Origin of the sequence: Nostoc sp. DedVER02, from assembly GCF_034530675.2 — a bacterium.
Classification (GTDB): Bacteria; Cyanobacteriota; Cyanobacteriia; order Cyanobacteriales; family Nostocaceae; genus Nostoc.
In genome coordinates, this window is record NZ_JAVRCP020000003.1 from 288,358 (window position 1) to 338,360 (window position 50,003).

Below are 50,003 nucleotides of genomic sequence, written 5' to 3' on the forward strand. Positions count from 1 at the left end.
GTTGAAGCCACAGGTTGGCATCGCAATCCTGACGGCAAAGTTGAATTAATTGCGGTGCAATCTCCCATACGTATACAGCCACAGTTAAATTGTGCTGCGGTTTCTAAGAGTTAATGAACAAAATATTTACTTTTACTCGTGATTGTACGGTTTGTAACAATGAATCTTTAAAGTTACGATCTTAAACAGGATGATAAAAATAAAACAGGATTCAGAATACAGAACTCAGAACTCAAAATTTGTGAATACTCTATACATAAAGGGATAGAGTTTTAAGGCGAGAATATTTTGATTTTTTTCACTTGACTTCGGGCGAAAGCGTGTAGTGAAGCGTTCGCGGTAGCGTCTTGTAGAGTTGCCAGGTTTTAACCTCTATTCGTCACCCACTCGTACAGAATTCATAACTGAATTCTGACCGGAGGCGGAGCGTCTCCGGCTCCGCTCCTGAATTCTGAATTCTTCTTATAAAAGTACTCTGATATGTACCTGATAATATCATCTCAAAACACTTTATTTCTCGTTTAAACTGCCTATTTCTGCAAATTTGAAAAGAGTCTTAAAAGCGTTTTTTATAACAGTTTATGAGGTAGATTGTTTATTCTGCTAGCGATCGCTCTGACAGTATTTCAATCTAACAAATTTCCGATTTTCTCAATAAGTACTCTCTTAGGCTTTTACCTGAGCAGTGCTATGGCTGACTGGATAACCAAGTCGGTTAAAAACCCATTGTCTATTATTAGGAACATAGAAATGAAATCAATTCTTGAGTTGATTGAGCAGAAAAACCGCGAATATGCTCAATTGCCGTTCTTTAAGTATATGGAAGACGAGTCCATCGATCCACGGCAGAGGCTAGCATTTGCACCTGTGATTACTCCACTCGCACTGGAGTTTAGCGAGTTGTGCAAACGAGTTCTTAGAGATGAGCCAACGACTAATTACGTTCAAGAGATGGTAAATCTGCACACACACGAAGAACATTTCCACTGGCAATGGTTACTAGAAGACATGGAGAAGATGGGAATTGATTATCCCATGCGCTTCAGTGATGCGGTGCGATTCCTTTGGAGCAATGAAACCAAGGTTTCCCGTTCCATGTTTCCTCTCTTTGAGCGGTATACTCGTGGCGCAGATCCAATCATCAGATTGGTTGCCATTGAGGTATCTGAGGTTACAGCGAATGTCTTTTTCCGTTCAACCATGTCTGCTGCTTTACAACTGCAAGGAATGACGCAAGCAGAGTTCCGTTACTTTGGTGTGCGTCATAACCATATAGAAAATACCCACACTCTTCATACTCCCGCTTCTTTGCAAAAAATGAGAGAGATTGAGGTGTCAGAAGAGGTTCGTCAAAAAGGACTTGAGTTGATTGATGTAGCGTTTGTGTATTTTACAGACTTGATCAATGAGTTTTTAGTTTATATTCAGACTCATTCTTATCAAGAACCCTTTGCTAAAGTATACCAACCAGAGCGATCGCTAACATCTATCTAAGCTATCTGCTCAATTTTCATTCAGCGACGCTAAAAGAGTCAAATCCTTTTATCGGTGCTTCTTGAACGGTGACAGTTACTATGTAAATAGCGTTGCGTGCTTGCTGAATTGGTTGAATTTCTCCATCATGGTCAATAGCTCGACTCATCAAGCTATATTTTCCTGGCCTTGGTGGAGTCCATTGAAATGTGAATCGTTGCCAAGCATATTCTAGGCGTGTTTCAACTTCAGCAGCTTGCCAGGTAATGCCACCATCTGTACTAACATCGACTGACTGGATACCGTCAGATGCCCAAGCCCAGCCCCAAGATGTTTGAGGTTGAAGGTATAAGACTTCATTTTGAGAAGGATGAACAATTACAGACTCCGGTGCAACTTCCCAAACGGGTTTTAAAGTTGCATTATCGCCTCCAGGTTGTTCGTTATAGAAAGTTGTTGTAAAAGGCCCTGGCGATCGCCGATCTGTGACATAAATATGTGATAGCCATTTTACAAAGTTAGTACCATAATACCCTGGAACCACAAGCCGCAAAGGAAAACCCCGCTCTGCTGACAAAAATTCACCGTTAAGCTTGTACGCCAGAAGCACATCATTATCCAATGCTTTTGCGATTGGAATATCTTTAATATATGAATCGCTAGAAACTCCCTCATAAGCACCGCGATCGATTCCAGTGAACCAGATATAACGGGCTTCAGGTTTAACTTGCAATTGATTAAGAATTGCTCTAAGCGAAACTCCACCCCATATAACATTACTAATGGTTCTTGTCGGAACTTTTGGTTCAAGTGGATTACCTGAACATTGGTGGAAAACAGTTAATTCACGATATTCCAGATTCAGCAAATTTTCATAGGACAATTCAAGACTCTGCTCTACTAATCCCGAAATTTTCAACTTCCATTGAGTTAGATCAATAGCTGGGATTCCCAGATGGCTGAGAACGAACAGATGGTTTTCAGGAGTAATAAAAGACTTAAGATCGTGAACACCAAGAGGAAACTTTGCAATCATTCCAAGGTAGCTCATGCTCTGATCTTCTAAAGTTTTGTTGAATCCATTCATTTAAGCAACTTTCCATTAACGATTTTCCAAACTTTTTTATTTATAAAGAAATACTTAAGTCTAGGAAGGGTATTGGTCAATACTGCTCGGGTAAAGCATTTTTAACTCGGAATTTGATTTGGGGAAAAGGTTAAAGGTTTTTTCTTTCCTTTTCCCCCGCCCCTTATCCCCAGAGGGGGCCCCACCTTCCCCTTTTCCCTTTAACCGACAAGTATTGGGGTATCGGTAAAGCACGGTCTTAATAGAGCGACTATACTCCAATATGGTTCACTTAAGGGCTATTGGTAAAAAATTTTTGGTTTTTGAGACGCGATAAATCGCCGTCTCTACAAGTGCTTTGGTCTTATCTGAATTGTATTGGACTATACTCTGTTGATATAGCTCAACCGGGTTTCTCAATTTTTTACCTGAAGAAAATTACATAATCAATTGTGATACTTCGAGTTAATTAGGGAAAACTGAACTCAGGTTATCCAGTAGCAAGTTTTATGGTAGAGAATCGAGTTGATATTCCCGGCTATGGGATTGGTGAAAGAATTTACACCAGCGCTCGCACCCTGGTTTACCGAGGTTGGCGCGAAGCCGATCAAACTCCTGTTGCGATCAAACTTCTTAAAAGTTCTTATCCCAGTCTGATTGAGTTGGCTCAATTCAAGAATCAGTACTCAATTGCAAAAATCTTAAATGTTCCTGGGGTTGTTCGGATTTATAGTCTGGAGAGTTGTCAAAATCGGCCAGCCCTGATATTGGAAGACTTTGGCGGAATTCCTTTGAAGGAATATACCCCTTTTAGAATCAAAGGACTCAGCGAGACAGGAAATCAGGAAAATTCTTCACCTCTGCATCCTAATTTGTTGACTGAATTTTTACAGGTGGCGATCGCACTTGCTGATATTCTGGCCGAACTCTATCATCACGAAATTATTCACAAGGATATTAAACCCGCCAACATTCTGATAAATCCTACCACAAAAGAGGTAAAACTCATTGATTTTAGCATTGCTTCACTGCTGCCAAGAGTTAACCAAGTTTCAACTAGCCCGACTGTTTTAGAAGGAACCCTCGCCTATCTCTCCCCCGAACAAACCGGGCGAATGAATCGGGGGATTGATTACCGCACTGACTTCTATTCACTCGGAGTCACTTTTTATGAACTCTTAACAGGACAAGTGCCATTTCAATCGGATGATTTAATGGAATTGGTGCATTGTCATATAGCGAAACAACCACCACCATTAGGAAATAGAGAAGAAATTCCCCAAATTATCTGTGATATTGTGATGAAACTGATGGCGAAAAATGCTGAAGATCGCTATCAGAGTGCATTAGGGCTAAAACACGATCTGCAAATTTGTTTAGAGCAATTGCACTCAAGTGGAAATATTATCCCATTCCAGCTAGGTTACAGGGACGTTTGCGATCGCTTTGTCATTCCCGAAAAGCTCTATGGCCGGGAAGTAGAAGTGGCGATGCTGCTAGCAACCTTTGAGCGGGTACGCCAGGGAACTTCTGAAATGATGCTTGTAGCAGGTTCCTCTGGTATTGGGAAAACAGCAATTGTCAACGAAGTTCACAAACCAATCACCCGTCAGCGCGGATACTTTATCAAGGGCAAATTCGATCAATTTAATCGTAATATTCCCTTTTTTGCTTTGGTGCAAGCCTTTCGGGACTTAATGGCCCAACTTTTGACAGAAAGTGATGCTCAAATTGACCAGTGGAAAGCCCAAATTTTATCTACCTTGGGTGAAAGTGGTCAAGTGATTATTGAGGTGATTCCAGAACTTGAACGAATTATTGGCAAGCAGCCCTCCGTCCCAGAATTATCGGGTACTGCTGTTCAAAGCCGCTTCAATTTGTTGTTTCAAAAATTCATTCAAGTATTCACCACCCAAGAGCATCCCCTAGTTATTTTTTTGGATGATTTACAGTGGGCAGATTCGGCTTCTTTAAAACTCATGCATCTGTTAATGAGTGAAGCCAGCAACTCTTATTTGCTAGTGATTGGAGCATATCGGGATAATGAAGTTTCTTCTGCACATCCTTTAATGTTAACCATTGAGGAAATGCGTCAAGAAGCGATTACAGTTAGTAGTATTGTCCTTTCTGCCCTCACTCAAACCGACCTGAATCAACTGATTGCAGATACACTCAAATATTCAACAGAACAAGCAACTGCGATCGCAAATCTGGTATATCACAAGACCAAGGGTAATCCATTCTTCACCAACCAGTTTCTCAAGTCCCTCCATGAAGATGGATTGATTGCTTTTGCTAGCAAAACAGGTGATTGGCAGTGCAATATTGCTCAAATCCGGGCGCTTTCTTTTACAGAAGATATTGTCGAGTTTGTGGCACTACAACTCCAAAAATTACCATCGCAGACTCAGGATGTTCTCAAACTGGCTGCTTGTGTGGGTAATCAGTTTGATTTAGAAACCCTATCGCTTGTCTATGAAAAATCTCCAGCCCAAACCGCAGTAGATTTGTGGCCAGCCCTCAAGGACGAATTAATTTTACCCAGTGGAGAAGGGTATACATTTTTTCAGGATGAGTCTGTTGTCATGGATGATTTGACAAATGGCAACACATCAATAAAGATTACCTACAAATTTCTCCACGATCGCATTCAACAAGCCGCTTATTCACTAATTCCGGCTCATCATAAACCAGCAACTCACCTCAAAATTGGTCAATTATTGTTGAGCAATACCCCGGAAACTGAGCAAGAATTGCTGATGTTTGAAATTGTCAATCAATTGAATATTGGCATAGAACTGATCGCATCTGTTGGCGATCGCGAACAACTGGCACGACTCAACCTGCTGGCAGGAAAAAAAGCTAAATCTTCCACAGCTTACCAAGTAGCGATTGAGTATTTAACTACCGGGATTCGTTTATTGGGATGCGACTGTTGGCATCAGTATGAATTGGCTCTGGCACTGCACGAATCAGCCGCCGATGCTGCTTATCTTGGTGGCGAGTACGAACAGATGGAACAATTGGCTCAAATAGTTATCCAGCAAGCCAAAACTCCACTGGATTTAGTTGGCATTTACGAAACAAAAATCCAGGCGTATACAGCTAAAAATGATGTGCTAGGTGCGATCGCGATCGCCCGTCAGGGAATGAGTCAATTCGGCGTGGTTTTCCCAGAAACACCCACCTTCCAAGATATTCAGCAAGCCCTGCAAGCAACTGCTACTCTAATTAACGGTCGTGATATTGCAGAATTGGTTGATTTACCTGTGATGGTAGCCGCAGATAAGCTTGCAGTTAACAGAATTGTGGCAAACGTTGCTCCAGCTGTTTACATTGCCGATCCAAATCTGTTTCCACTACTAATCTTGTCTCAAGTCCAAGCATCCATTGAGTATGGCAATGCTCCATTTTCTGCCTTTTGTTATGGCTGTTATGGCATTTTGTTGAGCGGAATTCTTCAGGATATTGAAACAGCCGATCAAGTCGGCAACCTGGCCTTAGCACTAACGGAAAAATTTAATATCAGCGACATCAAACCCACAGTATTTTATGTTGTGGGTGCTTTCATCACCTATTTGAAGTCTCCATTGCAAAAATCCTTACAGTTAATGCTGGAGGGTTACAAGATTGCCTTAGAAACTGGAAATGTCTACTATGTAGGCTTCAATACCAAAGATATCTGCCAGTATTCTTACTTTCTCGGTCGAGAGTTGAACTCCTTAGAGCAAGATATCCGCGCTTACTCTCATGTTCTGGAAAATTTTAAGCAAATCACGGCCCTTAACTACTGCCGTATCTTCTGGCAAACAGTGTTGAATTTGCAAGGGCTTGCTGAAAATCCCTGTATTCTTACAGGAGAGGCACTAAATGAAGCAGAATTTGTGACTCAACTGGTGCAAGCCAATGAATTGACAGGACTTCACTATTTCTTTCTTCACAAATTGATTCTCTGTTATCTATTTGAAAACCTTTCTCAAGCAGTGGAAACAGCGGCTCAAGCTAGAGAATATCTGGTTGCAGGTACGGGGTATGCTACTGTGCCGATGTTTTGTTTTTATGATTCCCTGACAGCGTTAGCAGAGTATTCTACAGCTACGCCCTCTCATCGAGAAATATTACTAGAACGGGTGAGAGAAAACCAGCAAAAAATGCAGATATGGGCGCACCACGCACCCATGAATTATTTGCACAAATTTGAACTAGTAAAAGCCGAAGAATGCCGAGTTTTGGGACTTATGGCGCAGGCAGTGGATCTTTACGATCGCGCGATCGCAGGGGCAAAAGCCAATAGATACATTCAAGAAGAAGCCCTTGGCAATGAACTAGCTGCCCGATTTTATTTAGAATGGAACAAAGAAGCGATCGCCCAAATTTACCTAGAAAATGCCTATTACAGTTACCTCAACTGGGGAGCGATCGCCAAAGTTAAGCAGTTAGAACACCAATATTCTCAATTATTGCTCAAGGTCTTTCAACAGGATGAAACTGGTTCTTTAACCCTCACCACCACAATCGGATTCACCCACAGTAGTTCCACGGGGACTGAAGCCTTAGATTTAGCAACAGTGATGAAAGCCTCTCACGCACTGGCTGGAGAAATTGAGTTAGATAAGCTGTTGACAACCCTGATGCAGGTTGTAATCGAAAATGCTGGGGCTGAAAAATCGGTTCTTTTGCTGCTTCAAGAGGATAATTGGGTAGTTGCGGCGAAAAAAACCAGCCAAGCAATGGTTGAAGAGGAGCTATTTCTACCACTGGCTACGCCTACCCATGAAAACCTGGGGACGATAAACCTACATTCCCTTCCTCTCTCAGACAGTCACGATATTCCCAAAGCGGTTGTGAACTATGTCTCCCGTACCTCCGAAACCTTAGTACTAGATGATGCCCGCAGAGAAACCACCTTTGCCAACGATCCCTACATCATTCTATGGCAACCCAAAAGCTTGCTATGTACGCCTATTCACAATCGCGGACAACTTATTGGCATCCTCTACCTAGAAAATAGTTTGACGACTGGAGCCTTTACCCAAAACCGCCTTGAGGTTTTGCGGTTGCTCACAGCCCAAGCTGCTATCTCGCTGCAAAATGCCATGTTGTATAACAATCTAGCCGTAACAAAAGCCCAACTAGAAGACTACAGTCATACTTTAGAGCAAAAGGTAGATCAGAGAACTCTTGAGTTGAATGACAAAAATCAGCATCTCTCGGCAACTTTAGAACAACTGCAACACACACAAAGCCAACTAATTCAAACTGAAAAAATGTCTTCATTGGGGCAAATGGTGGCAGGCGTTGCCCACGAAATTAACAATCCGATTAACTTTATCTATGGCAACCTCACCTATACCAATGAATATTGTCAAAATTTGCTACACTTAGTTGAGCAGTATCAGCATTACTATCCTCAACCATTTGCTGAAATTCAAGAAGAACTAGAGGCAATAGATTTAAACTTCCTTAAATCCGACTTACCAAAATTGTTGCAATCAATGAAAGTTGGGGCAGATCGTATCCGCCAAATTGTCCTTTCTCTCCGCAATTTCTCGCGTTTAGATGAGGCTGAAATGAAAAGTGTCAATCTTCATGAAGGTATAGACAGCACCTTGCTAATTTTACAGCACCGTCTAGAAGATAAAACACACCGCCCTGCGATTGATGTGATTAAGGAATATGCACAGTTGCCAGAAGTTAATTGCTACGCCAGTCAGATCAATCAAGTATTTCTGAATATTCTCAGCAATGCTATTGATGTATTGGATTCATCATTCACAACTAAAGATACACAAACCAAAATTCCTACCATTCAAATCCGTACCAAAATCACTGATGCCGATACAATAAATATTCAAATTGCAGATAATGGATATGGAATGTCTGAGGAGGTAAAACAGCGCCTATTCGATCCCTTTTTTACAACAAAACCAATTGGCACAGGAACAGGCTTAGGATTATCGATTACTCACTCTATTATCAAAAAACATGGTGGACAAATAAGCGTAATCTCCTCACCAGGAGCAGGAGCGGAGTTTTCTCTTTCTATTCCCTTAAATTGCTAAAGTAATAATAAACTTTGTCCCCTGCCCATAAGTTGACAAGCATTGGATTTGTCCATGATGTTTATCGATAATAATTTGGTAACTAATAGCTAATCCTAGCCCAGTTCCTTTACCCACAGCCTTAGTTGTAAACGATGGTTCAAAAATTTTAGCTTGCACTTCAGGAGGCATACCAAAAGCGTTATCTTCGATGCAAATTGAAACAGTTTTTTGCTGATGCTCTACTGATGTAGCGATCGCGATCGTGTGAGGTGTAGCAGCAATATCCTGAACTGAAGGGTTTTCATGGAGGTCATCAAATGCATCAATAGCATTAGCAATAATATTCATAAATACCTGGTTCAGTTGTCCGGGATAGCAAATAATTGGAGGTAAATTACCATATTTTTTGATAACCTCGATTTTCGGGCGGTTTCCTTGGTCTTGTAATCGGTGTTTTAAGAGCATTAAGGTACTATCAATTCCTTCGTGAATCTGAAATTCCACCATAGAGGAGATATCAGAGCGAGCAAAGGTTCTCAGAGAAAGGCTGATGTCTTTAAGACGACCAATTCCCTGGTACATCGATCCGATAATTTTTGGTAAGTCTTCAGCCAGATACTCTAAATCAATCTCTTCAACAAGTTCTTCAATTTCTGGGTCTGAATGTGATAGTTTTTGTTGTTGGAGATTTACCAAACGCAGGAGATCCTTGACATATCCCTCAATATGAGAGCAATTCCCACTAATAAAACCAATTGGGTTATTAATTTCATGACCTATCCCTGCAATCAGTTGTCCAAGGGTGGACATTTTCTCACTCTGGATTAGTTGTAGTTGAGTGTTTTGTAACTCTTGGAGAGATTGGGTTAATTCTGCGGTGCGTTCTTGCACTCTTTGTTCGAGGGTACGGGTGAGATGAGAGATTTTTAGATGTAACTTTAATCGAGCAATGACTTCTTCTTGTTGGAAGGGTTTGGTAATGTAATCGACTGCACCAATTTCCAGTCCTTTCACTTTGTCTGTAGCATCGGCCAAGGCAGTCATAAAAATGATCGGAATATTCTGAGTGATGGTATTGGCTTTCAACCTGCGGCAAGTTTCAAATCCATCAATACCCGGCATCATGACATCCAAGAGAATAAGATCGGGAGCAGCGTATTCTGTTTGTTCGATGGCAGATTCTCCATCGGTTGCCATGAGTGTTTTCCAGCCATATCCCTGAATCGCTTCTGATAGCACTTTCAGATTGTTAGGATTGTCATCTACCAAAAGAATATGCATTGGCTTCAAAAGAGGTTCGATCATTATTGACGTGACTCAGTTATTACAAAAGATTTAAGGAACTTACGGATTTTTCCGGTTTGGAAGTTGACAGTAAATTGGCTCAACTCATTTGCGAAAGGAGTTAGCTGACTATCTTGCTTAATTAACTCTTTTATAATTCCCTCAATTGCCTGAATATCTCCCATCATTGCTAGATGATAAAGTTGTTGTAAAACATCCTGTGATGGCAAAATCAATTCAGTATTAGCTTTCTGTTCAGGCTGGTAAGATAACTTTTGGGATGTAGATTGAGTATAAATCCACTCTACTTTTAGCAGCGATAGCTTCGCTGCTGCCTCGAAGGCAGAACGCAGTGCATTAAATAGTTCATCAATTTGCAGAGGTTTCGGTAAGAATGCTGTAGCCCCTGCCTGAAAACTCCGTTGCCGATTTGACTCGAAGACACTGGCACTAGAGACAATAATTGGAATAGAACGAGTTTCGGGATTTTCTTGTAAGTGAACCATCAATTCAAAGCCATCCATATTAGGCATAGCTAAATCAAGGAGAATCACGTCCGGGTGATGTTCAGTTACCATCTGTAGCGCATGTTTGCCGTCCCTTGCTTCTAGGGTTCCACAGCCAATTTCTTGGAGCAAACTGGTCAACATAGAGCAATGATTAGCATCATCATCAACAATCAGAATTTGAGGTGCAGTACCTTGAATTCCGGTAATTTTCTGATGGGTTGAGGCTGCTGCTACGCCCATCGTAGGTATCGTTTCTATCTGCCAGTCATGGGAAACTGGTACTGATACCATTAAATCTAGCCAAAAGATACTACCTTCACCCAGATGGCTCTGTACTTGAATTTGGCTGTCCATCAATGCCGCAATTCTTTGACTAATTGCTAATCCCAAACCAGTACCTTCAGATTTCCGCCCTGCTTCACCTACTTGCTCAAAAGCCAAAAAGATTTTCTCCAGTTGGTCTGGTGACATCCCAATACCTGTATCTTCAATCTGGAAACGAATTTTCTGGTGTGTCATTTGTCCATTGTCATTGGTCATTTGTTTTAACTCTTGATCCATGACTTCGACTTTGAAAGTGACGCTACCGTTGTCTGTGAATTTGATAGCATTACCGAGTAAATTGATCAAAACTTGTCTTAGTCGCTTTTCATCTACTTCAATGGCAACTGGTAGGCGATCGCTGATTAAGATATTAAATGCAATCCCTTTCTGTTTGGCTCGGATACTGCAAATTTCGGTTACACCATGTAAAAAACTGGTCAGATGTACATTAGTCGCAACCAATTCTAATTTCCGAGCTTCAATTTTTGAAAGGTCGAGAATGTCATTAATTAGCATCAGCAGGTGTGTGCCACATTGGTAAATGATGCTGACACCTTCAAGATTTTTCTCTGTCATGTTTGGCGATACTTCTAACACCTGAGCAAAACCAAGGATGCCATTAAGCGGTGTGCGTAGTTCGTGGCTCATATTTGCCAGAAACTCACTCTTTGCTTCGTTAGCAGCATCAGCAGCTTCCTTAGCCTCAAGTAGTTCATGAGTTCGTTCTTCAACTTTGAACTCCAGAGTTTTGGAATAATCCAATAGTTGAGCATTGGCAATTTCTAGTTGCTGATTTGCTTCTTCTAACCGCCTTTGTTTATAAGCATTTGTTGTTGCAATCACACTGCTGATAAATGCAGCTAAAGCGGGTGTAATTGGAATCAGAATGCCATGTAAAAACATCCCATAGCCACCCCCTACAAACACGCCACTGATACCTACAGTTGCCCAGAGAATTTTGCCACCAAGAATCCGCAACTTGCGACTGGATAAAAACCAACTACCACCAGAACCGATCGCAGACCATAAAATAATCCAGAGTGACGCAGCTATGCCAGAAACGCCGTACAGGTTTGTCTTCCCTGTTTTTGCCCCTTGCACTAGTTGATGGGCAATATTGGCATGGACAACAACCCCTGGTGTCGTTTTTTGGGCAGACATCCAGGAGGAACTGAAGGGTGTGTTGAAGAAGTCATTGGTACTAGCGGCGGTTGAGCCGATAAACACCATGCGATCGCGCATTAGATTGGCTGGAATTCGCCCTGCTAAGACATCACGCATGGCAACTGTCCGAAATGCCGCTTCTGTTCCATACCAATTGAGCAAAATTTGATAGCCGCCTAAATCACCATCAGAGTAGCCTGCTTCTTGGTTGTTTAGTGGTAAGTAAATTGCTTTACCCAACTGAAACTTTTGTTGCTTGGGGTCAATACTTTCTAAACTAATCTTGTCAGCTTCCAAGTACTTGAGCGCTACAACAGTTGCTAGCCCACCTTTGAGGGTGTCTTGCTCTTTAGCATCAGTTGCCGTCAGGAGGGCACGACGGACAAAGCGATCGCCATCCAAAACCAAATCTGCTAATCCGACTTGATCGAGCTTCTTCAATTCTGGCGACGGATTGACACGCTCTCCGGTGATTTTCTCAACGCCGATTAAATTGGGAGTGCTACGGAAGATTTTTACAAGTTCTTTATGTCCGCTTCCCTCCGGTAAATCTCGATAAAGATCCAAGCCAATGGCTCTGGGCTGCTGCGCCCGAATCTTTTCTAGTAATTTTGCTAATGCCCAATCTGGAATTGGCCATTTCCGTACCGATTGGATATCGCGCTCATCGATTGTGACAATCACAATTTCATCCGCGATCGTCTCTTGCGATCGCTGACGAACCCATTCGTCACGGATTTTCCATTCAAGTAAATTGAAAAATCCCAACGATTGCCCGACAATGACAGTCAAAGCAACAGTGGGAGTAATAATTAAAACGCTACGACTATGTTGGAAAAAAGTCTGGAATCTTCGCCACATGGTGACTGGGGATTAGGGACTGGGGACTAGGGATTGGGGATTGGGGACTGGGGACTGGGGATTAGGGATTGGGGAGCAGAGGGAAAATAATCAATGCCTAATGCCCAATGCCCCATACCCAATGCCCCATTCCCAAATTGTTATTAGTTCGCAGATACTAATAACGGAACTGTGACAATTTCCTTCAAGCTAACTGAAGAGAGGAGTTCTTCCCATTGTTTAGTAAGAGCTACATTGTTAGGTTGAGCGTTGTGTAGGGCTGCAAGTGTTTCTACACAGTCATACCAAACGCCATGTTTACCAAAAGCTGCTGCCCGCTTCAGAGCATCTTTTTGCTGCATTGCTGTTGCCAGTTCAGCATTAGGCTGGATGCGTTGAATCCAACCATCGACATAAGGTGTAGCTGGACTTAGCTGCCCATCAACTTTGACAGCTAAGAACCAATGGTAGTTTTTCCCAACTGCTAAAGCGGGTGCGTCGGCTGGTAATTTGACAGCCATTACCCCAGCTTTGAGAGCAATAGGAATGGTCATTTGATACTGTGTATTACCAGCTTCATCCTTGAGGCTAAACACAGCTTCTTCTGCATTAGAAGCTGGGAGATATACCAGAATTGTGGGACGTTCAGACACTGTTGTGCCATAGAAGTTTTGGGGTAGGAGTGCGATTATGGCTGCTGGGCCTGCTGCACCTACAGTTGAAGGATTTAAGTCGTAACTACCAACCCGAGAAGCTCCGCCACTCGCCTGTTGAGGAGCGGTTTTACCTGGACTTGGTGTAAAGAGATCGCCTCTAGAAGCTCCTCCAGTTGCTTGTCTGGGAGCGCTTTTGCCTGCACTAGGTGTAAAGAGGTCGCCTCTAGAAGCTCCTCCAGTTGCTTGTCTAGGAGCGCTTTTGCCTGCACTAGGTGTAAACAGACTACCACGGGAAGCTCCTCCAGTTGCTTGGCTGGGAGCGCTTTTGCCAGAAGTAGGAATAAAGAAATTTCCACGGGAAGCCCCCCCAGTTGCTTGGCTAGGAGCGCCATTGTTGATGGGTGGGGTAAATGTAACAGCATGGGCACTGTTCAATGTGGTACTAGTGAGCAAAGCGATGACGCTCAATGCACTAGCCAAATATCGACGTTTCATAACGTAGCACCTCGTTTGATAGTTTGATAAAAGTAATACTAAATACATTGATTCTGATTGTGGGAAAAAGCTGGATAAATCTTTTTAGCTTGGAGTCAAAGGCTTCAAGACCTACTAGAAATATAAACTAAGGCTGATTTTAATGCTGTAAAAGTTTGTGCAAATCACAAAGGCTTTACTAAGTGAATTTACGCATTTAAAGAAAGACCAGGAAGTAAAGCGAAGCTTGTAGTTTAAATCTCTTACTAAATCGGAGATTTGGGGCTTTGAATTAGATAAAGTTGAGAGCAAAGAATAAATATCAATCTCCTGCCTCCCCAATACTGCTCGCTTTGTGCATTTTTAACTCGGCATTGGGTTTGGGGAATAAGGTTAAAGGTTTTTTCTTTCCCCTTTCCCCTGCCCCTTATCCCCAGAGGGGGCCCCACCTTCCCCTTTTCCCCAAAACCCGACAAGTATTGCCTGCCTCCCGCCTCCTTCATAACCAGTTACCAACCAAAACAAAGGCAGACCAAAAGAAAGGATCGTTGAAATCTGTTTGGCGAATTAAGTCGATTTGGGCTTGTCGCAGTGCTTCGGCTTTAGTGATTTTGGGCTGTCGCAATTGGTCGTAGAAGCGCGTCATCAGCATCTCGGCTGCTTTATCTTTGACAGGCCAAAGAGTGGCAATGGTTGAGCGGGCACCAGATTTGACAGCCAAGCCTGCTAGTCCAAGAGCGGCGCGATCGTCGCCTGCTGCCGTATCGCAAGCACTCAGTACTAGTAACTCAATTGCTTTCGATGACTCGCCACCCCGATTCTTGAGAAGTTCTGATAATTCCTTAACGTTGACTTCTCCATCCCAAGTCAGTAGGAAGGTATCTTCAAGGCGCGAGCTAAACTGTCCGTGGGTTGCCAGATGGACAACATCAGCGCTACTAGATTTGACGCGATCGGCAAGGGCTTGACTAGTGAATTGCTGGTTGAGCAACATCGAAGATCGGACTGCCTTCGAGATTTGCTTAACTTCTAATTCCACAGCAGGCAAAGCACTGAAGCCATTACGAGATTGGCTGATACCGCCGACGATCGCATTAATTTTGTTTTGCTTTAGCGATCGCGCACTCATCAATTGCATTCCCGGTGAAAGAGCAACAGCATACTTCTCAATCAAATATTGCTTACCGTCATATAAAGCTGATATAGGAATATTACGTAATCGACCATCTAAAACAAATACTAGTGTTTGGGTATCCTTGAAAGCTCCATCCATTTCGGCAGGACGAATTAACCAACTATAAATTTCTTGAGACAAGCGATCGCGCTCTTTAGAATCGGAGACAGGATTGAAGCCAACTAATAATTTTTCTAGAGTTTGTTCAATATCAGTTTGAGATTTTTTTGTCGCATAATAACGCAACGGTTGTCCGGTTTTGGAAAGGATTACTGCTAGGCGATCTGGCAAGATAATTGGATAAACAACGGTTGCATTGGGGTCAATTTGGTCAATCTGCTGAGATATATCTAAACAAGCTTCCCGAAAAAAGTTATCGAGTTCTGCAACTTGCAGTGCCTCTATCAAGTCACGAGCTTTTATCAGTTCTGCTTGAGTAGGTTGTTGATCTAGGAGTAAACCTACAAGTTCTCGGTAAACAGGCTCCACACTTTCACGGAAGGAGAACTGAACATCGGGGTTAACGGAAACTAAATCTCCCCTGATTGACTTTAAAGCTTTGACTGCTTCAGTATAAGCAGCGATCGCTTCTGGGCGATCGCCTTGTTCTTTATACAACTGTCCCACCTGCCAAGCAGATTGAGCAATGATATCCTCAGATTGGAGTTGACGCGCAATTTGGAGGGATTTCTGAGTTAACTTCTGTGCTTGTGACAACTGCTGTGTCTGACGATAGAGTTTTCCCCACTGATGCAGTGCATAAGCTTCTGCTTGAGCATCTTGGATCTGTTGGGCAGACTTGACTGTGGCTGCCATCAGTTGCGCCAGGTCTTTGAGTGGTATGATTTGGTTAAAATTTGACTGCCGATTCAGTGAAGCAACAAAATTGATTGCTGCGTAGAGAGAGGTGTGGCTTGGAGTTAGTTCTCCAAGTTGTTGTAGTAATTGAGGTGCGAGTGGGGTAGCCAACTCAGGCTTGTCGTAGGCGAGAAAAAGCTTAAACTTAGCTAAACGTGCCTGTAAGCGATCGCTTGGATTTGTAGTTAACTGTTCTGCCTGTTCAAAGTAATTTAACGCCGCCTCTGGATCTTTTAAGTCTGCGGCAGTTTTTCCTAAGCTTAGTAAAATGGGGCTTAATTGAGATGTAGCTTCAATTTTACGAGCGATCGCCAAACTTTGCTCCAACACCTGTTGACTCTTGCCATCGCCAATCATCAGCAGGGCAAAACCAAGCGATCGCAGCCCAATAACTTTAATTTCTGAATCTGGCATTGATCCTAAATTTTGATTCAGTGTCTCCAACTGCTGTTTAGAACGACGATAAAATCCCAAACTTTGTAAAGCTTGTGCCTGGTTAATTTGACTACCCAAGCTACCTATTTTGTCGCCTGCTTGCTCATAATATTTTTGAGCTTGTTGCCAATTTTCAAGGGCAATTTCGGCTTTACCATTGTGCAATTGTAAATTTGCTTGGGTATTGAGTACCTGCGCCCAGAGAATTGCATCAGCAGAGGGAATAGTTTGCAACAGTTTCAAGCTTTGCTCAATCGACTCTTCGGCTGCTTTCCATTGGTTAAGTTCCTGTTGTGCCAGTGAAAGGTAGCTTAAGCTAAGGGCTTCGTTCTGGCGATCGCCTTGAGTATGGTACTGTTGTGCTGCCGTTCGCCAAACCATCACGGCTTCCGCAAAGCGTCCTGAACGGTAGAGGTTTCGTCCCTGTTCTATCTGGTTAGTGGATACTGAAGCATTCACATTCGGGGTAGATGCCGATACTTGCACAGATGTAGTAGGTGTAATAGTTACTGCCAAACATAAACTCAATATACTCAGATTGATATATAGCCATCGACGTTGTTTGATTAGGAAAGGCATAAATAACTACTAATAGCTTTAAGGAGAGTCACAGCACTCACTTAAATATTGCCCAACTAATCATGTAATCTATCAGTCTAAGCTTCCACTGCTCAGTATTTGTTGAGCGATCGCTTTTCGGGATAAAATCATTCGCCATTGGCATTTCGATGCTAATGGGCAGTTTTCAACCCAATCTTAAAGTAGATGAGATAAATCATTAGAAACATAGATACTGCAACTATCAAGCAATGAATTAACAAGCCCCTACTATAGGAATCATATTTGATTTCTGAAAAATCTAAGTATTTGTAGGGTGTGTTAGGCGTAAGCCGTAACGCGCCATTCTCTTGAGGCTTTGGTGCCGTACTCTTTGCGCTCACACCTACGTATCTTTTCAAAAATCAAATAGTAGTCCTATAGGAGCTTTTTTTAATTAATTATCCATTGGAATTAGAATGCTTCATCACGAGAAGTAATGACATTCATCCTCAAGGTGATTACTAGTTGATTCTACTGGTAGATTGAATGTCAATGTTTGGATTGCTATTGTGTATTTGTAGGTTAAAAACGTTTATCAAATTAAACCAATGAATATTCTTGCTTGGATTGTTTTAGGTCTAATTGCTGGTGCTATTGCAAAGGCTATCTACCCTGGTCATCAAGGCGGCGGAATCTTAGCAACAATTGTATTAGGAATCATTGGTGCTTTTATTGGTGGTAGCTTGGGTGTATTTTTCAGTACAGGAACATTCGCTCTAGCGGCTCCAACTTTGAGCATTCCTGGTATTGCAGTAGCAGTTCTCGGTGCAATTGTCGCAGTTTTCTTGTGGAACTTGCTAAATCGTAGCAGTGCTGTGTAATCAATTAAATTGGAATTAATTAATAGTAAAAATCAGGGAACCTATTTCACTATATTTTATCCCTGAATTGAAATAAAACAATAGCGCCTACCTAAATATAGGTAGGCGCTAATATTATTTTGTTGGTATCAATAGCTTTTTTGTAATCTCCAAGGCGACTGTAAGCAAATCCCAGATTATCCAGAGCCTTACCCTTACCTTGACGGTCTTTGATTTCTTCTTTTAAAGAAGCGATCGCGCCGTCATTCGTGGACAAGATCCGATTACTTTGCCAAATCAAAGCGAACCTGAAGCAGATGTGGCGATCGCACGCGGTAAAGATGAAGATTATCTCGCCCATCATCTTTATCCTGAAGATATTTTTTTAGTGATTGAAATTTCTGACTCAATCCCTGAGACACATGAGTAATGAGTAATGAGTGTTTCAATAAGAACATCAGGCACAACCCCTGAGACACTGTGAATTTTGGGTGGTATTGGGTTAAAAAAGAAACATGAAAATTATCAAACCCATCACCAATTGGTTAGAAACCCGCGCTTGTGCCCCTACTTATGGCGGTTGGGTGCTAGCAGTAACGGCTATTTGTTTTTTTGGAGCAGGTATCAATACGATGGCTGGTTGGCTGTACGCCATTAGCGGCATCAGTTTTGCCCTTTTGGGTGTAGCAGCTATCTTACCGCCGCGATCGCTCACAAATCTATCTATCACTCGCCGTCCCATTCAACCTGTGTCAGCAGGCGACGATCTAACGGTGGAATTAGAAATCCGCAATCAGACACAGCAGCCTGTCAGCTTATTGCAAGTTGAGGACATACTACCCTTCGTTTTAGGGAAACCAGTACAAAAAGCAATCGAAACAATTCCTAGCCAAGGTAGTTACCGTTGGGTATATTACTACCCTACCCAGCGCCGGGGTGTTTATCGCTGGCACATAGTGGAACTAGGTTCTGGTGCGCCTTTAGGATTATTTTGGTGTCGCCGTCAGCGTGATTGTGCTGCTAAAGCAATTGTCTATCCGACAGTGTTACCCTTGGCTACTTGCCCCTTAGTAGACGAAATGGGGCAAGAAGAGAGTAAAAGGGGCGATCCTCGTGGTAGACCATTGCAGACAGCGACAACGGGACTGGTGCGATCGCTCCGTCCTTATCGTCTTGGAGATCCCACCCGTCTCATTCACTGGCGGACTAGCGCCCGTTATGGGGAATTAAGGGTGCGGGAATTAGAAATGGTAACAGGTGGACAAGAAATAGTTATTGCCCTTGACAGCGCTAGCAATTGGGAAGAAGAAAACTTTGAACAAGCAGTAATTGCCGCAGCTTCGCTGTACTTTTACGCACACCAGCAGCAATTACAGGTGCAACTATGGACAGCATCAACAGATTTAATCAAAGGCGATCGCTTTGTTCTAGAAACTTTAGCAGCAACCATAGCCCAAGAAGATGCCAGTTCAGTAGTTCCTAAAATTTATCCCTTGATTTGGCTGACTCAAAATCCTTTGAGCCTTGCTACTCTTCCTCAAGGTAGTCGCTGGGTTTTGTGGCAAAATATTTCTTCATCACCTGAACAAGAGATAATCAATCGGGATCATCCTGGTCTTTTTGTACAAAGCGATCGCCCTCTGCAACCCCAGCTACAAAAAACATTACACTTATTATAAATTGCATGAATTGGGCATTGGGCATTGGGAATTGGGCAAGGAGAAGAATTAAAATTACTATTACTTCCTTTTTCCCCTGCCCCCTGCCCCCTGCCCCCTTGCTTCTTCCCCATTCCCCATTCCCATTCAAGTTAAACTTTTATTTGATCCCAGCACACCAGACATATCAGCTTTTGAGCAAAGATAAAACAATCTGGGCGGGTAAGGTTGGGGAAATCCACCCAGTAATCCTATAGTGCGACTGAGGTACAATGCAAAGAAATATTTAAATTATGAGCGACATGATCACATCAGAACATAACACAAAATCCAGCGATAGAAGCCTAGAGGCAATGCGGCATTTTTCCGAACAATACGCCAAGCGGACTGGAACATACTTCTGTTCTGAACCTTCTGTTACCGCAGTTGTGATTGAAGGGCTAGCCAAACATAAAGACGAACTAGGTGCGCCTTTATGTCCCTGTCGCCATTATGAAGATAAAGAGGCTGAAGTCCATGCCACCTATTGGAATTGTCCCTGTGTGCCAATGAGAGAACGCAAAGAGTGCCATTGTATGTTGTTCCTCACCCCTGACAACGAGTTTGCTGGAGACAAACAAGATATCTCTCTGGAAACAATTAAAGAAGTACGAGACAGTATGGGATGAACGAAATCATCCCCCAAGAGTTTTGGCAAGGCGTAGAACAGTTCAACTCTGGTCAGTTCTATGCCTGTCATGACACTTTAGAGGCTTTGTGGATTGAAGCCAGCGAACCAGAAAAAACCTTTTATCAAGGCATTCTCCAAATTTCTGTAGCGCTGTATCATTTGGAGAATCGGAACTGGCGAGGTGCGGTTATTCTACTGGGAGAAGGCGGCAATCGCCTACGGCGTTACCCATCTAGTTACAGTGGCGTTGATGTAGATGAGCTATTGAGTCAAAGTGCAGCATTGTTGACGACATTACAACAAATAGGGCCAGATAAAATTACATCTGGCGATCTGGGTGAAAATCAAGTCCTGTCTTTGCCTAAAATTGTCCTGTCTACTGATTAGACATCTGCTAAATTAATTATGCGTTGTCTGAAATTTTTGGTAGGCACAATTCATGTAGACACAAAGCGGCTTCGCGCAGGGTATTGTGCCTACGCCATTTTCACTCAGATGCTAATTACCTGAAACCTTGAGGTTAGGGGTAGCGTCACTATTTCAGCCAGTAGTTATCGGAAACCACTCCAGATTTTATATTCATAATCTGGATAAAGTACTTGAGATAATTAGAATGCAAGCTGAAATCCCAAATCCCTAATTCCTATGATGCCCTGCTATCAATTGCCCATGTCACAGTTCCGTCGCTTTGGATTAGCTTTAATGCTACCAGTTGCACTCTTGGGCGCTTTTGCCTTCCCTACCCAACTGCAAACCGCTACTGCACAAACATCTAAAGACAATCGCCCTCTGACTATCCGCGCTGATGTGCAAGAATATGACGCTAAAAATCAAGTAATCACTGCTCGCGGTAACGTGCAAATGTTGTATCCTTCTCGTCAACTTCAGGCAACATCTGCCCAAGCACAGTACTTTAGTAAGGAACGCCGAATTGATTTCAGTGGCAACGTATATATTTTGCAACAGGGTGGTAACAGTATCCGAGCAGAGAAAGTAACGTATTTAATTGATGAAGGGCGATTTGTTGCTTTACCTCAATCTAACCGTCAGGTAGAGTCTATCTACATGGTTGAGGAATCACAAGGACAAACCGCGACACCTGCCCCAACTGTCCCACAGACACCTTTGAAGCCTTCTAACTAGCATTTACCACCAAGAAAGGGTGCTTCCAGCGTGAAAATTGTTTTAGAGAATATTCACAAATCTTACGGCAAGCGAGTAATTGTCAATCGGGTTAATCTTTCTGTTGGTCAGGGCGAAATCGTTGGTTTACTAGGCCCCAATGGGGCTGGTAAAACGACGACTTTTTACATTGCCACAGGTTTAGAAAAGCCCAATCAAGGAAAAGTTTGGTTGGGTAATCTGGACGTTACGGCAATGCCAATGCACAAAAGGGCGCGATTGGGTATTGGCTATCTCGCACAAGAACCGAGTGTTTTCCGCCAACTCTCGGTACAGGATAATATTCTGTTGGTGCTAGAGCAAACAAAAGTGCCACGACGAGAATGGTCAAGACGACTCAATACTTTACTGCGGGAGTTTCGGTTGGAAAAATTAGCCAATAGTAAAGGAATTCAACTTTCTGGTGGTGAACGACGGCGCACGGAATTAGCGAGGTCTTTAGCTGCTGGAGTAGAAGGGCCAAAATTTTTACTTTTGGATGAACCATTTGCGGGAGTCGATCCGATCGCAGTTTCAGAAATTCAGCACATTGTCGCACAACTGCGCGATCGCGGCATGGGAATCTTAATTACAGATCATAATGTCCGCGAAACCCTTGCCATCACCGATCGCGCCTACATCATGCGCGAAGGACAAATTCTTGCTTTTGGCGGCGCTGACGAACTCTACAGCAATCCCTTAGTCCGGCAATATTATTTAGGAGATAATTTTCAAGTCTAAATTAACAATTATTTCGTTAATAATTTTTCAAAGGATATTTTTATATCTAATTTTAATTATCAATTTATTAATTTATTTGATTCTGCTTTCTCGACCATTAAAAATTAAACTTTGATTCTAAATACAGCAGATACAGCAGTTTGTAATTAAGTAAGGTAAAGAACTTAGACTTCAACACAAAATATGAGGGCTATTTTACTTCTTCCTCCTGCCCCCTGCCTTCTACCTCTTATCTCTTACCTCCACCAGGGCTGCCAAATTTAAATTGCTTATGATCTCAAAGAACTTCCCGTCTTTCTACAACCTATATTCGCTGCTACCTTTTACGATCATGGATCGTTATCTTACCAGCGAATTGATAGCGCCGTTTTTCTTTGGTGTCGGAGCTTTTTCATCACTTGGTGTCACCATTGATGCTGTATTTGATCTAGTCAGAAAAATCGTAGAATCTGGGCTACCGATAGACATTGCCATTCAAGTTTTTTTGCTAAAGTTTCCCAACTTTATTGTTCTAGCCTTCCCCATGTCTACGCTGCTGGCTACTTTGATGACCTACAGCCGTCTTTCTAGCGAGAGCGAACTTATTGCTCTGCGTGGTTGTGGGGTCAGCGTCTATCGCATAGTGCTAACTGCTGTCATGTTAAGTCTTGTGGTTACAGGAATGACATTTGTGTTTAACGAACAAATTGCACCAGCAGCAAATTACCAAGCGACGATGACTTTGGATAAAGCTCTCAAATCAGATAAGCCAACTTTTAAACAGCAAAATATTTTCTATCCTGAATACCAGGATGTTACCCAGCCGGATGGTTCTAAAAATAGGATATTGTCACGCTTATTTTACGCTGACCAATTTGATGGTAAGCGGATGAAAGGTTTGACGATTATAGACCGTTCAACAAAAAATCTGAATCAAATTGTGGTGTCAGAATCTGCTGAGTGGAATCCTTCTCAAAATATCTGGGATTTTTACAACGGTACGATCTATTTTGTTGCTGCCGATCGCTCCTACCGCAACATCGTCAGATTTGAACACCAACAACTGCAACTACCACGCACACCATTAAGTCTGGCAGAAAAAAGCCGAGACTATGGCGAGATGAATATTGCTGAATCACTAGATCAACTACAAGTAGAATATCTTGGTGGCGATCGCCAAAAAATTCGTAAACTCGAAGTGCGAATTCAACAAAAAATCTCCTTACCCTTTGTATGCGTTGTTTTTGGCTTAGTTGGTGCAGCAATGGGAAGCATCCCCCAGAGAACTGGACGAGGTACCAGTTTTGGGATTAGCGTTATAGTTATTTTTTCCTACTACTTAATTTTCTTCATTACTGGTGCGATCGCCCAAACAGGTGCCCTCTCTCCCTTTATGGGAGCTTGGTTGCCCAACTTTCTTTTTTTGGGAATAGGTCTATTCTTATTGATACGAGTTGCCAAACGCTAAAGGGCATTGGGAATTGGGCATTGGGCATTGGGAATTGGGAATTGGGAATTGGGAATTGAGTATAGTTATTATTCTTGTCTCCCTGCCCCCCCTGCCCCCTGCCCCCTGCCCCCTGCCCAATTCCCTACTTTAAATTTCGGCATTCCGGTGCATTCGGGTTTTCCTTACAGTATTCTTCAAAAGAGACTTTGGCTGATACCATACCCTCAGCTTTCTGATGAGCAGCTTCTGCCTGAAGTTCTTCTACCTCATCCCAAGCGGCTGCACAGGCTTTAGAATAAGCACCTTGTTCGGTGCAAATAGCGCGAGACTGTTCAATTGCTTTTTGAATTCTCTCCTCCAGCAGTAGCGCTTTTGGGGCTTCCACAAAGTCGCTTTTGGTCAAAATGTCGGTAATTGAGATGATGCCTAACAGCTTGCCTTGAATCACAGGTGCGCGATGAATACCAGTGTTAGCGAATAACCGCGCTACATATTCCACACCCAAATCAGGATTTACGACTATGCAGGGCTTGCTCATAATCTCGTAAACCCGCACTTGATTTGGATCTTTACCGTAGGCTGTTACTTTATAGACAATATCCGTTTCTGTGACAATACCATAAGCATCATTTTCATGGCGAATATCTACAACTAGCGCCCGCAATTTTTTTTCCTTCATCAGCCCCACTGCTTCAGCAACAGTCGCCGAACCGCGAATGGTAACTACGTTTTTGGTCATGATCTCTTCAGCTTTCATCATTGCTGTAGTCTCCTGGTAAATAGTAGGGTGCGGCACAGCGCCCTCAGAGGCGTATGTATCGAAGTATTGCAGCGTACAGTTTGCTAACTAGAAAGTAAAAAAGTCGAACTTTTGTCCAGCTACAACAATAAACTTAAAGCAACTGTCAACTCGTGATGTTATCCAATGTGACCAATACCCAAAAACTAACCATAAATTGTCATAACTTTCTAGAAAATCTTGCCAAAGGACTCCAGCCACTAAAAAGTAAATTTTTGACTACTACATGTCTATTGGTAATGACTAATAACTGATAGAGAAGTTAGGATGAAATTACTATCCAAGTTCAGTTGAGATATTTCCTGTTGAGGAAAGTAAAAGCATTAAACAGCAAAATCTTCAAATCCCGTAAAATTTCCCTAATTCTGAGTAAATTTCAATTACGAATCCCATGTCACATCGTGATTATCCTCCCGCTTACTTACGCTATCTCAAAGCCAGATTATTGAATCTAGGACGACCTAGTTTTTGGGTAACTGCAATTTTTTTATCTGTACTAGGGCTAGTAACTTGGGAATACTGGTCAAATCCAGACATTTTCGTTTATAAGCAAAAAAAACAAGTTGCCTCCCAAAAGCCTGCTGATTCTTCACTTTCAGAAGAAAACAGAGCGATCGCAGCAGATATTGATAACTTACCGGTTTTGTTTAATGACTTTGAGCAAGCAAGTCTTTCACTAACGGCAAATACTCCCAATGAAAAGGCAAAGGATACTGAGAATCAAAGCTTCTTAGAGGATGTAGTTAATAAACAAAAGTCTACTAACGATGCCAAATTAAATCCGGCTTTAGGCGTTAGTGGCGACACTTCCTCAACTGTAAAAAATCCCTTCGTTGTACAAACAGAAAATTTGTTGCGGACTGGGGGGGGTGATAACAATAATCAGTTTCTCGGTTTCAAGACCTTAAATGCGCCCTCTGAATCAACAGGCGAGGAACAAACATCTTCCAGTCTGGGAATTGGATTCACCAATCAAACCAACAAAAATCAAAATTCTGTCTCCATCAACCCTCTGCAAGCAGCACTCAACCAATCGACAAATCAGAAGTTGTCTAGTTTCAATGGTAGTGCAACTGTGCCAAATGCTCTAGGCCAAGTTTCTGACTCAAAAACAACGTTAATACCGCCTATCAACAGCTTAACAAGTCAGAATTCTTTACCAGTTACTGGTTTAACTCCGGGAACGGGCTACAACACGTCAACGGGTACAAACTTGCAGCAAAATCCCTCTAATAATTTAAACAACGGTCAGTTATTACCTAATAGTGGGTTAAATACCAGTACAGGTTATACTTCACCGGGTACGAACTTACCACAAAATCCCTACAATAATAATCCCTACAATAATTTAAATAACGGTCAAGTATTGCCTAATGTAGCACCAGTAGCGCCCCCAGTCACCTCTACTGCACCAACTAATATTTCACCTTACTCTAGCCAGATCCCCAATCAAGGCGTTATCGCCCCTATAAATGGGAATTATGGCTTGCAGCAGCCGATGCAACCACCACAATCTAATTATGGAAGTTATGGCTTGCAGCAGCCGACGCAACCATCACAATCTAATTATGGGAATTATGTGCAGCAGCAACCAACACAGTCTAATTCCTTATATCTTCGCCAGCTTCGAGACAAGTATAGAAGTCCTGGTCAAAATTGATTGTCAGCAGGTCGCTTAACTGGATAAATTCTAGCTAAGTAAGTCAACACAATAAAACCAAACTGTGTGAAGGAAAGTAAACAAGGCTCAAAATCTTTCTCCCCCTGCTCCCTGCTCCCTGCCCCCTGCCCCCTGCCTTATCCCAACAATAATTATTTACGCCGACCTACTTAAGGTGATTGTGGGCTATTTGGGATAATTGGAACTTCTGGTGTTTCGGGTTGTTGCTGTTGTCGTTGTAAATATTTACTTAATACATAAGCCATATCTCCACGGGTAACGGGTTTTAATGGAGAAATATTGCCTTGAGCATCTGTATTGAGAAATCCCTCAGTAGCGACTGTAGCGATCGCTTTTCTAGCCCAAGTTGGGATAGACTTTTCATCGGGATGTGAAGCCAGAATCTCATTCACAGCCTGATCGGGAAACTGAAATACACCATAAGCCTGAGCGAAAATAGCCAGAGCCTCCGCTTTTGTCACTTTTTGATTAGGAAAAAATTCATTGCCGCGATAACCTTTCATGATGTCAGTTTTTAAGACTATTTGTATATCATTAAATGCCCAATAAGAACGAGGAACATCTGGAATAACTAAATTTTCTTTACTCACAGCTTGTCTTTTATCAAGCCGAAATGCTTTTACCATAATTGATGCTAATTCGGCCCGACTCAGTAACCTTTCTGGATAAAACTTGCCATCAGAAAAGTTTGTCATCCATTTAGCAGCAATTACTTGTTGAATGGAATCGGATGGGATTCCAGAAGTGGTTTCTGTCCCTTGAGCAATTGCTGGCAAATTTTGTAATATTGCCATTAAAGATAGAGTAATTGAAAGCTGACGCATTACCATAACCACTTTTAGCCGCTAACGAGAATTTTAAAAACTACGTTACTGAGGTTAACGCAAAACTTGGTGTTTTTAATAACCTGTAACTTAGCTAGTGACGAATTTAGGCTGGGCAATGTTGCGTAGCTACGTAGAGTGTAGCTTTAAAAATTAGGACTGTGTTCAGAATCCCAGCATTTCTGATCGCGCCAGATTCTACCAGTGTGTTCACATTCTGATTTATCGTAAATCCAAGGAATTGAAGTCGGGTAATTGCTAGATAGGGGAGTAAGTGAAGACAATATAAAAGAAAATATAGTATAGCTAGAAACCGAGAGAATGCTTAGAAAACCTATGATGAACAAAATATTTACAGGAGTCCAAAAAGGATATAAAGCTTTTTCAGAGCGTAAACGCATTTTAGAACGACGTTCTGAACCTGCTAGCAACACTAGATAAAACCTTAATCCGGGAATTGGCACTGAAACTCTTATGTCTAAAGAATGACGAGTCCAAGCACGAGAGCTAAAACCCTTTTTTAGGGCTTCTAATTGCTCCACAGTGAAGGTATTTGCTACTTTTGGGTCAATCTCAGCGAAAAGTTTTTCAAAGGTAAGAGCAGTCTGCTGGGTGGTTTTCATAACGTTAGTATATTAATATACAATATTTTACATGAGTTATCTCCTCTGTCCCGGACACTAAGATGTTTTATTTTTGATAAATTTCTAATAAAGGAAGTAGAAATTAGGAAAAACTTGTTTTTTAGCTTTCATCTTTTGAGGTTATCTGCCCACTACTATGGACTATAGTCAGTTTTTCAGGAGTTTTGGGAATGACAGCAACAGATCCCGTAAAGTTGATGAAGCAAGAAGTTGGCAAAGCCGCCGCCGCCCTGGTAAAATCAGGTTCCATCGTTGGGTTGGGTACGGGGTCAACTACAGCATATACAATTCAGTTTTTAGGCGATCGCCTAAAAACTGGTGAACTCAAAGATATCATTGGTATACCTACCTCCTTTCAGTCAGAAGTACTGGCGAAGCAGTACGGGGTTCCTCTCGCCACCTTAGATGCTATTGACCACATCGATATTGCCATTGATGGGGCAGATGAAGTCGATCCGCAGAAGAATTTGATTAAAGGCGGTGGTGCAGCACATACCCGCGAAAAAGTCGTAGATTACCTTGCAGAACAGTTTATCGTCGTTGTAGATAGTGGTAAATTAGTAGACCGCTTAGGTTCTAGTTTCGCAGTACCCGTAGAAGTAATTCCAATGGCGATTACTCCTGTTACCAATGCTATTAAAAAACTTGGTGGTAAACCAGAACTCCGCATGGGTGTAAAAAAAGCTGGCCCAGTAATTACTGACCAAGGTAACTTTGTCTTAGATGTCAGATTTGACTCTATCGAAGATCCAGTCAGCCTAGAAAAGACATTGAATAACATTCCCGGTGTTCTAGAAAATGGGATTTTTGTTAACTGTGTCGATTTAGTTTTGATTGGTGAAGTCAAAGATGGTCAGCCATTAGTGCGCCAACTGTAAAAGTTATAGATTTTGGATTTTAGATGTCTTTGAAATCTAAAATCCAAAATTAAATCATGATATAACCTTTTCCCCAAACCCAATTCTGAGTTCAAAATCCAAAACCCGAGTAGTATTGAAACTCATCCCATCAATCAGCAATGCCCAAGATTGCTATTGCATTCTGTCAATTGTGCGATATTGAATCGCTTCCGCCAGATGACTAGTTTTTAGCTCATCGTCTCCCGCTAAATCTGCAATCGTTCGTGCTACTTTGAGAATGCGATCGCTAGCTCTGGCTGATAAACCTAATTTTCTAATGGCTACTTCTAATAAATTGCGGCTACCATCATCTAGCTTGCACCATTTTTGAAGATGACGACTTTGCATTTGGGCATTGCAACGCAGATTTGCTTCTCCTTGAAAACGGGTAATGGCGCGATCGCTTGCTTGTTGCACTCGCTGTAGCACTGATATTGATGCTTCTCCCGTAGGTTGTTGGGTAATTTCTTCTGGTTTCAAGCGATTCACCGCAACTTGTAAATCAATTCGATCCATCAACGGCCCAGAAAGTTTTGCCCAATATTGCTCGCGTTGGCGGGGAGAACAAGTACATTGTTGAATGGTATCGCCATAATAACCGCAAGGACAGGGATTGGTACTCGCCACCAAAGTAAACTGCGCGGGAAACGTTACTGATAGTTTAGTACGAGAAATTGTGACGTAGCCATCTTCTAAAGGCTGACGCAGAAATTCTAAAACATCACGTTTAAATTCTGTCAATTCATCCAAAAATAAGATCCCATTGTGAGATAATGAGATTTCGCCAGGACGAGGGAAGCTACCACCACCAACGAGAGAAGGCCCGGATGCCGAGTGGTGCGGACTGCGAAAAGGGCGATCGCGTACCAACGAACCGCGATTTTTCAATAAACCAGCCACCGAATGGATGCGAGTCACTTCCAGAGATTCGGCAAAACTCAGAGGCGGTAAAATTCCAGGTAAACACCTTGCTAACATGGTTTTCCCACTACCAGGCGGCCCGACAAAGATTAAATTATGTCCACCAGCAGCAGCAATTTCTAAAGCCCGACGCGCATGAGCTTGTCCTTTCACATCATGTAAATCTGCACTAGGGTATGATACTGTTTTTATGCCTCCTGTACTATCCATTTGTACAGGTTTGTAACGCCCTGGATTCTTTAAAAGATCCACCACATCAGACAGATGTTTGCAGGCGAAAACAGCCAAGTCTTTTACTACCGCCGCTTCTTGGGCATTATCAGCAGGGAGAACTAAACCTGCAATTCCCATTTGTTGGGCTGCTGCTGCGATCGGTAAAACACCAGCCACAGGGCGCAAGCTGCCATCTAGAGAGACTTCACCCAAGAATAGATAATCCCCCAACAAATCAGCGCTAACTTGCTCAGAAGCCGCCAAAATTCCCACACTAATAGGTAAATCGAAACAGGGGCCTTCTTTGCGTAAATCTGCCGGAGTTAAATTGATCACAATTTTTCGCATAGGAAAGGCAAAACCGGCATTTTTCAGCGTTGCTTTGACCCTTTCCCTTGATTCTTGAATCGCTGAATCTGGCAGTCCCAAGACAACAATTCCCGGTAATCCCCCTGAGACATCGACTTCTACGCCTACTTTGACGGCATCGATGCCCACAATTGATGCACTCCAGACTCTAGCAAGCATTGCTTATATAACAGTAAACCTTTCAAATCTCTAGCAGATGTTTGGGGAGATTGGCATTGGTGAAATTACAGGGACGATTTTTCGATAAAAATTGGGAATTGGGAATGGGGAGTAGTGTCAATACTTGTCGGATTTTGGGGAAAAGGGAAAGAAAAAACCTTTAACCTTTTCCCCAAATCAAATTCCGAGTTAAAAATGCTTTACCCGAGCAGTATTGGGAGTAGTGTAGTTCAATTATTTGAAAAGCGTTGTCATAAAATATCTTGGGAAAACTAGCCTAACTGGTTGCAATAGCAGCGCGATCGTTTACTAATTTGCCATCTTCCATATAGACGATACGATCGGCAATATCTAGAATGCGGTTGTCATGAGTCACCAAGAGAATGGTGCAATGTTGTTCTTTAGCTAGCGTCTGCATGAGATTAACCACATCTCGTCCAGATTTACTATCAAGGGCGGCGGTGGGTTCATCTGCTAAGACAATTTTAGGACGACCAACCAACGCACGAGCGATCGCAACTCTTTGTTTTTGTCCCCCAGATAAATCATCAGGATAATAATTCAGCCGATGCCCTAATCCTACCTCCTCTAACATTTGCGCTGAACGGCTTTTCATCTCTGCGGGCGAAATATTATTATGCACTTCCAAGCCCATTCTGACGTTCTGGAGTACTGTCAAGCTACCGTGCAAGTTGTGGGCTTGGAAAATATAACCGTTATTGCGTCGCACTTGGGTAAGTTGTCTTGTACTAGCACCACAAAGTTCTTGTTCCAATATCTGCAAACTGCCCGATTGAGCAGAACGCAAGCCGCCTGCTAAGGTAAGAAGTGTAGTTTTCCCAGAACCAGAAGGCCCAGTCATAATAATAATTTCGCCAGCGTTAATATCCAGGTTGATATCAAAGAGAACTTGCTTGCGAAGTTGACCAGAACCAAAGTAATGATCGAGATTTTTAACAGAGATAACAGGAGGCATAAGAATTTTAGATTTTAAATTTTAAATTGGGAATCATTAATCATTATCATTCCCAATTCCCAATTCCTAAAACATATCTGCGGGGTCGGCAGACTGTAATTTACGGGTGGCGATCGCACCTGAAATTATACACATAGTCATGGTCAGCGTTAATACCGTCAAAGCTCGTGCTACGGTCATGTAAAGTGGCAAATTAGTAGCATTACGAGTTAAATGATAAAGTCCTAAAGGTGCGATCGCTCCAGGGATAAAGCCCAAGATTGCCAAAATTATCGCCTCTTCAAATACCACACCTAATAAGTAGAGATTGTTATACCCCATTGCTTTGAAGGTGGCGTATTCTTTCATGTGAGAATTCACATCTGTAGAAAGAACCTGATAGACGATAATCACGCCTACCATAAACCCCATTCCTACACCAAGGCTGAAAATAAATCCGATGGCAGTATTTGTTTTCCAGTAATTTATTTCAAATTCGATAAATTCTGCTTGGGTTAAAACTTTGACATCATTATCTAAATGAGCTTCTAAAGCTGCTTTCATCTGTTTTGGGTCAGTGCCTGGTTGCAACTGCACTAAACCGAGACTAACACCACTGGCTTCTTGTCTGGGAAATAATCGCAAAAAGTTCTGGTCGCTGGTGATCAAAGTACCATCTGCGATGAAGGAAGCCCCGACTGTAAATAAGCCGCTAACGGTAATTGTCCGGCGTTCTATTTCGGTTGTGACAGTTTTACCTTGATCAATGTTGGCGATCGCTTCATTATAAGCTCCTCTAGAGGCGCGATCGAAGAGAACGGTATCTGGTAGCTTCACAGCATTTAACTGGCGATTCACATCCGGTAAGTTAAACATTTGGCGATCGGGATTGAACCCCATAACTAATATTGTTGTCTTTTTATGTGTTTGGGGATTTTTCCAATCAATAATGTTGATATACATTCCTTCTGCTGACTTTACACCTGGCACATCCATTGCTTGATACAGCCGTCGCCGCGTAAAGTTAGACATATTTGCTAAGTTACGCGCTTGGGGACTGATGATAAACATATCAGCCTGCATACTGCGATGCAGCATTGTATTACTTTCAAACAGGGCAGTCTGAAACCCAAGCTGCATGAACATTAGAACATCGGCAAAGGCAATACCTGACAATGCCACTAAAAGACGACCTTTTTCATGACTCAGTTGCAGCCATCCTAGAGGGGTTCGCTGCCGTAGTTGTTTGATGAATTCCATCATAGGGAGTAGAGGGAGTAGAGGGAGTAGGGGGCAGGGGGCAGGGGGCAGGGGGCAGGGGGCAGGGGGCAGGGAGTAGGGGGCAGGGGGCAGGGAGCAGGGGGGCAGGGGGCAGGGGGCAGGGGAGCAGGGGGCAGGGGGCAGGGAGCAGGGGGCAGGGGGCAGGGGGACAAGGGGGAATTACTGAATAAGTCTCTCTCTTGTCTCCCCCTTCTTCCTTGTCTACCTTGTCTCTTTTTCATTCCCAATTCCCAATTCCCTTTAAAGTTCAATCACTGCCTTGACTTGCAAATTAGTAAAGCTGGAAGCATTTTGGCTGGATAGTTTATTCAATTGCACATGAACTTCCACTACTCTGGCATCAATATTGCTAGAAGGGTCAGTGTTGACCAGATTTTGCCGCTTTACCTGCATACCAATCCAATCCACTCTTCCCCCTAATTCATTGCGTAAAGAATCACTACTTACCCGCACATCCTGTCCTGGACGTACTCTCTTAATATCACTTTGGTAGACTTCTACTACTGCATACATCTGGTCAGTTTGACCGAGAGCGACAATTCCTTCATTGCCAACAGTTTCTCCAGCCCGCGTATTAATCTCCAAAATTCGACCGGATTTAGGAGCCACAATGTATGCTTGCGCTAGTTCTGCTCTAATTTTATCTACGGTGGCTTGAGCGCTGTCTATCTCTGCCTGTGCATTTGCTATATCTGTGGGACGGACTTCAACGGTTTGATTCAGGTTAGCTTTTGCTTCCCTAATCTGCTGTTGCAAGCTGGCAAGGGTTTGATCTTGGTTGGCTTTTGCTTCGTTAAGCTGTTGTTGGAGGGTGGCTACAGTTCTTGTCTGGGTGGCTTGGCTTTCAATTAAGGCTTGAGTAGAAGTTTCGGCGTTTAAGCGTCTGTTATCAACTTCTTGGTTAGAAATTGCTCCTGCTTTATATAAAGTCTCGTAGCGCTGCACCTCAGCTTGAGCATTACGTTTCTCGGCTGCGACGCGGGCCACTGTTGCTTGCAAGCTCCGTTGTTGCCCAAGAAGTTCTGCTTCTAGACGATTAATTGTGGCTTGCTGAGTTTTAATGTTTCCTTCTAGTTCTACTTGCAGACGATTTATAGCAGCTTGACGCACTCCAATTTCTCCCTGTTTGGCTCCAGCTTTTACCTGGTTAAGGCGAGATTTGGCAACTTGAACTTGTTTTTGGGCTTCACGCAAGGTAGCTTGTAGGCGATCGCGGCTATCCATAATTGCAATCACCTGCCCAGCTTTGACACTATCGCCTTCTTTGACTAATAGTTGCTCTACCCGATTTCCTTCATTAGAAGATGGCGCTGACAGTTTTATTACCTCTCCTTTTGGCTCCAACCGCCCTAAAGCTGTTACAGTTTTTACCACAGGCTGTACTGCTACTGGTGTTTTTTGTTTTTCATTGGCTGTAGCCTGAAATTTCATCACAGCATAAACACTGAGTCCACCTATTGCTAGTGCTGCAATTATTGCAAGTAGAACAGGCGATCGCAAAGGATTCCGAGAAGACCCTAAACTCTCTGAATTTCTGTTTTGCTCCATACTCTTTTTCCCTTACCACCAGTAGCAACTTGTACTAAACTGTCCAGTTCAATTTATGCTAAACTAAACCGACTAGTTTAGTCAATATGATATAACTAAACTCATCAATCCATTTGCTCGGTATTATGCAGCAAAATGCTATTCACAATTGAAATTGATTGTTTATTACAAGAAAGCAGAAAGGAGAAAAGCTGATATACAGAGGCTTTCGAGCTTTATCGAATATATTTATTTTCGCTATTTTTTACAGGGATCTTTTGCAGCATCTATTAATATTGTTTATACGAAAGGATGATTAATAAATGGTACGCATCAAAACTGGCGAAGTAGATCGAGACAATTCTGTTGATAAAGTAGAGCAAATTCTGCAAGGGGCAATGCAAGAATTCCTTCAACATGGCTATGCTGGAACAAGCATGGATCGGGTAGCAGTAGCAGCAGGTGTATCTAAAGCGACGGTCTACAGCCATTTTCAAGATAAAGAAGGACTTTTTAAAGTCCTAATAGAGCAACTGGCAAGCAAAAAAAACAACTCCATTTTTGGCACAGAACCTATTGAGGGAGAACCAGCTAGCATACTGCGCCAGATAGCAACCAAAGCATTAGAGCAGATGGTTAATGACAAAGACCATAGTGCATTTATGCGAGTCCTAATCGGGGAATCTGGTCGTTTTCCTGAGTTAGCTAAAATTTGTGTTCGTGCAATAATTAAGCCAGTAACGGAAACTCTCACTCACTACTTAGCGGCTCCTGAACTAAACATACCTGACCCGGAAGCAACAGCAAGAATTCTCATAGGAGCATTGGTGCATTTTCACATTACTCAAGATGTGATGCACGGAAAGGATATTGTACCAATGGAAAGCGATCGCCTGATTGATGCCTTGACACACTTAATCACTAAATGCGCCAGTTAGATTAGCTATTTATCGGCGCGTGTTCAGTCAGAAGGTCAACCCCCTCCCTGCAGGAAGCTACGCAAACGGGGAATTCAAAATTCAAAATGACGCTCTCTACGAGACGCTAAAAGCGAGTCTGCATTCGCTCATAGCGTTGCCATGCCGCAGGTTTTACGCTGCGCTAACAAAATTCTTGCATTACAATCCCCATAAATAAATTTATTTGCTCTGAAAACTTGGCCGTAGTCAAATATCACCTTGATTTCGTGTCCGTTGGCGGGGTGAGAAACTTCTGGTTTAATAAGTAATCAAGCAGACATCACATAATCAATTCTGAACTATAATATGCCACCCATGATTACATGCTCCTGAGTTCTGAATTCTTCTTATAAATCCTCGGATGGCATAGCTTAACAATTTTAAAAATAGTTAATAAACAGGCTTTAACAAAAATATGGCTACTGAAAACCTTCTGCTCACCGCCTTGCCCCGCGAGGTGTACAAGCGGATAGAAAGCAAAATAGAACAGGTAGAGCTTCCATCCGGCGAGATACTCAACAACCCTAGCGAAACAATCCAAGAAGTCTACTTCCCCCTCACTTGCCTGATCTCAGTTACCATCACGATGATGAATGGCATCACAGTTGAAGCCGGAGTCGTTGGAAGCCGCGAGATGGTCGGAATCAACGCCTTCATGGGCGGTGACGAGACGACGCAGACCCAGTACATCATACAGGTTCCCGGTAAAGCACTGAAAATGAAGGCACATCTGCTGCTTCACGAGTTCGACACCAATAAGTCGCTGCGGGACGTGCTGCTCAAATACACACAGGCTTATATCGCCCAAATCTCACAGAATGTTGCCTGCAACCGCACTCATACTATAGAAAAACGCATGGCCCGTTGGTTGCTTGAGTCGAGCGATCGTCTCTACTGCGATGAACTGTCCCTGTCCCATGAGTTCCTCTCCCACATGCTGGGCGTGCGCCGTTCTGGTATCACGGAAACCGCGCACATCCTAGAAAAGAAAGGTCTTATCCAATGCGGCCGAAAGAAAATCAAAATCATTGATCGGCAGGGACTAGAAGAAACTGCTTGCGAGTGTTATTGGGTAATCAAACACGAATACGATCGCCTGCTAAACTTTAAGGCAAAGAAATAGCTGATAAGCAGGAGTCAGAATTCAGAATTCAGAATTGGTGAATACTCTATCCCTTTATGGGTTGAGTATTAATAAGGAATAATAATCATTATCGGGCAAGGGTAGAGATTGCCGCAGGCGGGAGGAGCTTAACCGAACCGTATTGAGTCATGTCGCGCACTATCCAGTGCCAACCTGTTAACTTGCCTTTAATGTCCCGCATAGGAGCTACACTCATAGCAGCCTTAAAAGGTTCATAGTCACGAGGCTGTATGCGTAATATCAACTCTTGCACATAGTCACACTCACACTCGTACATCTGGTTTAGTTGGCAACGAAACGCCCGACGTTCTTCTGCTGCGATGAAACAGGCCAAGGGTTTGTTTACCAAAAATCGCCGTTGAAGATTGAACAGTGTGGCAGTGACACAATTTGCTGATAGAATTTTTCCTTGTGTGTCACTCACGAAATAAGCATTTGGTATGAACTTTAACAGGTCTTGATAGCGCTTGTATTCCTCTCTAAGGTGTGCTTGTGAATTTACCAATTTTTGAGTTTGCTCAAACAGTTTTTCTGTAACTACCACTAGTGTTTTTGAAGCAGTATTAAGTTTTTTCAAGGCTGCTAACAGCAAATCAGTTTCTGGCTGTACTCCAGTGTTCATATCTTGATACAAGTTTAAACACTGTTGCAGTGACTGTAACTGCTCGGTAAATATATTTACATTTACGATCAATTCAGGCGACATATTAAGTTTCAATTCCTGAATAGATACAAGACTGTTAACAATTTTTAATGGGTTTTATCTGAGTAATCATTTTTTACTAGGTTTTAGCCAGTCATGAAAAGTTAAGATATATTGCCATTGATGAATCTGTTCCCAAATCTTTTATAGCTTCAGAATTGCCTGCATTAAAGTATTGTTTAAAGACTAAAATACTCAATCGCTCCTAGTCAGTACGATTTCGTACAAACTTATGAAATTCCGCTCTCGACATTCAAACTTGGTATCGCTGCAAGAGTCGGTATGAGTTTTTACCCCCTGGCTTTGAAAAACCACAACTAGGCAAGGTTGAGAGGTTGATCCTCTTTATAACCCTTATAAATAGAAATTTTCAGCAAGTCTATGATTTATATTTCTGACTCGATTTTCTTAAAAGTATCCCTAACCATAAATAAAGTACTCATCTGCCTGGAGAAAGGTATTGAGGTTATTTGAACAGCGATACTGAAATCCCGATCCTTTTGTTTTGTATCCCCGATTGCTATCAAACTTAACATGAAATCATACCTTATCTGTCTTTACTGATTCACAAGATGGAAGAATAAAGTTAATAAAAAGAGTAGCTTTTTCTTAGACGATATTAAACACGGTGAGTTCTCTAGTTTTTGAATAAACTAGAGACTTTTTTATAAATTAAAATGATTACAAAAAATGACTGTAATAACTTCTTTTGGAATAATAGTTTCATCTAAGTAATACTTTTTTTTAAACAACCCTTATACAAAAGGTTTAGAAACCAAATGGATGATTTAAAACAATTAGACAAGTATGCCTTTCAAGTCTTAACGATGGTTAGAGAAGGGTATTCTAGCCGCCAGATTGCCCAGCAGTTTCATCTAAGCTATGAGACAGTAAAGGATATTGTGAAACGGTTTTCTCATTGCCGATAAAATCATGAAGAGAATTTTCAACGGCTCAGTATTTCTCAAGAAGAATTCTTATGTACGACTGGGTGATAGCGCAGCATAAAGCCTACGGTATAGCAACACTATGAGCGATCTGAATATTGATTTAAAACCTTGCCTGAAGTCAAGCGAAACAAATTTTAAGCATTATTCCTTATTAATACTCTACCCATAAAGGGATAGAGTATTCTGAATTCTGACTCCTGAATTCTGACTCCTGTTCATGTTATCGTCATAAAACCAAAAACCGCACTTACTTATAAATTTCAGTGCGGCTTTGAGTTTCACAGAAGTGGGGCTGCCTCTATCAATATTCGTAAAAAGGATTTGCAATGTTTCCATGTCCCAATGCCGGGGGCTATGGCATCCCTAACTGGGTTTAGGCTTCCATTCTCATCTCCAATATAGCTATTTGTAAGCGCGACCCGATGCACAATGAAAAAATCCCCTTGCTGCCTTCAATGGGGATAATTTCGATGTTTTTTCCATAGAAGCTACAGTGTTGCCTCCAGGTTTTTCATTCTTTACAAGCTGTTACAAATATATCGTCTAGCGATCGCAAGATTAACTAGGCAGGAATAACTTGAACAACTAGTGCGCGTTTATCCAGTGACTGGACTTTACCTACTTGACTGAGATCGTTGGCAATTCGGTCTAGCAGTTCTCCTGCTTTATCACGATATTGATGTTCTCGGCCTCGTAAACGGATGGCAAACTTAACTGAATCGCCTTTACTCAACCATTGGCCGGCTTGTTCGATGCGTAAATTGTAATCAGCTATGCCCACGTTTAGACCAAATCGAACTTCCTTCACCGTGGGTCTAGCACTCTGACTCTGACGTTTTTTCTTTTGATACTGAAGCTTGCCATAGTTGAGAATCTTGGCGATGGGGGCTTCTTTACCTTGAGAGACTACAACTAAGTCAAGCTCTAAGCTTTCGGCTAGCTGTAGCGCCTCATTGGTGTCGATCAGACCACGATTATTATTCTCATGGTCAATCAAGAAGACACTAGGTGACTTGATTTGTGAATTAATCAGTTGCTTTTGGATTGCGATAACGAATTTCTCCTAATTGTTCAACACTTTAGATTCCAAGTAATGCTAATTTAACACAACACTGAATCAGAGCAACTTTAACCACACAATCGACTACAATCTGTTAGAATGTGGAATTGCGGCACTCGCTCTTCAGTCTTTGCGCTATTGCCCATCCAGCCTTTCAACACTTTTTTATCCGTCCGCCTAAGACTGATGCCGCCATTGGCGACAGGCCGATGTTACTTTTGGAGTTTTATGAATTTTTCTACTCTCGGCTTGTCCAATGAAATTATCCGTGCGGTTACAGAGCGAGGGTACACCGAACCAACACCAATTCAGATACAGGCGATTCCTGCCGTCTTGTCGGGTAGCGATTTGTTAGCTGGGGCGCAAACAGGCACTGGCAAGACCGCTAGTTTTACCCTGCCGCTTCTGCATAGGTTGTCGTCTGAGAAGAACGTCAAAGGTACATCTAATGGATACCGACCCATTCGGGCGCTGATTCTCACCCCGACTCGTGAACTCGCCGCCCAAGTGGAAGAAAGCGTGCGCGAGTACGGCAAATACTTGCAGTTAAACTCAATGGTGATGTTTGGCGGAGTCGGTATTAATCTGCAAAAACAGCGTTTGAAGAACCGAGTCGATATTTTGGTCGCTACTCCAGGGCGACTGCTAGACCATGTACAGCAGGGTACGCTGAACCTGTCGCATATTGAAGTTTTGGTGCTAGATGAAGCAGACCGGATGCTAGACATGGGCTTTATTCATGATATCCGCCGTATCCTTGCACTTTTGCCCAAACAGCGACAAAATTTGTTATTCTTTGCTACCTTTTCAGACAAAATTAAAGCGCTAGCCGCCGGATTGCTCAATAACCCGAAGATGATTGAGGTGGCACGCCGCAACGTTACCGCCGAAACGATCGCCCAAAAAGTTTACCAAGTAGACCGTGACAAGAAACGCCAATTACTTGCTCACTTGATTCGACGAGATAATTGGTATCAAGTACTAGTGTTTACTCGCACCAAATATGGCGCTGATCGTTTGGTTAAGCAGCTGGGCGAAGACCGCATTCAAGCGCTGGCAATCCACGGGAATAAAAGCCAGCCGGTGCGTACTAATGCTCTGGCAAAATTCAAGAATGGCAGCTTACAGGTATTGGTGGCGACAGATATTGCTGCTAGGGGTCTTGATATCAGTGAATTGCCCCATGTAGTTAACTTTGATTTGCCCAATGTACCGGAAGATTATGTTCATCGCATTGGGCGCACCGGTCGGGCTGGCGCGTTAGGTGAAGCTGTATCGCTGGTGTGCGTCGATGAATACCCTTTATTAACAGATATCGAAAAATTGATTGAGCAGCGTTTGCCAAGGGAAGTAGTGGCTGGCTTTGGCCCCAACCTCGATATTCAGCCCGAAGCAATCCCCAACGGACGGCAACACAGACCCAAACCTGGGGGTGACAAGCGTCCGGCTCGTACTCCTAAACCTTTACCACGGACATCAGCTAAATGTAAAGCAGCACCACCCGCGACCAATGGCGATCGCTCTGGGGCGCGTTCGTCGTCATCGCGCCGTTTTGATAAACGCGATCGCTAATCTTCGTTATTAGAGATGCACAGTTGTGCAATGGTGTCAAGATAAAGCTTGAATTTGTTGGGTGTAAGCGTCAACTTCTTGATGACGTTTACGCCTTATTTTGACTATTATATAGGATTAATATTTGATTTTTGAACGGAATTAGATATTGTAGAATTTGTTAGAATGGAGTTCGTGACGCACTATTATCAAGGGTTTGATGTGTTACGCTATTGCTAACACATCCTACGTATATTTGCAGCAATCAAACCGGATTCCTATAGTTTTAAAAATTGTCAATAAAAAATGGTTTTTTGCAAAAGTATTAAACTCAGAATACTACCTCTAAAAGATGTTATGTATTCAATCAATAATATTGACTTTGCCAGTGTCAATATTGTAACAAGCGCCAACAATTTTGAGTTTACCTTCACTGAGTAATTTAGCTAAAATCGTTGAGCTTTCCTGCAATTTTTCAGTTTGATATTGAATGTTAGCTATAACTGCATCTTGTATATTATCGCCTGTTCTTAACTTTACTCTTTCAATAGATGGTTTGATACCCTCAGTAATCAAACCAATTCTGCCAGGAAGTGGTTCGTTTTTAATTGCTTCTGTAACTGCGCCGCATCTTTTATGACCCAAAACCATAATTAACTGCGAACCCAATACTGTTGTAGAGTATTCTAGACTACCTATAACGGTGTCACTCACAACATTACCAGCAACTCGCACAACAAATAAATCTCCAAGTCCTCGATCGAAAATGATTTCCGCAGGGACTCTAGAATCTGCACAGCCTAATATAGCAGCAAAGGGATACTGAGCTTGAGCAACTAATCGTAGACGTTCTAATGATTGATCAGGATATTTACGTTTTTGTTCAATAAATCTTTGATTACCATCTAATAAGCTTTTGATAGCTTCATTAGGATTAACTGGATTAGGGTTGCTTGGATGAATATCAGCAATAGCAGTTTGCTCTGGATTCCAAAAGCTATCACCAAAAGTAGTAGCCGCAATACCTACAACACTGGCAAACTTTAAGAAATCACGTCGCCCGACAAATCCATTAATTCGGCTCATTAATCTAGCTAATAACAACAAATCTGTTCTCAAAAAGATATCAGATTAAAGCAAGATGTAAGAGTACTCTTTTACACGATTTAAGAGTCATTTAATCTTCAGATATTATCAGATAAACCCCTAGTTTGTAGTGAAGATAACATCCATAATATGCATAAATATAAGCCGTCATTGCGAGCTTCATGAAATGGAGCGAAGCAATCGCAAAGTCTAGATACTGCAATTGCTTAATTCCACTCAGCTTCACTCGTAATAACAATTTATCATCTTGTAAACTTGCAAAATTGGGATGCTCCTGTTGATGCTAATGATGTGAAGCACAATCGGGTGTTGAGTCAATTGCAGAGTATTATTAATCAATTAGAAAAAGTGCAAAATGGCACAACAGCCTATTTAAAAGCTCAAGAGTTACTACTATCGGCAAAAAATAAACTTAGGCAACTACAGGTTAAATGAATGGTGGCGATCGCTCTACTATCTTAATATCTCCATCAAAAACCTTTGCAACATAATAAATCAGCTATATGGGTGTACAGATGTACATCCCTATATCTGTATCAGGATTTCATGGTATCAGTCCATTTGTACTATATGTTTTCTGTTTGATTTCTAGCCAGTTGTGGTGAAGCGGTGACGCTTGTTTACTGCATCCACCATTTCAGGTAGTTTACACGTGAGCGTCAACAACTGGCCATTGGGTGGGATTTTTGAGACGGGAATAAATTCCCTTGTAGAAGTTTCTCAATGTCCCAGTAACCCTGCTGATATATCAATTAAAACTGGAGCAGAAATATTTTGGATGCCAAATTGCCAAAAGCACTTAATCAATTTTGATTGGGATAAACATAAGTGTTTTTATACCATTAAGAAATGCCCCAGATTCTCTCTGGAGCAGCTTTGCAGGAGTTTTTATGACTCAGGAGTATATCAAAAAGTAATGCAGCGCTTTATATATACGAAGTTTAGTAAGCCTTCTTCTTCAGTTGGGATTCTGCCAAATCCAATTAATTTGCATTTTTATGATTTTTTCATGAATGAATGTCCTGTTTTACCTTTTTACTCACTGTAGATGTGATTAGAAACGCAAGGATTATTGGGGAGAATTCTTTGAGCATCGAAAACGACGGTCGCGGCAGTGGCAGGAATCGTTATATTTTGTATTAGTTTATAGATAGCGTAGGCGTAGCCCGCCTTCGACATCGCTATCGGCTCGTGAAGTTTCCTTATTTAAAGTGGTGTTATGTTGAATAGGGGCAAGAGTAATTAAAGAAATTAATGTCTTTTACCTGCTCCTAGATATAATTCACCCACTTTCGGATCGTTCAACAGTTCTTGACCAAGGCCAGAGATAGCATCGCGTCCCGACTCCAGTACATAGCCACGATTCGCCATCTCTAAGGCTTTACGGGCATTTTGTTCTACTAATACGATCGCAGTTCCCGCCTGATTAATTTGTTTAATCTGCTCAAATACTTGTGTCACCAAGATCGGGGATAAAGCAGCAGATGGTTCATCTAAAATCAGCAAACTAGGTTCCAACATCAAAGCCTTGCCCATCGCTAGCATCTGGCGTTCTCCTCCAGAGAGAGTACCAGCGCGTTGACGACGGCGATCGCTTAATCTTGGGAACATGGTAAATATTTTATCTTTAATTGGCTTCAGAGGAACGTTAAGCACAAAAGCACCCATCTCCAAGTTCTCTTCAACACTCAGAGAAGGGAAAACATTGGCGATTTGTGGTACATAGCACATTCCTCGTTGAACAATTTGATTGGACTTCAGCCCCACAATATTTTCACCTTTAAAGGTAATTGTGCCTATGTGGGGGATCAAAAGGCCAAAAATTGCTTTTGCTAAAGTAGATTTACCCGCACCATTGGGGCCAATCACTGTTACTAATTCCCCTGGCGCAACCTGAAAATTCACTCCTTGCAGGATATCTACATCTTTGATGTATCCAGCATGGACATTTTGAACATCTAGTAAATAGTCATTTGTCATTGGTCATTGGTCATTGGTCATTGGTCATTGGTCAACAGTCAAAAATAACTATTGACTGTTGACTATGGACTATTACGGAGTTTTTTGCAACTCCGGTCGTTCTTCTGGCAGAATCGCCCCTTCTACTGGGCAAACTTGGAGACATATACCACAGTCGATGCAAGTGGCAAAGTCAATCCAGTACCAATCTGTTCCCTTGGCATTTTTGCCTGGGCCATCATGAATACAAGCGACTGGACAGGCATCTACGCAGTCAGCTACGCCTTCACAGACTTCTGTAACAATTGTGTGCGGCATGTTCTCGATTCCCTCTTTTCTGTATCAGCTATTTCTAGCCTAGCAGGGGAGGGCGCAGGGGGCAGGGGGCAGGGGGCAGGGGCAGGGAGCAGGGGGCAGGGGGCAGGGAGCAGGGAGAGAAACAATAACTAATTAATTCCCAATCCCCAATCCCCAATCCCCAATCCCCAATCCCCAATTCCCACTAACGCAATGATTCAATCTTTGGGGAACCATCAGCTTTGATCCAAGCAATTTGGGCTATGCTGTGATCGCGTGCATATTGGCGAATAGCGTCTGTATCCCTTCCCCCTAAATCAATTTCTACCCGCACCAAATGGGTGGAATCTCGCAGTTTTTGCGCGTAGGCAAAGGCAGCGGCGTTAGCACTCGCTGTCTCTGGTACTACTAACCAGTTACTCGCTGGCGTTACTTGCGGTAATTGCTGAGTAGACAATAAAACTTGGTATAAATCTTCGATGTTGAGTCCAAAGCCAATGCCGGGAATATTTTCTCCTTGAGGATGATATAAACCCAGAAGTTGGTCATAGCGACCACCACGCCCTAAAACTCTGGCTTGAGATTCGGTATCATTGACGACTTCAAAGACAATACCAGTATAGTAATCTATGGTCTGGATGAGGCTGAGGTCGAGGATTAAGGGAAATTTTTTCTCTGATTCTAGTAACTCTACTAGGGATTTGAGATTATTCACTGCCTCTCGCTGTTCTTCGTCTAGATCCAAACTACTAACTTTTTGTAATACGTCTGCACTAGGGCCGCGCAGATCCAGCATGATTCTGGCGCGATCGCGTAGTTTGTCACTCAAGGGTAAAGTATCTATAGTAATGCGGTCGAGATGAGCGATCGCACTACGAACTTTATCCTGTAAATTAGCAGGAAAGGCACTCAGGAGCGATCGCGTAATTCCGGCTTCACCTAAAATTAAGTGCCATTGCTGCAAACCCAATGCTGCTAGACAATCTGCGACTAATAACAGTACTTCCGCATTCGCCAGCAATCCGCCAGCACCTAACAACTCCACTCCAGCTTGATAAAACTCTTGCTGGCGATTGTGTCTACTTTCCCACGTGCGACGAAACACATTGGCGTTGTAGTACAAGCGTTGTGGATAACTTGTATTTGCCATACGAGTGACAACGGTACGAGCAATGGATGCCGTTAATTCTGGACGTAGCCCTAATTCATCATCTTCACCTTGTAGTTGAATCACCATCTGGCGCTGAATTGCTTCCCCTGCCATCAGAGTATCCATGCGCTCTAAAGTTGAGGTGATAATTCTGTGATATCCCCAACGATGAAACACCTGCTGTAACCGATCTTCAATCCAGCTTTTTTTCTCCACATCCAAGGGCAATAAATCCCTGGCTCCCAATGCTGGTTGATACACCATTATTTTTTCTTCCCACCAAACAAACCACCAAACAAACCACTACCAGATTTATCTGGTTGCTTATCTCCATTATTGGCGGATGAAGTCACCTTATGATCGTTAGGTTGTTGTCCTAGAGCTTTATCTATTTTAGGTTTCCATTGCAGAGCCGTTTCGTCATTGGGGTCTAATTTGAGAGCGTTGTCAAAGTGGATTTTTGCCATTTTTAGCTGATTTTGCTTCAAATACACCATTGCGATTAAGCTATGGCAACGGCTATTTTTAGGTTCCAGTTTCAGGGCATCTTGTAACTCTACTTTGGCTTGCCCAAATTGGTTTTTATCAATCAAAGATTGAGCGCGACGAACATACTGTTCTACAACTGCGTCTTCTTTTGGTGGCGCTGGTGCTGGTTCTGGGGGTGTATTTTGTGGTGTATTTGGCTGAGGTGTAGCTGATTGGACTTTGGGTTGAGCAGGTGGCGGCGCTGCTGCTGCGGATAGTTTGCTGGCACTCCGCATTAAATAGACTAAATTCAACTCACTAATTTGGGCAATGACTTGCTGCACTTGCTCTAAAGAATCATATTGGCTTTGGGCAAGTTTAGCGATCGCTGTTTTATAGGCATGATCGAGATTAGGTGTCTGGGCTAACTGTTTAGCCAAGTCGGTGTTGAGAGTTACCGAAGTAGACTCTTGTACTAGCCGCTTGCCAATTTGCGACAAAATTAAAATATATTCCGTACGAGTGCGATCGCCAGCAAGTTTTTCGTAAGCTGGGTTAACCCACTTGGATAACAATTCGTTTCCTAGCTGTTTTTGTTCATCACTTTCAGTAAAACTACTATCCGGGTGTAAGCGGCGGGCTATTTGGAGATAGCGTTTCCGAATCTCTTTCACATCTGCATCAACTGGAACGCATAATATTGCGTGATGATCTATGAAATCATATTTAAATAGTCCACGATCTATTTTTAAAGACATATAGACTTTTTGCACCAAAGGAGCGTTAGATTCCTTTTAGTTTACCCAAAGTCGAAGGGAAAGCTCCCATCTCAATACGGTTCGGTTAAAGGGGAAAGGGAAAAGGTTTTGAATACATACATCCTTTACCCTTTACCCCTTACCCATTCCCCAGACCACAAGGAAAATGAAAAATGCTTATCCGAACCGTATTGGCCCCCATCTCACCTCTATACCCACGCTGACAGTGGCGGAACTCGTAAAAGTTCGCTACTGAGGGAGTCGTGAATATAACCATTTGTGGCCAGAATTCTACCTGATTCGATTTTGACAGGAGTGCCATCGTAGGCAGTGACTTTGCCCCCAGCTTCTTGTAACAAAATTATCCCGGCGGCAATATCCCAAGGAGAAAGCCCTCGTTCCCAGTAACCATCTACACGTCCACAGGCAACATACGCCAAATCTAGCGATGCGGAGCCGCTACGTCTAACTCCTTGGGTAAGATGAGTGAGGTGACTAAATTCTGCGTAGTTGTTATCAGAGGTTTCGCGGCGATCGTAAGCAAATCCTGTTACTAGTAGGCTTTTATTCAGTTCAGATGTTACCGAAACATTGATAGGACGACGATTTCGCGTTGCTCCTAAACCAGTCGCTGCACTGAATAGCTCATTGTGAAATGGATCGTAAATTACACCAACTTCTGGAACGCCATTAATTAACAGCCCAATAGAGACGGCAAAAAATGGGTATTGATGGGCGTAGTTAGTTGTGCCATCTAAAGGATCTATTGCCCAGAGGTATTGATTTTCTTGATTACCTAATTTCCCTGATTCTTCAGCGAGGATAGAGTGCTGGGGAAAGTGGCGACGCAAAATTTCTAAAATCAACTCTTCTGAGGCTTTATCAGCAGCCGTGACTAAATCACCAGGGCGGCCTTTTTCAATAATTGCGTCTTCTAACTTACCCAAGTAACCTTGCAAAATAGCGCCAGCAGCTAAGGCCGCTTCTGTGGCAATATCTAGAAAAATTTGTATATTTGTCATTTGTCATTTGTCATTTGTCATTTGTTCATCTTCCCCATTCCCAATTCTCAATTTCCAATTCTTCAAAGATTTTGGCGGCGAAACTCGGCGGGGGTGAGGCGCATGGGTTTTTCTGAGTTCCAGATGCCTTGGCCCATGAGTCTAGCCCATTGTTGGGCACGTTCTAAACGCTGGTCATATTTATGATTAGGCGATCGCCCAACAAACATTGCATTCCCTTGTTTAACTAATTCTTCATTCAACAACACCTTATTTTTCCATACATAAGCTAGAGTTCGTCCGATTTTGTCTTTTGCTTCTAAATCAAACTCTAGGGTTACTAATTCTTCTGCACCACCAATTAGATTCTCTAACTGTTCTTTTGCCGCTTCTCCCCAAGGTCTCTGTCGCAAATCTGGTGCATCAACCCCAACTAACCGCACTTGGGAAATCAAATTCGGTTGTTCAGCCATTCCTAACACTTCTAAACTTTGCCCACTAACTACTCGCGCTACTTTCACCTGAGCCTCATTGTTTGGCAACTGGTTTTTACTTTGGCAACTCACCAAGAGCAATAAGCAAACCAAAATAGCTATTTTTCGCACCCAGTTACCAAAACTCACAACCATCACAAATTCTCCTATGCCCCCTGCTCCCTGCCTCTTACCTCCTACCTTCTTCAATTGTTTATTCCTCGTCTAACGGTAAACCCGCTTTAACTTTTCCTCTAGCAAAATAGCGTCCAAACTGGAGTTCGTAGACTTCATCTTCGTCTTGTGTCTCTACTTCTAAGTCAGAACGGGGATAACTTACACACAACAAGGCATAACCTTGCCGACGTAAATGTGGCGACAATCCGATCGCCTCTGGCTGGTAAATTTCTCCCGACAATACCCTGACAGCGCAAGCGGTGCAAGCCCCGTTGCGGCAGGAAAACGGTAGTTCCACCCCTTGTTTTTCGGCAGTGTGCAGGATGTAGCGGTCTTCTGGCACTTCTAGGGTGTATGTTTCGCCAGTGGCGCGATCGCGAACTTTAATTGTGTATGTACGAGACATCTGGATTTGCGTTGTAGAATTAGGATTTTCAGATTTAATCTAAGAATATCTTTCTTTATCTTTGCATTTTCTGGGATTATATAGTACAATCGTAACTTGTGGCACCTGGAGAGGTGGCCGAGTGGTTTAAGGCGCAGACCTGGAAAGTCTGTTAGGTGGAAACGTCTACGAGAGTTCGAATCTCTCCCTCTCCGTTAAATTAAATGTAATCAGGGTAAGACTTTCGGGTATTACCCTTTACTATTTTATGTTGAAAAAGATTCTTAAACAACTGAACAAACCAATGGTGTTTGGCTTAATAGTTGGCAGGTATGATTATTTGGAAATGGAACAAGATTACAGTTCCGTAGTTACAGAGTAAAAGATTGCCAGAAAAACACTAAAGTATACAGCGATCGCACAGATTTCTGGGATAAACTGATGCCATTGTGTGAGGAGTAAACGATGGCAAATCTCAGCTTGGAGAGAGCGCTTTCATTTAGTTTTATCAGTGTTTATTTATATGTGGGTATTAGTATAGGAGTTGTTATCCGACTTGGACAATCACAGCAATTAAACGCTGCTACTACACCCACTGAAACTGTATCATTACCGCTTGCTATTCATGAACCTAGACCACTAACACCAAAACAGCCAATTTCAGATACTATTACTATCAAAGCCGTTGGAGATATTATTCCTGGCACTAATTTTCCTAACTATAGATTACCCCGGTTTCGAGATCAATTATTACCAAAGTCAATCAGAACTCACTTGCAAGGATCTGATATTTTATTTGGTAACTTTGAAAGTAGCTTAACTAATTATCCTTACACTACCAAAGATACTAGTCGAGGACAAGTCTTTGCTTTTCGCTCCCCACCGGGATATGCTCTGCTATTTGCTGAGGCTGGTTTTAATGTGTTTAATATGGCGAATAATCATGCAATGGATTTTGGGACGGTAGGGTTCAAAGATACAAAGAAAAATCTTGAAGCTGTCGGCATCGCAACATTAGGTCATAAAAATCAAATTCTCTATCTGAAAGCTAACAATATCCCCGTAGCAATGGTGGGTTTTTCTCCTTATGAAATGTATAATTCAATTCATAATTTAGCAGCAGCCCAAGCACTGATAGCAAAAGCTAAAAATAAAGCAAACATTGTAATAGTATCGATGCACGCTGGAGCCGAAGGGACAGGGGCACTACATGTTAAAAATCAAACAGAGTTTTTTTATGGAGAAAACCGAGGTAATTCTATCAAGTTTGCTCGCAACATGATTGATGCAGGAGCAGATTTAGTACTAGGACATGGGCCTCATGTTCCGAGAGCGATGGAAATTTATAAGGGAAAAATTATTGCTTATTCTTTAGGGAACTTTCTAGGATATCGAACTTTATCTACAAATGCCCAGACGGGTGACTCAATGATTTTAGAAGTTAAACTTAACTCTGTGGGAAATTTGGTATCAAGTAAAATTATCCCTGTGCGGATGAGTCGGCAAGGAATCCCTCAAATTGATCGCTATTTTCGGACTGTAAAACTTATGCGTTCTTTGAATAATCAAGCTTTTCCTAAAAATCCAGTGAAGATTAATAAGAAGGGAGAAGTTGTTGTACAGAAAGGGAAATAAATGTGAGATGAATTTTAGATTTAAGACAAAATCTAAAATAGTTTGCTTGGCTGAAGTCACGAATTCCAACATTTTGGACGCACAGCTATTTTGTTTCAATAGTTGGTGGTGCGCCTATTTCAAGTTAGACGAACAAAACCACAGTTTGCGGTGCAAAAATGAAGCTTTAGCCGGGCAAGTTTATCGGCTTCATTTGCTACAAAGTCAAAAAGCGAGCGCCTGAGTCAGACATCAAACTATCCTTTATCTCAACAGGACTATATATCACCAACAATCCCCGAATTGATCAAAGATATACGTATTCCAAAGGTACACTACTCTAGGATAATTTATTAATAACAATTAAAATACGGGTTATCACTTAATGTCAAAGCCAAATACTAAAGCCCAAAGGACTCAAATCATTGAAGTTCTAAGAAGGGATTATTTTCCGATGATTCCTCAACTTCAGATAAATTACACACAAGAACAACATGATAAAAATCGTTTGAGTCGTTCTTTGGCTGCATTTGCGATCCTCATATCTTGCACCTAACCGAATAAACCCGTAAAAGGTAGATAAAGAGCGCAAAATCTAACAGTAAAAGAAGAATG

43 protein-coding genes, 1 tRNA gene and 1 pseudogene (1 of these 45 running past the window's edge) are annotated in these 50,003 nt (G+C 42.3%); 22 read left to right on the top strand and 23 right to left on the bottom strand.

Annotated features, from left to right (window positions below; genetic code table 11):
• Both RMZ41_RS06760 and RMZ41_RS06765 read left to right on the top strand, forming a co-directional pair.
• Positions 1-114: the 3' portion of an S-layer family protein gene (locus RMZ41_RS06760; protein ID WP_322640232.1), read on the top strand. It extends 2,373 nt beyond the left edge of the window; 114 of the gene's 2,487 nt are visible here — the last part of the coding sequence; the start codon falls outside the window, past its left edge; the stop codon is at positions 112-114.
• A gap of 636 nt (positions 115-750) precedes the next feature.
• Positions 751-1,494: a hypothetical protein gene (locus RMZ41_RS06765; RefSeq protein ID WP_322640231.1), complete on the top strand. Its 744-nt coding sequence runs from the start codon at positions 751-753 to the stop codon at positions 1,492-1,494.
• Positions 1,495-1,510: 16 nt separating this feature from the next.
• Here RMZ41_RS06765 and RMZ41_RS06770 read toward each other — a convergent pair whose 3' ends face one another.
• The gene (locus RMZ41_RS06770; RefSeq protein ID WP_409874841.1) at positions 1,511-2,560 is read right to left on the bottom strand and encodes a molybdopterin-dependent oxidoreductase; all 1,050 of its coding nucleotides are present in this window, start codon (positions 2,558-2,560) and stop codon (positions 1,511-1,513) included.
• A 488-nt stretch (positions 2,561-3,048) separates the two neighbouring features.
• Here RMZ41_RS06770 and RMZ41_RS06775 point away from each other — a divergent pair, with 488 nt between their 5' ends.
• Positions 3,049-8,601, top strand: a complete 5,553-nt coding sequence (locus tag RMZ41_RS06775; RefSeq protein WP_322640229.1) for an AAA family ATPase — start codon at positions 3,049-3,051, stop codon at positions 8,599-8,601.
• On the opposite strand, the gene RMZ41_RS06780 is transcribed toward RMZ41_RS06775, so the two are convergent.
• The 4 genes from RMZ41_RS06780 to RMZ41_RS06795 form a co-directional block, all read right to left on the bottom strand.
• On the bottom strand, positions 8,590-9,888 hold the full coding sequence (locus RMZ41_RS06780; RefSeq protein ID WP_409874843.1) for a response regulator: 1,299 nt from the start codon (positions 9,886-9,888) through the stop codon (positions 8,590-8,592). The two genes, RMZ41_RS06775 and RMZ41_RS06780, sit on opposite strands and share 12 nt — an antisense overlap.
• Positions 9,888-12,725, bottom strand: coding sequence for a CHASE2 domain-containing protein (locus RMZ41_RS06785; RefSeq protein WP_322640228.1), 2,838 nt, complete (start codon positions 12,723-12,725; stop codon positions 9,888-9,890). Before RMZ41_RS06785 ends, RMZ41_RS06780 begins: the two co-directional genes overlap by 1 nt.
• A gap of 143 nt (positions 12,726-12,868) precedes the next feature.
• The gene (locus RMZ41_RS06790) at positions 12,869-13,855 is read right to left on the bottom strand and encodes a DUF928 domain-containing protein (RefSeq protein WP_322640227.1); all 987 of its coding nucleotides are present in this window, start codon (positions 13,853-13,855) and stop codon (positions 12,869-12,871) included.
• A gap of 478 nt (positions 13,856-14,333) precedes the next feature.
• Positions 14,334-16,880 carry a CHAT domain-containing protein gene (locus RMZ41_RS06795; protein ID WP_322640226.1) on the bottom strand — a complete coding sequence of 849 codons (2,547 nt, stop codon included), beginning with the start codon at positions 16,878-16,880 and terminating at the stop codon, positions 14,334-14,336.
• Between the two features lie 569 nt (positions 16,881-17,449).
• On the opposite strand from RMZ41_RS06795, the gene RMZ41_RS06800 reads away from it, so the two are divergent.
• Positions 17,450-17,722: a GlsB/YeaQ/YmgE family stress response membrane protein gene (locus RMZ41_RS06800; protein ID WP_322640225.1), complete on the top strand. Its 273-nt coding sequence runs from the start codon at positions 17,450-17,452 to the stop codon at positions 17,720-17,722.
• Between the two features lie 91 nt (positions 17,723-17,813).
• Here RMZ41_RS06800 and RMZ41_RS06805 read toward each other — a convergent pair whose 3' ends face one another.
• On the bottom strand, positions 17,814-17,978 hold the full coding sequence (locus RMZ41_RS06805) for a tetratricopeptide repeat protein (protein ID WP_322640224.1): 165 nt from the start codon (positions 17,976-17,978) through the stop codon (positions 17,814-17,816).
• On the opposite strand from RMZ41_RS06805, the pseudogene RMZ41_RS06810 reads away from it, so the two are divergent.
• The 7 genes and pseudogenes from RMZ41_RS06810 to RMZ41_RS06840 form a co-directional block, all read left to right on the top strand.
• A pseudogene (locus tag RMZ41_RS06810) lies at positions 17,955-18,110 on the top strand (Uma2 family endonuclease); the annotation flags it as partial. The gene RMZ41_RS06805 and the pseudogene RMZ41_RS06810 sit on opposite strands and share 24 nt — an antisense overlap.
• 106 nt (positions 18,111-18,216) lie before the next feature.
• A complete protein-coding gene (locus tag RMZ41_RS06815; RefSeq protein ID WP_322640223.1) occupies positions 18,217-19,380 on the top strand; it encodes a DUF58 domain-containing protein in 1,164 nt (387 codons plus the stop codon).
• 281 nt (positions 19,381-19,661) lie between these two features.
• On the top strand, positions 19,662-20,027 hold the full coding sequence (locus RMZ41_RS06820; protein ID WP_322640326.1) for a ferredoxin thioredoxin reductase catalytic beta subunit: 366 nt from the start codon (positions 19,662-19,664) through the stop codon (positions 20,025-20,027).
• Entirely contained in the window at positions 20,024-20,416 is a 393-nt protein-coding gene (locus tag RMZ41_RS06825; protein ID WP_322640222.1) for a DUF309 domain-containing protein, read from the top strand. Before RMZ41_RS06820 ends, RMZ41_RS06825 begins: the two co-directional genes overlap by 4 nt.
• Positions 20,417-20,674: 258 nt before the next feature.
• Positions 20,675-21,172: an LptA/OstA family protein gene (locus RMZ41_RS06830; protein ID WP_322640221.1), complete on the top strand. Its 498-nt coding sequence runs from the start codon at positions 20,675-20,677 to the stop codon at positions 21,170-21,172.
• A gap of 30 nt (positions 21,173-21,202) precedes the next feature.
• The gene (lptB, locus tag RMZ41_RS06835) at positions 21,203-21,931 is read left to right on the top strand and encodes an LPS export ABC transporter ATP-binding protein (RefSeq protein WP_322640220.1); all 729 of its coding nucleotides are present in this window, start codon (positions 21,203-21,205) and stop codon (positions 21,929-21,931) included.
• A gap of 331 nt (positions 21,932-22,262) precedes the next feature.
• Complete coding sequence (locus RMZ41_RS06840) at positions 22,263-23,378, top strand: LptF/LptG family permease (RefSeq protein ID WP_322640219.1); 1,116 nt, start codon at positions 22,263-22,265, stop codon at positions 23,376-23,378.
• A gap of 124 nt (positions 23,379-23,502) precedes the next feature.
• Here RMZ41_RS06840 and RMZ41_RS06845 read toward each other — a convergent pair whose 3' ends face one another.
• On the bottom strand, positions 23,503-24,120 hold the full coding sequence (locus tag RMZ41_RS06845) for a CBS domain-containing protein (RefSeq protein ID WP_322640218.1): 618 nt from the start codon (positions 24,118-24,120) through the stop codon (positions 23,503-23,505).
• 430 nt (positions 24,121-24,550) lie between these two features.
• Between RMZ41_RS06845 and RMZ41_RS06850 the strand changes: the two genes are divergently transcribed.
• Positions 24,551-25,819 (top strand): hypothetical protein, encoded by a 1,269-nt coding sequence (locus tag RMZ41_RS06850; protein WP_322640217.1) that lies wholly within the window; start codon positions 24,551-24,553, stop codon positions 25,817-25,819.
• A gap of 170 nt (positions 25,820-25,989) precedes the next feature.
• Here the strand turns inward: RMZ41_RS06850 and RMZ41_RS06855 are convergent, their stop codons facing one another.
• Positions 25,990-26,664 carry an S-layer homology domain-containing protein gene (locus RMZ41_RS06855; RefSeq protein ID WP_322640216.1) on the bottom strand — a complete coding sequence of 225 codons (675 nt, stop codon included), beginning with the start codon at positions 26,662-26,664 and terminating at the stop codon, positions 25,990-25,992.
• Between the two features lie 146 nt (positions 26,665-26,810).
• On the bottom strand, positions 26,811-27,287 hold the full coding sequence (locus tag RMZ41_RS06860; RefSeq protein WP_322640215.1) for a hypothetical protein: 477 nt from the start codon (positions 27,285-27,287) through the stop codon (positions 26,811-26,813).
• Between the two features lie 191 nt (positions 27,288-27,478).
• Here RMZ41_RS06860 and rpiA point away from each other — a divergent pair, with 191 nt between their 5' ends.
• The gene (rpiA, locus tag RMZ41_RS06865) at positions 27,479-28,186 is read left to right on the top strand and encodes a ribose-5-phosphate isomerase RpiA (protein WP_322640214.1); all 708 of its coding nucleotides are present in this window, start codon (positions 27,479-27,481) and stop codon (positions 28,184-28,186) included.
• A 153-nt stretch (positions 28,187-28,339) separates the two neighbouring features.
• Here rpiA and RMZ41_RS06870 read toward each other — a convergent pair whose 3' ends face one another.
• From RMZ41_RS06870 to RMZ41_RS06885, 4 genes are all read right to left on the bottom strand, one after another.
• A complete protein-coding gene (locus tag RMZ41_RS06870; protein WP_322640213.1) occupies positions 28,340-29,869 on the bottom strand; it encodes a YifB family Mg chelatase-like AAA ATPase in 1,530 nt (509 codons plus the stop codon).
• Positions 29,870-30,146: 277 nt separating this feature from the next.
• On the bottom strand, positions 30,147-30,845 hold the full coding sequence (locus tag RMZ41_RS06875; protein ID WP_322640212.1) for a DevA family ABC transporter ATP-binding protein: 699 nt from the start codon (positions 30,843-30,845) through the stop codon (positions 30,147-30,149).
• 66 nt (positions 30,846-30,911) lie between these two features.
• Positions 30,912-32,087: an ABC transporter permease DevC gene (gene devC / locus RMZ41_RS06880; RefSeq protein ID WP_322640211.1), complete on the bottom strand. Its 1,176-nt coding sequence runs from the start codon at positions 32,085-32,087 to the stop codon at positions 30,912-30,914.
• 258 nt (positions 32,088-32,345) lie between these two features.
• The gene (locus RMZ41_RS06885; protein ID WP_322641571.1) at positions 32,346-33,653 is read right to left on the bottom strand and encodes an HlyD family efflux transporter periplasmic adaptor subunit; all 1,308 of its coding nucleotides are present in this window, start codon (positions 33,651-33,653) and stop codon (positions 32,346-32,348) included.
• A 302-nt stretch (positions 33,654-33,955) separates the two neighbouring features.
• Here RMZ41_RS06885 and RMZ41_RS06890 point away from each other — a divergent pair, with 302 nt between their 5' ends.
• Both RMZ41_RS06890 and RMZ41_RS06895 read left to right on the top strand, forming a co-directional pair.
• On the top strand, positions 33,956-34,570 hold the full coding sequence (locus RMZ41_RS06890; protein WP_322641570.1) for a TetR/AcrR family transcriptional regulator: 615 nt from the start codon (positions 33,956-33,958) through the stop codon (positions 34,568-34,570).
• A 436-nt stretch (positions 34,571-35,006) separates the two neighbouring features.
• Positions 35,007-35,714 (top strand): Crp/Fnr family transcriptional regulator, encoded by a 708-nt coding sequence (locus RMZ41_RS06895; RefSeq protein WP_322641569.1) that lies wholly within the window; start codon positions 35,007-35,009, stop codon positions 35,712-35,714.
• A gap of 88 nt (positions 35,715-35,802) precedes the next feature.
• On the opposite strand, the gene RMZ41_RS06900 is transcribed toward RMZ41_RS06895, so the two are convergent.
• On the bottom strand, positions 35,803-36,441 hold the full coding sequence (locus RMZ41_RS06900) for a PAS domain-containing protein (protein ID WP_322641568.1): 639 nt from the start codon (positions 36,439-36,441) through the stop codon (positions 35,803-35,805).
• Positions 36,442-37,217: 776 nt separating this feature from the next.
• Between RMZ41_RS06900 and RMZ41_RS06905 the strand changes: the two genes are divergently transcribed.
• Positions 37,218-37,367, top strand: coding sequence for a helix-turn-helix domain-containing protein (locus tag RMZ41_RS06905; protein ID WP_409874850.1), 150 nt, complete (start codon positions 37,218-37,220; stop codon positions 37,365-37,367).
• Positions 37,368-37,950: 583 nt separating this feature from the next.
• On the opposite strand, the gene infC is transcribed toward RMZ41_RS06905, so the two are convergent.
• The gene (gene infC / locus RMZ41_RS06910; protein ID WP_322734374.1) at positions 37,951-38,439 is read right to left on the bottom strand and encodes a translation initiation factor IF-3; all 489 of its coding nucleotides are present in this window, start codon (positions 38,437-38,439) and stop codon (positions 37,951-37,953) included.
• Between the two features lie 237 nt (positions 38,440-38,676).
• On the opposite strand from infC, the gene RMZ41_RS06915 reads away from it, so the two are divergent.
• Complete coding sequence (locus RMZ41_RS06915) at positions 38,677-40,020, top strand: DEAD/DEAH box helicase (protein WP_322641567.1); 1,344 nt, start codon at positions 38,677-38,679, stop codon at positions 40,018-40,020.
• 342 nt (positions 40,021-40,362) lie between these two features.
• On the opposite strand, the gene RMZ41_RS06920 is transcribed toward RMZ41_RS06915, so the two are convergent.
• Positions 40,363-41,085 carry a carbonic anhydrase gene (locus RMZ41_RS06920; protein WP_322641566.1) on the bottom strand — a complete coding sequence of 241 codons (723 nt, stop codon included), beginning with the start codon at positions 41,083-41,085 and terminating at the stop codon, positions 40,363-40,365.
• Positions 41,086-41,361: 276 nt separating this feature from the next.
• Here RMZ41_RS06920 and RMZ41_RS06925 point away from each other — a divergent pair, with 276 nt between their 5' ends.
• Positions 41,362-41,541 carry a hypothetical protein gene (locus RMZ41_RS06925; RefSeq protein ID WP_322641565.1) on the top strand — a complete coding sequence of 60 codons (180 nt, stop codon included), beginning with the start codon at positions 41,362-41,364 and terminating at the stop codon, positions 41,539-41,541.
• Positions 41,542-41,722: 181 nt separating this feature from the next.
• Entirely contained in the window at positions 41,723-42,154 is a 432-nt protein-coding gene (locus RMZ41_RS06930; RefSeq protein WP_322734373.1) for a hypothetical protein, read from the top strand.
• A gap of 203 nt (positions 42,155-42,357) precedes the next feature.
• On the opposite strand, the gene RMZ41_RS06935 is transcribed toward RMZ41_RS06930, so the two are convergent.
• The 7 genes from RMZ41_RS06935 to RMZ41_RS06965 form a co-directional block, all read right to left on the bottom strand.
• Entirely contained in the window at positions 42,358-43,086 is a 729-nt protein-coding gene (locus RMZ41_RS06935) for an ABC transporter ATP-binding protein (protein WP_322641563.1), read from the bottom strand.
• 72 nt (positions 43,087-43,158) lie between these two features.
• Complete coding sequence (locus RMZ41_RS06940) at positions 43,159-43,383, bottom strand: indolepyruvate ferredoxin oxidoreductase subunit alpha (protein ID WP_104907250.1); 225 nt, start codon at positions 43,381-43,383, stop codon at positions 43,159-43,161.
• 184 nt (positions 43,384-43,567) lie between these two features.
• The gene (locus tag RMZ41_RS06945; RefSeq protein WP_322641562.1) at positions 43,568-44,776 is read right to left on the bottom strand and encodes an ATP phosphoribosyltransferase regulatory subunit; all 1,209 of its coding nucleotides are present in this window, start codon (positions 44,774-44,776) and stop codon (positions 43,568-43,570) included.
• Entirely contained in the window at positions 44,776-45,738 is a 963-nt protein-coding gene (locus RMZ41_RS06950; protein WP_322641561.1) for a J domain-containing protein, read from the bottom strand. The genes RMZ41_RS06945 and RMZ41_RS06950 overlap by 1 nt, the downstream gene beginning before the upstream one ends.
• 209 nt (positions 45,739-45,947) lie before the next feature.
• Positions 45,948-46,760, bottom strand: a complete 813-nt coding sequence (locus RMZ41_RS06955) for an inositol monophosphatase family protein (protein WP_322641560.1) — start codon at positions 46,758-46,760, stop codon at positions 45,948-45,950.
• 62 nt (positions 46,761-46,822) lie between these two features.
• Complete coding sequence (locus RMZ41_RS06960) at positions 46,823-47,368, bottom strand: thermonuclease family protein (RefSeq protein WP_322641572.1); 546 nt, start codon at positions 47,366-47,368, stop codon at positions 46,823-46,825.
• A 58-nt stretch (positions 47,369-47,426) separates the two neighbouring features.
• Positions 47,427-47,795, bottom strand: a complete 369-nt coding sequence (locus tag RMZ41_RS06965) for a 2Fe-2S iron-sulfur cluster-binding protein (protein WP_322641559.1) — start codon at positions 47,793-47,795, stop codon at positions 47,427-47,429.
• A 107-nt stretch (positions 47,796-47,902) separates the two neighbouring features.
• On the opposite strand from RMZ41_RS06965, the gene RMZ41_RS06970 reads away from it, so the two are divergent.
• The 3 genes from RMZ41_RS06970 (at position 47,903) to RMZ41_RS06980 (ending at position 49,944) form a co-directional block, all read left to right on the top strand.
• Positions 47,903-47,989, top strand: a tRNA-Ser gene (locus RMZ41_RS06970).
• A gap of 250 nt (positions 47,990-48,239) precedes the next feature.
• A complete protein-coding gene (locus tag RMZ41_RS06975; protein WP_322641558.1) occupies positions 48,240-49,409 on the top strand; it encodes a CapA family protein in 1,170 nt (389 codons plus the stop codon).
• A gap of 364 nt (positions 49,410-49,773) precedes the next feature.
• A complete protein-coding gene (locus RMZ41_RS06980) occupies positions 49,774-49,944 on the top strand; it encodes a hypothetical protein (protein WP_322641557.1) in 171 nt (56 codons plus the stop codon).
• Positions 49,945-50,003: the final 59 nt, after the last annotated feature.

Coding starts and splice junctions, on each gene's coding strand:
- RMZ41_RS06795 (WP_322640226.1), bottom strand. CDS start 16,880: ATGCCTTTCCTAATCAAACAACGTCGATGGCTATATATCAATCTGAGT.
- RMZ41_RS06815 (WP_322640223.1), top strand. CDS start 18,217: ATGAAAATTATCAAACCCATCACCAATTGGTTAGAAACCCGCGCTTGT.
- RMZ41_RS06855 (WP_322640216.1), bottom strand. CDS start 26,664: ATGCGTCAGCTTTCAATTACTCTATCTTTAATGGCAATATTACAAAAT.
- RMZ41_RS06955 (WP_322641560.1), bottom strand. CDS start 46,760: ATGACAAATATACAAATTTTTCTAGATATTGCCACAGAAGCGGCCTTA.
- RMZ41_RS06860 (WP_322640215.1), bottom strand. CDS start 27,287: ATGAAAACCACCCAGCAGACTGCTCTTACCTTTGAAAAACTTTTCGCT.
- RMZ41_RS06820 (WP_322640326.1), top strand. CDS start 19,662: ATGATCACATCAGAACATAACACAAAATCCAGCGATAGAAGCCTAGAG.
- RMZ41_RS06850 (WP_322640217.1), top strand. CDS start 24,551: ATGTCACATCGTGATTATCCTCCCGCTTACTTACGCTATCTCAAAGCC.
- RMZ41_RS06785 (WP_322640228.1), bottom strand. CDS start 12,725: ATGTGGCGAAGATTCCAGACTTTTTTCCAACATAGTCGTAGCGTTTTA.
- RMZ41_RS06935 (WP_322641563.1), bottom strand. CDS start 43,086: ATGACAAATGACTATTTACTAGATGTTCAAAATGTCCATGCTGGATAC.
- RMZ41_RS06885 (WP_322641571.1), bottom strand. CDS start 33,653: ATGGAGCAAAACAGAAATTCAGAGAGTTTAGGGTCTTCTCGGAATCCT.
- RMZ41_RS06830 (WP_322640221.1), top strand. CDS start 20,675: ATGATGCCCTGCTATCAATTGCCCATGTCACAGTTCCGTCGCTTTGGA.
- RMZ41_RS06845 (WP_322640218.1), bottom strand. CDS start 24,120: ATGATGAAAGCTGAAGAGATCATGACCAAAAACGTAGTTACCATTCGC.
- RMZ41_RS06975 (WP_322641558.1), top strand. CDS start 48,240: ATGGCAAATCTCAGCTTGGAGAGAGCGCTTTCATTTAGTTTTATCAGT.
- RMZ41_RS06960 (WP_322641572.1), bottom strand. CDS start 47,368: ATGGTTGTGAGTTTTGGTAACTGGGTGCGAAAAATAGCTATTTTGGTT.
- RMZ41_RS06900 (WP_322641568.1), bottom strand. CDS start 36,441: ATGTCGCCTGAATTGATCGTAAATGTAAATATATTTACCGAGCAGTTA.
- RMZ41_RS06940 (WP_104907250.1), bottom strand. CDS start 43,383: ATGCCGCACACAATTGTTACAGAAGTCTGTGAAGGCGTAGCTGACTGC.
- RMZ41_RS06780 (WP_409874843.1), bottom strand. CDS start 9,888: ATGATCGAACCTCTTTTGAAGCCAATGCATATTCTTTTGGTAGATGAC.
- RMZ41_RS06765 (WP_322640231.1), top strand. CDS start 751: ATGAAATCAATTCTTGAGTTGATTGAGCAGAAAAACCGCGAATATGCT.
- RMZ41_RS06770 (WP_409874841.1), bottom strand. CDS start 2,560: ATGAATGGATTCAACAAAACTTTAGAAGATCAGAGCATGAGCTACCTT.
- RMZ41_RS06980 (WP_322641557.1), top strand. CDS start 49,774: ATGTCAAAGCCAAATACTAAAGCCCAAAGGACTCAAATCATTGAAGTT.
- RMZ41_RS06920 (WP_322641566.1), bottom strand. CDS start 41,085: ATGAGCCGAATTAATGGATTTGTCGGGCGACGTGATTTCTTAAAGTTT.
- RMZ41_RS06790 (WP_322640227.1), bottom strand. CDS start 13,855: ATGAAACGTCGATATTTGGCTAGTGCATTGAGCGTCATCGCTTTGCTC.
- RMZ41_RS06870 (WP_322640213.1), bottom strand. CDS start 29,869: ATGCTTGCTAGAGTCTGGAGTGCATCAATTGTGGGCATCGATGCCGTC.
- RMZ41_RS06945 (WP_322641562.1), bottom strand. CDS start 44,776: ATGGTGTATCAACCAGCATTGGGAGCCAGGGATTTATTGCCCTTGGAT.
- RMZ41_RS06825 (WP_322640222.1), top strand. CDS start 20,024: ATGAACGAAATCATCCCCCAAGAGTTTTGGCAAGGCGTAGAACAGTTC.
- RMZ41_RS06965 (WP_322641559.1), bottom strand. CDS start 47,795: ATGTCTCGTACATACACAATTAAAGTTCGCGATCGCGCCACTGGCGAA.
- RMZ41_RS06875 (WP_322640212.1), bottom strand. CDS start 30,845: ATGCCTCCTGTTATCTCTGTTAAAAATCTCGATCATTACTTTGGTTCT.
- devC (WP_322640211.1), bottom strand. CDS start 32,087: ATGATGGAATTCATCAAACAACTACGGCAGCGAACCCCTCTAGGATGG.
- RMZ41_RS06890 (WP_322641570.1), top strand. CDS start 33,956: ATGGTACGCATCAAAACTGGCGAAGTAGATCGAGACAATTCTGTTGAT.
- RMZ41_RS06840 (WP_322640219.1), top strand. CDS start 22,263: ATGGATCGTTATCTTACCAGCGAATTGATAGCGCCGTTTTTCTTTGGT.
- RMZ41_RS06915 (WP_322641567.1), top strand. CDS start 38,677: ATGAATTTTTCTACTCTCGGCTTGTCCAATGAAATTATCCGTGCGGTT.
- rpiA (WP_322640214.1), top strand. CDS start 27,479: ATGACAGCAACAGATCCCGTAAAGTTGATGAAGCAAGAAGTTGGCAAA.
- RMZ41_RS06895 (WP_322641569.1), top strand. CDS start 35,007: ATGGCTACTGAAAACCTTCTGCTCACCGCCTTGCCCCGCGAGGTGTAC.
- RMZ41_RS06905 (WP_409874850.1), top strand. CDS start 37,218: ATGGATGATTTAAAACAATTAGACAAGTATGCCTTTCAAGTCTTAACG.
- RMZ41_RS06950 (WP_322641561.1), bottom strand. CDS start 45,738: ATGTCTTTAAAAATAGATCGTGGACTATTTAAATATGATTTCATAGAT.
- RMZ41_RS06775 (WP_322640229.1), top strand. CDS start 3,049: ATGGTAGAGAATCGAGTTGATATTCCCGGCTATGGGATTGGTGAAAGA.
- RMZ41_RS06800 (WP_322640225.1), top strand. CDS start 17,450: ATGAATATTCTTGCTTGGATTGTTTTAGGTCTAATTGCTGGTGCTATT.